This window comes from Jeotgalibacillus sp. R-1-5s-1, from assembly GCF_004405105.1.
GTDB lineage: Bacteria > Bacillota > Bacilli > Bacillales > Jeotgalibacillaceae > Jeotgalibacillus.
On the sequence record NZ_SORW01000023.1, the window covers coordinates 123,975 to 165,499 of the forward strand.

Below are 41,525 nucleotides of genomic sequence, written 5' to 3' on the forward strand. Positions count from 1 at the left end.
TCTCCATAGTTATAAAAGTACAGTTTATTATTATATTTTGAAATAACAGAAGGAGATGTAGTTGAATTAAATAAATGCAAGCGTTCACCTGAATAATTATAAATACTGATCGGAGATTTAATAAAGGCTCCTTTATAGTCTTTTACAACGATATATTCATTGAGGTAATTTACTTCTGAGTTGACGTTTACGTTTATATTTGGAATGTCTGTCTCTTCTAATGTTTGTAATTGAATACGTTTAAGTGAATTTCCGGATCTGTAGTAAAAGTACTGATCATTTGCTTTTACTTCTAATGGTCGACCTCCGTGTATGGATAGATCTTCTTTCAAAAGCTTTTTATTAGTTCCATCAAGATTGAATTGATAGAGAGAGAAAACATAAGATTTCTCTGGGTCAGCCTCTTTTTCAACAGTAAACAAATTATTTTTGTTTACCGCAAAATAATCAATGTGACTAATAATTTTTGCAGGTGAAGGTTCGTTGATTGAATGAATAAACAGATCATATCGTTGTTCAGGTGCTTTATTAAGAGACGCGCTGTAGATAAAGTTTTCATTACGTGAAATATTATTAGGCGTACTGATGTAACCCATGTTCAGAGAAGTATCTAAAATTCTGAAAAGACCACTATCATTATCGAAGATAAACCATTGTTTCTTATATAAGATGCTAAAATTGATCAACATATTTGTTGCATCAATTTCTTCATTTTTATCAAATTCTTTTAATGGTATTTCAGAATTTTCTTCAGTAGGATCTTTAGATTCGGGTGAAGGTTTTGTTATCGGCTCAAGCAGGTGAGGATTATGTACACATAGCGCTGCGGTTAGTTTTGACTTACTTGGTGTTTCATATTTTACTTTCTTATCACGATCAACAAAGAAACCACCGCCAACACTTAACATACCAGGTTTAAAAGCGTAAATTCTATATCCTTCTCCGGCTTTTAGTGTTCTTGAAAATACTTTTTTGTCTCCCTCTAATTTAAACAAAGGAGTATCATTTAGGATTGATAGTCTTCCGATTTGACCACCCTTTAACTCTACTCCATCCCACCATACCTTCTTAACACCTTTATACTTTTCACAAACCTCTGCTCCACTCACCTGTACAGTGAAAAACACTGAAAGTAAAGCTAAAACAAGTATTGACCTAATTAATTTCATGCAATCTACTCCTATCATAAATTTTTCATGTAAAGGGAACTCTTAGGTTGTTATTTTATAATAGTATAAAAGATTTGTTTTGTATACATATTTAGGTATTAAAATGATTCATGGGGACTTATATTCTGAATCATTCGCCAAGCTAATTAATCGCCACAATTTAAAAACCCGGCTCATATATCTGAGCCGGGTTTAACTTGTTGAATTATGACTGTGGGAACTCAAACCTTTGATCCGCTGAATAGAAGCTAACGTCTCTGACTTTCTGATTTTCGTCAAATCCGATTGTAAGCGTCATACCTGAATCGGACACGTATCCAATATATGTATAGATTGGATTCGGCATCGCATATTCGGCAACAGGCTCTCCATAGGCTGCTAAAACTTCTTCTTTCGTATTGCCGAAGCCGATTCCTCTTGCCGTTTTCAGATCTGTTCCAGGATAAAAATTGATATTGAAATAATCGGTATCGACTTGATTACCAAGTATAACTGTTTTGTAAGCATAGTTTTGTTTATCGGGATTCCCACCAACAGCATAATCATCTCCAAGAATAGATAAAGCTTCATCAATTTCCATTTCAGGATGAATTCCCTCAACCGTAAAGTCTTCCAATGTCAAATCGCTACTGTTCTCCTGTGATTCTTTTTCTTCCACTGAAGATTCGGCTATTTCAGAATCTGTACTTTCGCTGTCATCTATATTTTCTGAATCCGTATTTTCCTGATTATCACTTAATTCGACAGAGTCAAACTGATCAGATACCTCAGCATCTACTTCTTCAGTAACCTCGATTTTTTCTGATTTAACTCCTTTTTCTGTAACGGCCTGTTCATTGTCACTGCAAGCAGCTAGTAAAAGTGCCATAGCACCGAATAAGATAAATTGTTTTTTCATGATGATTTCCTCCAAAAGTTGTTTGATTTTTATTACGTTAGAATCGATTCGTTGTAATAGACGTAACATAAATGAAATAGTTACAGCTTAAATAGGATTATTTTCAAAAAGTAGAAAGAAAGGTAAATTTACGTTGTTTAGTTTGAAGCTTTCATCTTTTTAATGGAAACGTCCTGAACCCCATTTAAACACTGGCTATTTGTATTACTTGTTCATTCGAGTTTCCCGATCGTCTTACTTATACTGAGGTCACTCGAGAATACAAGGTGGACGCGCGTCTCCAATCGGAGATCAGGATGACATTTGAAGAGCGGTATGAACAGTTTCAGCCGATGATTTTTCATATGATGAGGAAGCTTAATATTAGACGGGATCGGGATTTATATGAGCAGGAGGGGAGAATTGCGCTTTGGAAAGCGACCCAGCGATACACGCCGGAAAACGGTGAGTTTGCGCCATTTGCCTACCAGCTGATCCGTGGACATATGCTTGATTTGATGCGAAAAGAAAACAAGATCGCTGAACGGGAGACGGTCAAATCTGATGAATACTGGCAGATGAACCTTGAAGCCATTCATGACCGGCTGCTTGAGATTGACATGCTCCTGCCTTACGCTGAGCTGTTGACTGAGCATCAGAAAAAGTGGTTCTGGCATACCTTTATTGATGAGTTGACAGTTACAGAAATAGCGGAGCTTCATCAGGTTAGTATTTCAGCGGTGAAGAAATGGAAGGGAGGGGCGTTGAAAAGGTTGAGAGAATAATTGGAGCTAAGCCGATCATTTTTAAACCATTGTGTCCCGCTCGCAGTCGGGACACAATCAGCCAGTTCAGCTCTGACATGTTATACTAATTGGCAGAAAGTGTACATAGAAAGCAGGGAAGGTCATGCTCGCATTTATCCTGATTGTTTTAATGTGTTTCTTCTATATAATTAACGAATTCGTAACTATTGCTTTCATAGAGAACATCTATCTCATTTTGACAGCAGGTGTCTTTATTTTGATGTGGAGCCGCTTAACCGGTCTCACCAAAATTTTTACCATGATCCTGCTTGTTTCAGGGGTTATTATTCATATGATTACTGGTGTTTTCATCATCGAAGGTCTGACGCAAAATGTTCCGCTACTGGCTCTTTTACTATTAGCGCCACTGTTGTCTGTGCCGCTGCGCCGGGAAGGACTGCTTGAAGGGGCAATTTCGCATCTTGAACAATATAAGGATCATCCAAGATATTTATTTTACGGAATCTCTTCAATGACCGCGGTCGTTTCGCCTGTTCTAAATATGGGTGCGATCCGGATCGTTAATGGATTGATTGCTCATTTAAAGGCTTCGCCCCAGGTATTGTCACGGTCGTATTTTGTCGGCTTGACTCCGGCTATGATCTGGTCGCCATTTCTCGCTCCTGTCGGAATTGTTCTGTTTTATCTTGACCTGCAGTATTTATCATTTATGCCGCTGGCTGTTACTTTTGCATTCCTTCAGCTAGTAGTCGGTCTGCTTGTATTCCGGGCAGAAGGCAAGTTTCAAAAGGATGATTCAATGACGGCATTCAGTCGAAAAGAACGTCTTGATTTAATAAAAATTCTGGTATTCGTTCTGGCGATTGTCGGGATTCTACTGATTTCAGAACAGTTTCTTGATGAATCAATGCTGTTGCTTGTCAGTCTGATCAGTCTGATTGTGCCGGGAATCTGGTTTTTGTTCAGAGCCACGAAGGACATTTTTAAAGAAGAGATGATGACATTTCAAAACCGTCTCCAACATCAGTCGAAAAATGAAATTTGTCTGTTTTTGAGTGCGGGCGTGTTTGGGAACGCGGTGGCTGGAACAGGAGTGAGAACACTTTTGGAAGATGCCATGATTGTAGCATCAGAATTCTCTTTAATTGTACTTTTCTTATTCTTCGTCCTTTGTGTTTCTATCTGTGCATTTTTAGGAATCCATCAGGTCATTACCGTTCCACTGCTCATCACCGCTTTCCTATCAACAGGGTCAGATGTTGATCCGCTACTCTTTGCTTTCATCTGCGTCTTTACCTGGATGGTCGCATCTGCGCTATCGCCATTAAATGCACTGAATATTATCGTCAGTACAAGTGTGGAGCGGAGCGGAATGACGGTAGCCTATAAGTATAATGGTGTTTATTTTTTGGTGATGACCACATTAGCAGGTGTTTACTTGATGGTGATTTCTTTTGGGCTGTAAATCATGTGAAAATTGCTTCTATATTGTCAGATCAACTATTTACTCAACCTATGTTCTGTTACAATATAACTATTGAATTATAAAAAATTTCTATAGTTACATCGTATTAGAAAACAGAATAGGTGGAATATCGTTGGAAACATTACTTAAATACTTTTTTAAGGCAGTCAACTGGTTGCTGACACAATTTTTCGGAGATGCTTATCAGGGAGTCAAAAAACGTTTCGCGAAAAATGTCCAAAGAAAGATAAAAGAGATTTCTAATCAAAATCAACCTGTGATAGATGATCGAGGCACCCTGTTTCTCGGAAAAACTGAGACGAATTTTGTCATTGGCGGTGGTACTGGTCAAGTTGCTTATGAACCAGAATCGGTAAGGACTTTTTATGATGATTCATTTGTTGAATTACCTGATGAATTAAATCAAATAAGAACCAGAATAGAACAAACTGAAATAGCAAAACAAGATGAAGGATTAAAACATTTGTACAATACTCATCAGGTTACATTAGTAAATGCCGTTCATTCAAATGTTGATTTTATAGAAAGAGGATTTCCGATCCTTCACTTTAAAAAATCAGATTATTATTCCTATCAGGCGACTGTGGCAAGTCTTGATCAGCCAATTGCGAGTGACGGAACAACAATTCGTCAAAAGTACATAGATACTATTAAAGATTATCAGGAACCATCTCCGTTTCTTTCTCAAGGTGTGGGTATTGTTCTTACTGTCGTCACATCTGATGAGAAAATAGTAATAAGTCACCGCAAAGATACGGGTATTCGCCCCCATGAAATGGATGTCAGTGTCGTGGAGGCAATTGATCCTGATAAAGACTATACTTATGATCCGAATAATCGTCAAAAGAAATCAATTGATCTTTATAGCGCTGCTAAAAGGGGTTTGTATGAAGAGTTGGGGCTGGATGTTCAAAAAGATGAGATTACTTTACTTGGATATGGACTGGACCTGGAATATTATCAGTGGAATGTAATCGGTACCGCGCATATTAATCTGACCTATGACGAAGTACTAAGACAAAAATCTTCAGGTATACACGGAATGAATGAACTTAAAAAAATTGAAGCCGTTGACCTTGATCCAAAAAAGGTTGCACAACTTTTGAAGAATAACAAGCTTTGGAGTACTGCTCAGGTAGCCCTATACTGGACAACTATTTATAACATGAATGAATATTCACGTAAAAAAGAAATGGATAAAATACTATTAGAAATCATGTAATTCGTCTCGAGTCTGAATGGATTTGATGATAAAAGGCAATGACGCACATCTTGATACAGGCTTTGGTATCCAGCTCATTTATAAAAATGAGCTGTTTTTTTTATTTTTTTAAAAAAACTGTAACTATTACAAATATGTTACGTCTATATTACCGAGACGTCTTAATAGCAATTATTTATATTTAAGTATATTTTTAGAATTTATCATCAGCGTGTAAATCACAGGAGGAATTAATTATTATGAAAAAGTACGGTTTATTTTTAGCAACTGCTCTGCTACTTGCAGCTTGTTCAGAGGAAAGTTCAAATCAGGATCAGAAAAATGTTGTAGAAGCAGCTGGTAAAGAAGAAGTTGCTGAACAATTGAATAATGAGAGTTCTGCAAAAGCAGAACAGGATCAGAAAAATCAAGAACTGTCTAACACAGAACAGGTAAATCATAAATGGTATGAAGAATGGACAGGAGAAGCAGAGGTAGTTTTTGAAGAAACAGTAGACTTTAATCTCGATGGGCAGGATGAGCTCGTGATTGGAACGTCAACTCACTTGATCGTTGGAGCGTTAAATCTTGAATCTAATGAGTGGGAAACGGTTTACTCTGATGATGCACAAGCTGTAGCATTTACCGACATCATGGAAAATGAAACAGTTGGTCAAATGGCGGCAGTTACAACTGTTTCTAATGATGAGCGCGCAGAAGGATCAGATACTTTGAGACTTTTGAGATTTTCTGAACGTGATAATGGATTTGAGGTAATTGAGGCTTTCCGCAGTGAAGCAATTGACCATGCTGGCGGAGTGGAATACAACATCAATGACAATCTTTTATCAATCATTTCTGAGTTTGATCCTGCATTTAATAACGAATATCTGCTTGTAGGGGATGAACTGCAACACAGACACAGAAACATTTCTCTATATTCAGGCGTGCCAGTTACACAGAATGAAAAATTTATGAGTTTGTTCCCGGAATACTTTGAATCCGGTATTTTAAGAGGTGATACGTTAAGTACAGCTATCGAAAAAGCAGGTGAAGGAAAACGTGGATATGTGACAGGAAGTCCGTCTGTTAAATATGATGAATTTACGCTGCTCTTCAGAAATGATAATGAGATCATCGCTAATATCCTGCTTCACAATGACGGGTTGACGATCGAAGATCTTGAAGGAGCGATCAATCAGGACATCACGATTACATCTGTCGAAACTGATATGGTTGGATACATTCATTATGCCAACTTTACTTTTGATGATGTGAAATATTATGTTGAGTTCAAAGACGAAAATGGAGAAGTGAAGTTTCTAAACGTTGGTGTTAATCATGAGATAACAGATTAAAAAGTAAAAGGACCTTTCAAAACGAAAGGTCCTTTATACTTTGATCATTATAAATAATACCCAATCTCATCAATCAGGTTCCCCATCGCGGAATCAGCAAGCAGACCTGTGTAGACAGATGTAATAATCGCGAACAGAACAAGGTAGCTGATATAGCCATAAAATGGATCGATTGATTTTGTTTTTCTCGTAAGCATAGAGCTAACGATATAAACTGGTACGAAAATAATGGCAAAGAGAACAGATAGTACAATGAAAAACACACCATAAGTATAGGCATCCATGATGATAAGAAGCATAGATAGAACAATCAAAATCAGGCTAGGAATCATATGCACACCATAGGCGGCAATGATTTGTTTAAATGAATAATCCGTGCCGAACAGTTTTGTAACCACAAAAAGAGATGCAGCAATTAAAGCAATATAAATGGCTGTATACAAAAATGATTGACTGAAGATCGTGAAAAATGACGGTCCGGCATATTCATTCATAAACAAATCTCCCATGCCACCAAACATCGAACGGGCAATGCTTTGAACGAAGAAATAAATCGTAAATGCAAATAATACAGTAAATAAAATTAACGAAATGAGTCCATTTGTAAATTCGGCTGCACCCGATTTGAAAATAACTGATGGATTTTTAATGAAATTTTTTGTGTAGGCAAAATACCCCTTAGATGTTTTCTTTGCTTTTTCTAGATATTCATTTGGTTGCGCTACACTCGCTGCAGTTGCGGGCTGCTCATAGGTCGCAGCTGTTTCCTTATGAACAGTCGAAGTTGCTTCTGTAGATTGAACCCTCAAATCAGCCCCGCACTTACCGCAAAAATTGCCATTTTCCTGAGTATGTCCACATGTCGAACAAATCATCTTATCTCTCCTTTTTGTGTAAAAAGTCTAGTGTAATATGTACTATTACCTGTTTATACTAGAAATAAATGGTTCAATTGTCAACCTGAAATTTGAGGGGACGGATCGGGCGTTCTTTTCTTTATGCTCTGTCCCTCCTTCTCTCAAAAGGAACGCTCTCTCCGTCCGACTGAAAAAATTCCCTTTAATAACCACTTTAATGATAATATAGATTCATCATTGTTTTTATGAGAAAGGATGTATTTTATGTTTTGTTTGAATTGTGGTGCTTCTTATGAGAAAGGAGAGACGTTCTGCAGAAGTTGTGGCCAGTCGTTTCGGGAGGAATCAGGGGGCAGGAAGGAAAGAAAGGGACTGAATATCGGACTTATTGGACTTATTGCAGGGGTTGTTCTGCTTGTTGGAGGTTACCTTGGTGTCAGCTCTTATTATTCGGCTGAAAATGTAGCGGATCGCTTCTTAACCGGGCTTCACGAAAAGGATTGGGAGTCTGTTCAAAGTAATAGTGTCAGAGAAGATGGCAGTGACATTTCTGAAACAGAGGCCAAAGCCGCTGTTCGATTGATTGAACAGGATGAAGAATTAAGGATGGAATTGAAGAGCAGGCCGGATGAGAGGTATGTATTCAACGATTTGTTTATGCCGGTTAAACATGAACGAAAATTTTTCATCTTTCCGCAATATAAAATCATGGGGAAAAATCAGTTTGTCCAAGTTGTTGATCAGCCAAAGGGTGCTGAAGTCTCAGTTGGAGAAATAAAAGGTGTTTTCCGGGAGCAGGAAGATGCGAGTTTTTCAGTCGGTCCATTGTTTCCTGGTATATATGAAATTACTTCAGCTTATGAAAAAGGAACCGTCAAGCTTTCTGGTACGATTGAGCAAGTTTTGAAAGGTTCGATTCGTGAACCTGTCGTTGTTTCGGTAGATTTAGGTGGAGAATACGCTTCTTTTTCATTAGTTAACAGTTCAGCTGTTAAAGCAGATCTTATTTTCAATGGAGAAAAATATGATATTGACGATTATGGTTATTCAGAAGAAATTGGGCCTTTAACGTTAGATGGAAAATCAGTTGTACAGATTGAATACCTTTATCCTTGGGGAACACAGATGAGTGAAGAGATTAACGTAACTGATACATACATGGAAATTTCACCGCCGGAACCGACTGAGGAACTGAAGAAATCTCTCATCGATCAGACAGCTTTGTATGCAGAAGAGTACCTGAATCACTATGTTTCAGGTGGTGAAACAGCTGTTACAACGGTCACCAATGAGTGGCTGGATGAAATGGATTATTATGCTGATCATGACTTTGAAGGGTCGATCGAATTAAAAGAATTAGGGTTTGATTTCAGTGGTGCACAGCCTATCAAAGAAGGTGATCAGTATGGATACAGTATCCCTTTATTATTTACAATGTCAGCTGAATCGATTGACTTTGAATTCGGTGGAAGTTCGTGTGATTTGCATCTGTTATTTAACGAGGCAGATCAATCCTGGAAAGTAAATGAGTGTTATTTTTATGCAACAGACGCTTACACGTATGAAGATGTTATGAAGCCTGCTGTTACGACTTTTACCTCAACAGGAAGTACGGTTTCATCTGAAGAAGTTACCGGGGCATTAGTGACACAAGAGCAAGTTGCAGGATTTATGGAGAATTACAGCAGAAAATCGGTTGAAGCGATCAATGCAGTTGATTACAGTCTGGTGGCGGGTTTGATTGCAGATGGATCAGAATTGAAAGACATTCAGACAGACTATATAGACTACCTAGACTCGAAAAATATTACGGAAACTTTTAAGGGAGCCGTGGTTGAATCATTTGAACAGAACGGGAATACAATTACAGCCACAACGCTTGAATCATTTATCATCCACCGTGAAGACGGAGATGACGAAATGACCTTCAGAACGGTAACAGAACTAGTACTGGAAAACGGTGAGTTAAAAGCATGGAAATTGATCGAAACGAATGAATTATAGAATGTTTAAAGGAGAATGAATGTATCTATTTATTCTTCTTTTTTTATTGATTGAAAAACATTGACATTTGAATGGAAAAAATATAATCTGTTGGTAGCTAATTAGTACATAAGAATCATTACTTTATTCATAAATAGGAGGGGTAGGATGACTTGTTCATCATGCGGGCATAAAGCAAATCAAGGGGAGAAGTTCTGTCAAAATTGTGGACAGACGCTTAAGGAATTTAAAACTGATACAAAACCGTCACCGCAGTTGAAAACGAAAAAGCCTTTTCGCAACAAGCTGTTGATTTCTGTTGCGGGTATTTTTGTGCTGCTTGCAGCAAGCGGTATAGGGGCGAATTATGTCATCAGTAATCAGATCGACCTGAATAAAAAGTTAAAAGAAATGGACCGTGATTTTCAGAACCGCAATCCCGAAGCTTTTTTAGCTCATTTTGAAACAGAAGGCATCGAACATATGAATGCTGACCATTTTTATAATTACATTAATCAGCAGGACTGGTCCATCATACGTGATCAGCTTTCAAATGAGATAGAATCTCTTGAAACAAACGGCTTTGCTGATCCGCTAACTGACAGTGAAGGCAACAAGATTCTTGCCCTTGTTTCAGGCGAAGGACTATGGGGACTGCCGATCTATGAAGAAGTGAATTTTAAGCTGCATCCGACAGAAGTATTCATTTTGAGTTCGCTCGATGCTCAATTTACTGTAAATGAAATTGACTATTCACTGAAGCAGGATGAGTGGGTATCGGCAGGAACGTATTTGCCTGGCAGCTATTCATGGACATCTGTACTCACAAATGAATTTGGAGATATAACAGGAGATGGTGACCTGTTCGTAAATGGAGACGGTGAAAATCGCTTTGAACTCGAACTTCCTGTTACGGCGGGCATGATTGAACTGACGTCTGATGTAAAAGAGGCAGAGCTTTATATTAATGGTGAAGCCAGTGGTAAAAAGGTGAGTGAATTAGCATCTTTCGGGCCAATTGCTTACGATCAATCCATGGTTTTATCAGCGATGACTAAAAATGACAAAGGTGAATCAGTTGAATCAGAGAAAGTAACGATTGAAAATGATCAACCTGTACATCTTAAGTTTAGTCATATTCAGGACCAGCTTGTAGCAGAAGAAAAAGCCGAACTGGAAGAAGAGGCTGAAAAAAGAAAGCTCGAAGCCATTGCAGCGGTAACAGAAGAACAAAAAACAGAAGTGGCCGGCTTCATCCGTGATTTCCGGGACTCCTATGAATACGCGCTGAACTATGAGGACTATTCATATATTTCTACCTACTTCAAATCAGGCAGCGCAATCGAAGACGAATACCGTGAATACCTTGCAAGCTTTGACGACACCTACTTCCACTTTGACTTCTTAGACCACTCTGTTGAAAAAGTAGAAGCACTTGAAGCGAACAAATTCAAAGTCACCACAAACGAAACATTTGACTTCTATAACCATGTTGATGAAATTTGGCGTTACGATAGAGTCAAAGAATATATCGTAGTAGATAAATATGGAGATTATACGATTGAAGTGATAGATGTCTTGGATGATGAGATTGAGGATGTGACAAACAATTAAGTTCTGACATATTCAAAACAAATCATACTATACTAAGGGGATGCCAAGATGAAACTAAAAAGCGTAGCGTTAGCAACATTTCTACTTACAGGAACTTTAGTCGGAGAAGGTTTATTCAGTGAAAACACCGTTCAAGCTGAACAAGCGGTAACGAAGGAAGTTGTAGATTATCAATTCGTCAAAGGAACATATTATGATGGAATTAATTACTACCCGAACGCTAGAGCAAGCGTGGAATTCAAAACAAAAACAAAAAGTCCCGGAACAATGATTATCGAGTACACTAGGAATCAATTACCATTAGATCAATGGGAAGATACAAGGAGAGCAGAAGTTATTACAATGATGTTATATAAAGAAGGTTTCGGATTTGACGGAAGAGATCAATTCGCTCCACGTTACATGTCTTTCCGAAATGATGGACTTAACAGAGATTCCAAAGAAAATTTCAAAATGAGATTTACGACTTATATTGACGTACCTACATCTAATAATAGCTATTACTTAATGGGTATTAGCGGACATGGTATGGAAAAATATTACAACTATACAGCTACTTTTTACCCTAATCAAAATTTAATGGATATGAACAAAGATGAATTAACAAAATTCTTAGAAACAGGTAAAAGACCTACTGTAGAAGATATTAAGATTCCAAATGTACAATTACCTGCTAATCATGGTCAAGCTGTAGCAGGAATTAATATCCGCCAAACTGTAAACTTACTAAAACTTAATGCAGACGGAAGTTTTACAGTAGAAAAACCGCTTTACAAGGGAACTGTTTATCGAGTATACGGAGTGAAAGGTAACAAATACTCTGTAGGCGGTGGATATTATGTAGAACATCAACAAGGTGTAGCGATTCACGTGGGTCATGCGTTATTAGGTGCGGATAATGTAATGTATGCACCAGACGGTAAAGTCCATAAAACTCTTCCAAAAGGTACTTCGGTGAAGGTTTATTCTTATGATGATACAAAGTATCAAGTAGGTGGCGGTTACTATATCAAAAAATCACCAACAACTAAGTTTGTATTAGGTATTATTCAAATTAAAGCACCTACAACTCTTTATAACTTAGACGGAACCGTAGCAAGAGAACTAAAGTTTGGAGAAGGTTTCCATACCGATAAGTTAGACGAAGATAAAGTTTTCATTAGCGGTCGTTATTACGTAAAACTACAAAAAGGCGTAACAAAGTATATTAAACTCTAAGAAAAACAGAACCGGTTATCCGGTTCTGTTTTTTGCTAGAATCCTTTATATAACATTCAGTATTTCTTATACTGCCTCCTCACCTCATGCAACAACCCTGCCTTCTCCAAATAATGCTCTGGAGCAAGAAAGGTAATCGTAACGACTCCCGGATGACGGCCGATTTCGATGGAGCCGGTGATGGTGGTGCGGTTCATGATTTCAGGGACGGTGACGCCGAAGAGGTCGGCGGCGCGCTGCAGTCCGTTGTCAGTTGCAAGGTTAAGGTTAGAGCCTGTGCCGATAATAGACACTGGCAGTGATTGTTCAAGCTGTTCGATGTTCCATTGAGCTGCCAGTGCTTTTGCGGATGCAAGTTCTTCTTTTGTAAATGGCTTCGCTGTGTATGGCAGATCTTCTTCATTGGGCAAAAGGACCGGACCTGCAAGATTGGCTTTTTTGATGACGTGAACTTGAAGATGAACGATTCCTGCCACGTCAGCTGTATGACCTGCGATTTCTCCGTCACCCTGCATCGCGTGCATATCGCCAAGGTAGACCCCGCCACCAGGCACTTTAACCGGACAGATAATGGTCGCACCAGCTCTGACACGGCTGATATCCATGTGGCCGTCTGTGCGGTGTTCATCAAGCTCGTCCTGCGTGACCACATAATCATGCGGCGCACCAACGAGGAACGATCCAAAGTCTCCGGCATTATGAGAGTCAGGGATCGGTCGGGATGGCGTTGTGCCAAGCTGTCCTAAAAATGGGCGCATTCTTGCCACCACACCAACGAGATCATGAGGAGCAAAGGTAACAATCGGATTCTGGATTGAGTTCTCCGGCGTTTTCATATATGCTTTTCCATCACGTGCAATGGTTTCCGCGGCTTCTTTACTGACCGTTACACCAACATCACCGTGCTCGCTGAAACTGATTGTATAGCCATTCGTAAATACAAAAGGCGTCACGTCAGCATGACAGTTTGCACAGCGGATGGCTTCCTGACCGATTCCTTCGATTATCGTATCAGGATACATCGTGCCGCACTCCGGACATTTCACCGCAACAAAAGGATCACCGAGGAACCGTCCTTCAACCGGAGCATCATTACCGGAAGAAGTCGCAAGTGATGTGACATTAATGGAATGAATCTTAATCACAATCGCATCACCAGGCTCTGCTCCTTCAACAAATACAGGTTTCGTTACTTCGTGACCCCCGCGAATGCAGGGAGTAATCATCGGCCCCCAGCAGCCAGGCGCCGTATTCGCAATAATATGTCCCCCGTCCTTGACCGGTCCAAGCATCTCTTTCGCAGGATCCAGTACCCCATCAATAAAAGAATTCACCAAAAGAGTATCCGTTGCTTTTCTCTGTTCACTCATTTGTCTCTCTCCTTTTCTGAAAATTCATTCTTATTATACAACCAAATACATTAAGATCCTCGTAATTATTCTTAAAGAAAATTATGACAATAGTAAGGGGAGGAATTGTTTAAGTCGAACATTACTGATAAAATTTTAAAAACGGGAAAGGGGATATTGACATGGGGATACTACAGAAGAAAACTTCAGTGGAGCGTATTCTAAGTAAATTGAATGTATTAAAAGCAGCTCAGAAAGAAGGACTTTTGAGCGATTCGTCTTTTTCACAAATTGAGGATAAAGTAAATGAGCTATTTGTTATTTTGTCTTTGGAGGAAAAAGAGGAAGAGTATGATTCATTTGACGAATTTGATGACGATGCTGATGCTGACATTGCTGATTTTCTGATTAATAACGCAAAATAAATGGGGGGGCAGTTAATCTCCCTTTTTTCTTTCCAGATTAAACATTTTATACATTGTATATAAAAAAGAAGCACGGGATCGAATCCGTGCTTCCTGCGATAAGGTATGTCGTTACTATGTAGTCGACACAGTTCTTTATACCACTTTTAAATCGTTTTAAACATTAAATATGCACCATTATTTATGATTCAGTGTAATGACTGATGATTTCACCGGCAAAATTTATAGCATCTTCTTCTGTTCTGTCATCCAGCAAATAATAGGTTACAATGTAGCCCGCATCGTTTACATCAAAATGCATAAATACGGCGTCTGCTTCTTCTGAGTGCATATATTGAACAGGGTGACCTTCGATCTCGATTTCTTCAGCTTCCTGCATGGTACCGGCGCTCTCAGGTGTAATACTCAAAGAAGCAAGTGTCATATCATTGTAAAAATCCCCGTATATGACCTCGCTGTTATTGTCTTTTTCCCACTGATCAACATCAAGATCCTCGATAGGCTCTTCCATTGATTGGTAATATGTAACAATGGCTTGTCGGGGTTCATCCGTTACAACTTCTTCCCCGTCTTCATTTAACTCTGTTTTAGATTCTACCGTTGCAAGTCCTACGGGATATCCTTCGATTTCTGGAATGTAACTGTCTAATTCCAGGCGATCATCAACACTTGAATCGAGATTTTCCAGCGTTACTTCCTCTGAATTATTACCGCCACATCCTGCAATTAAAAGGGCTGTCAGTAAGGCTGTTCCTGTTGCTTTTCTCATTTAATCGCTCCAATCAATCAATTTCTGAATAATGCACGTCATTACTCAAGTAATACCTTACCACATATTCCATATTTTATATAGATAGACGGTTGCAAATAATAGTGAAATAGCTTCCTATCCTGTACGAATCTGGATCGTTTATTACGTAAATAGGTATAAATAAATAGATTTTTGAAATGCTCATTTTTCTTTTTTAACAGGTATTTTACTATTCTATAAAAAGTATTTACCATGTTCTTTAGCAACCGTATAATAACTCCGTTGTTTGATTATATGAGGATGTGTAAAATGTGAAAAAGCCATTACAAATATTTGATATTCATATACTGCGTGCCATCGGATGTATGATGGTTGTCCTCGTTCATGTTTCAGCTGTTTATTTTTATGAACGCGGAGGCTGGGAGGATGTTACGCTGTTTGTGAATCAGATCAGCCGATTTGGAACGCCGCTCTTTGCATTCATCAGCGGATTTCTATTGTTTTTGCAGGTGAAAAATAAAGGGTTTAAATTTAAAAAATTTGCTTCATCACGTTTTAAAAAAATTGTGATCCCATTTGCAGTATGGACCGCTTTTTATTATTTGTATATCTTTGCAGCTGATGGTATATCTCCATTTGAAGATGGAACCACTCAGTTTTTAATCAGCAGTATTTTTGGAGAAAGTTATTACCATTTATATTTCATGTCCATTGTTCTGCAGTTTTATCTGATTTTTCCATTGCTGCAGCTGATTCGTAAAAAGTCCTTTTGGATAGCCGCACTTGTTTTATCAGCTGGTGTTCACGTATATACCCTGCAATATTTTGTACCGGGTCAATTTGAGGGGACCGCAGGTATGATTTTGAGTCAGCGTGCATTTCTGCCGGCATGGCTGTTTTTCTTTATATTTGGTGGATTTCTGGCGTACAATTGGGAACAGGCAAAAGCGTTCGCCATTAAATTCAGAATGCCTTTATTTATAGGTGTATTATTGATTATTTATTTTGCTGCTGTTGAATATGAAGCAGTTGGATCGATACCATCAAATCGAATGACGAATATGATTAACTTACCAATTATTATTCTCTTCATTCTCTCAATTGGTAATGTGATTGGCCGTATTCCATCATTGAATCAATTTTTTTCCAAAATAGGTGCACTTTCAATGGGGATCTACCTGGTACATCCGTTTATCCTGAATGTGATCCAGAGAATTTTGCCGGCAGAAGTGTGGAAACTTTCTTTGTTCCCTGTCTGGTTTGTAATCATTATGGGTTTATCAATTGTAGCGGTCACGTTGATCCAGTACCTTCCGTTTGGAAAATTGATTGTAACCGTACCAAAGCAGTCGAGTACGCCGAGGAAAGATAAAGATATTAATACGCATAGTAAGAGAAGGGCACTTTATGAATAAATATAAAAACTGGACTCAACGCGTTTATTACGTATGAGTCCAGTTTTTTCTTATAATTCGTCTAATCTTCCATAAGTAATGACTTTGTTGTAATGCGGTAAGTCAAAATCAAAATGTAAATAATGAGTCATAGAACTATACATTAATTCATTTTCAGCTGGACCTTTTCTGTTCATGTCACCTCTGTAGCTAAACATTTGTGCAACGGACTCCTTACTGTAGGTTGGATCATTCATCCAGAAAACCTTAATTTGATAAAGGGAATCCTCATCTGCTTTTTGATAATACGTATAAATCGGTGTTTCAACCACTTTAAGGCCGTCCTGTAATTTAATCGGATATCCTGAGTCTTCCGAAATATACTCAATCGAGTCATTGAGAGAATAGGACTCTCCAAACGACTCAGATTTATAGAAATAATTTAAGTCACGGCTCATCACCATTGTTGAGATAATTAGATTTTTAAGCTGACGCTGCTTGTTTAGTGCAGGAGTTTCATATTTAATACCATCTCCGGCTTTAAAGTAGTATCCGCCGCCAACACCGTAATAGTATTGTCCATCAATCAATTTATAGGAATATACTCTGAATAGTGAGTTAGATGGTCTTACAATGTCAGATTTTATGAATGTGGACGATCCTTCAAGCTTATAAAGTGCTAAATCTTTACTTAAAGTGACGCGGCCGATTTGTCCCTCAACGAGAGTAGAATCATTCCATTTAACAGCAAGTCTCTTTTTTTCTGGAACAGGGTTCGGTGTATAGTCTGCATCCTCTGAATCCAAGATGTAATAACCGCCACCCACTGACAGGTAATTATTGAAATCTACATTTGTAATCGAATATACGCGATATGTAGTTCCTGCATCTCTCGCCACATTTGTCACTTCATACCCTAATCCACGAGCCTTTTTGTAAAGCATAACGTCCTCGACTAATTTTACACTTCCAATATGGGTGGAACTGGATGCAGATGCTTCATTTATTGCAAACGGACTACCCAGTATACTTAATGCTAATGCTCCTGTTAATAAAATTTGTTTTTTATTCATAATTGTTCCTCCTAATGATGTTTTTGTCATCTTACAGTAAAGTAGACGTAATGTTTTTGAAATAGTTACACATAAATAATGGTATTTTTAAAATCTTTTTATAAAATATTCGAGACTATATTGTGTTTATTATTTATTTTACATATTATTTAAAAAAATAAAGGATTTTGAAAATTAGTGTCGAAATAAGCTGTGTGAGTTGTGAATGCTCATAAAATAAATGGAATGATGGGAATCATTCAAAAGGAGACAGGTTCATGACATGTAAGGCTTCACCGGATTCATATCGGGTAAGTGAAACAACACTGGCTTTGAGACACGACTTTTCAATTGAGTATGAGACAGTAGCATTTGACAAGAAAGGGATCTTCTATTCCAAGAAAACCCCTAAAGAATTACTGAATGAACGTTGTATCCAATCAGGCGTTCTACTTGAAGGACGTATCGCCTCCGCAAAAGTAAGACTTGGTATTCAGCATAAGGTACCACTGCTTGTTGACCCTACACAGACATCCTAGCCTTCCCTACACACTCTCCAACAAGTTCATGTAACACCTGGCTTTTTCTCGAACATATCCTCTCATTTAAGGACACAGACAACCCAAAACAAATAAAAGTAATCTTTCGCAATTATGAGTCCTTAACCGTTGATTGTTCATATGGAACAATCAAAAAGCAGCTAGAACGTGCTACGAGATTATTTTATCAGGATGTTTATCAGCAACGAAAAAAATAATAAATGCTGAAATCACCCTGATCATACCAAGGGTGATTTCATTTAGTTTGAGTTAAAGTGGATATATTTAATTCTTTTTAAAGCACAAAACGTGCATTATTAAGAAAATAAAAGCAATCCAGAGAAAAGCACCCTAAAATGTTCTTAATTGAGAAAATAACCTGTTTTTTACTCCTTTTCAACTCATTTTCCATCGGGTATAGTGTGGTTGTTGGTTCTTTTTAACGAACGAAAGAGAGCCGAACATACACTTATTTTAGAGGAGGAAGTCAGAATGGGTTTGAAGCAGAAGTTAGGTTTAGGAGTAGCATCAGCGGCAATGGGGTTGGCACTAATTGGTGGAGGTACATACGCGTATTTCAGTGATACTGAAGTATCGAACAATGTATTTGCTGCAGGGTCGCTGGATCTGGCGATGAATCCAACGACGATTGTCAACGTGGACAATTTAAAGCCGGGTGACACGATGCTGAGAGAGTTTGATTTGATGAATAATGGGTCGCTTGATATCGGCACGATTGATCTGAAGACCGGTTATCAGGTTGTGGATCACGGCAATAACAACTCAGACGATTTCGGGAAGCATATTCGCGTTAACTTCCTGTTAAATGCAGATAAACTGGATGTTCCGATTTTCTCCACAACGCTTCATGACCTGCAGAATATGAGTCCTGATGTAATTGAAGGACACGTGTTCACGCCTTGGTTTATCGAAAAGGGCGGGAAGCTGGCTGCCGGAACGTCGGATAAGCTATATGTACAATTTGAATTTGTTGATAACGGACAGGATCAAAACCAATTCCAGAAAGATAAGCTGAAGCTCGAATGGACGTTTGAAGCCATGCAGACTGAAGGAAAAGCCCGTTAATCAAATATTAAAAAGCGAGGGAGCCGGGGATATCAGCCGGTTTCCTCATTCTTTAATATTCTCCACGTTTTATAACCGGATTGATAAGACGTGGAGAATATTAAAATAGTCTATGCAGAAAGGTTGAAGAATATGATGAAGTGGATTGGGAGGATTTTTTCAGCACTTTTTTATACGGGTGTTTTAGTCATGATTGCCGTGATCGTTTTTGCAAAAGCATCGGGTGGTGAGCCGGAATTGTTTGGATATCAGCTGAAGACAGTGTTATCCGGTTCAATGGAGCCGGGGATCCAGACAGGTTCGGTCATTGCTGTTAAAAAAGCAGAGGATCCAATGTCGTTTCAGCCGGGGGATGTTATTACCTATTTAGAAAATGAAAACAGAGTCACGACGCACCGTATTGTAGAGACTGTAAAAAGCGGGCAGCACGTGATGTACATAACGAAGGGTGACAACAATGAAGAAGCGGATTCGCAACCGGTGCTCGCTGAAAATGTGCTGGCTGCATATACAGGTGTGACCGTTCCTTACATTGGATACGGGCTGAATTTTTTACAGACAAATAACGGCGCATTGCTCTTGATCATACCGGGCATTCTGCTTCTGATGTATTCGATTGTGACAGTTTGGAAAGCGATCTCGGGCATTCAGGTCGCTGTTAAAAAAGAAAAAGTATCGTAAGTAAGGTGAGCAGAAAAGAGGACTGATGATGAAAAGTCGTTCTGAGAGAATCCAACGGGAGCGTTCACTGCAAAACCAGCGAACGTTAAATAAAATAAAACTGGCATCGGTGGCACCGGCCTTGCTGATTTTAGGAATGGGGCAGATCACGGGTGATACATACGGTGCCTTTTCAGATAGTGAAGCGGCACAAACGGGAATCAATGCGTGTGAGGTGTTTCCTGACAGGATTGAACAGGTGATGGATGAGCTGATGATCAGAATGAATACGCTTGAATCAGACCGGGGACATATGATGGCCAATGGACCGGCTGCCGTTTCCCCGTTTTCATTTTCTATGCCGTCAGGTGCAGACAGCGCATCGCTTAAAAGTATGGCGGCTCAACTCAGTCAGACTATTAACAATTTAATAGAAGAAAGTCGCCTAACCACGGGCAGACGTCAAAGCGTTCAGCAGCACTGGGAATCGATTCAGCGGGAACATCAAAAGGTGATGGAACTGCTTGAGTATTTGCAGATGAATAAATTTTATCATCCCGGCTGTCTCGTGATTGAAGACAAACAGAAGATACATGAACTGATCCGGATTTTCAAGGAGCAGAAGCTGTTAAATGAAGACGGGAAGCTTGATGCGGAGAGATTATTGCTTGACTACCTGCATTTTGAGAATGGGGAAAATGAAAATGCTCCGTTATCTGCGACAGTAGCCTTTTCGCAAATGAATACATTAAATGACCAGGATTATTTGGATTTAATGAGGGCTCTGGATGAAACGCTGACACAGCTTCAGATCAAACAAAATGATATTACTGAAGCACAGTCACAGATTCTATTGCTTGCTGAGCAAAAAGCGATAGAGGAAGCTGCTCAGATCGAAAAAGAACGTTTGGAAAAGAAAGCGCTGGAAAAAGAGAGCGCACAGGTAGAAGAGCCGCTTGGAGAAAGTGATGTTCCGGACGAATCCGTTGAGGACGAAGCAGAGGTTGTTCCTGAAGTAACGCCTGAGGAAAACGTGGAACCGCTTCAGGCAGAAAAGGAAATGACGGAAATTGAGGAAGGCGAGTCAGCTCCCTGATGAAGGTCATATTGCAGGTTTTCAAAGTTGGATTTGTCATTCTTTTAATCACAATGATGCTGATTGTCGTCATTTCTAGGATCACCGGAAATGAGCCGTCATTTCTCGGTTATCAGATGAAAAACGTCTTATCTGGATCCATGGAGCCTGTCTTTATGACGGGCTCAGTGATTCAAATCAAAAAAACGGAGCACGAGGGAACCGAATATGATATAGATGACATCATCACCTTTCAAAAAGAAAACAAGCTGATCACACACCGAGTTGTCGGCAAAGTCATCAATGACAGAGAAGTCCTCTACACCACACAAGGAGACAACAACGACGGCATCGACAGTACACCAGTCTCAGCCAGCCAAATCATCGGCCACTACACAGGACTCACCATTCCCTACATCGGCTACCTGCTGAAAATCACCGATACGCGGTTGGGGTCTATGCTGCTGTTGGTTGTGCCTGGGGTGATGTTGGTCGGTTTTGCTGTTCAGTTGTTTATAAAACAAAGAAGGTTATATGAAAGACAAAAAACATGAAAAGCAGAAGGCGTTTGCCTTCTGCTTTTTTAAAGGTTTACTTCTTCACAATATCCATTCTCTGAAGCTTCTTTCCTTCAGCATCCTTAAATTCAAAACGTAATTCATAATCCCCCATTTTGTATACCATTAAGTATCCACCTGTGTATTCACTGAATCCGTCACTCAGCAGACCAGTGCTTCCAAGTCGCTTTTTAATCTCTGATGGTGAGATTGTATAATCTGAATGGAACGTATATCCGATTCCTAAAAGATCTTCACCTGGCGCATTATTGAGGTATGTTGCGAAAAACGAGAATTTCTCGTAAGAAAATACATATGCTCCTCGGGAAGTTGATTCATATTTTGGTGTACCGTATTGAGCCTTCATGTCACTTACCGTTGATTTCCATACAGTAATTGGTGTACGTGGCAGTGTACCATCTTCTACTTGTGAACGTAGTGCTGATGAGATCATTGAATCATCAACAAGTAAAGCAAGCTGTCTGAATTTAGAAGCTGACGGCGTTTCGTATACCGTAGCAGTTGTGTTATGTAGATAGTAGCCACCACCTACCGCCAAATACTGATAATTGCCAGACCCTTTAAATCCATAAACACGATACTTATTGCCAGCCGTTCTGAGAAGGTTTGTTTTCTTCAGGCTGCCGTTTTCCATTTTAAACAGTACTGCATTCTTAACAAGTGCGACTCTCCCAATCTGCCCTTCAACTAATGTGGAATCATCCCATTTTACAAAAAGTCGTGAATCACCTGATGCTTCCGTAGTACTTGAGATGGATAAAAATAGTAAAACTGCTGTTACGATACTGATCAATTTCTTCATGCTTAATTCCTCCTAATGATGTGTCTTACAATTAATCAGACGTAACAAAAATGGAAAGGTTTCAAAAAAATTACGTTTTTATTACAAAAATATTTTTATTTGAAATTTTTGATCCATAAAAAAGAAAAAGAAGCGATTTAACAGCTTCTTAGTAGATTGGTGCGTTTGATAAATATTGTACAGATACTTTCAAGTTTCCATTGACCGTCCTCAAATCATCGATCAGGGCCTTGTCAGTCGTATTTTTTTTCATAGTAATTACATAATTAAGCTGAATCATGGTTCCAAGACTGACCGTTTCAACAGATTGGAGCTGAAAATACGTCAGATGTCTGGATAAAAGCAGATCAAACGTTTTTTCATCGTGAAGGTTTTCTGGAACAGTAATGGTAAGTCGTTTGCTATTCGTTTTTTGTTTGCCAAAATTTATTGAATGAAAAAATAAGATAATCACTGTAAGTGAAAAGGTAAATAGTACAGCCAAAATATAAAATCCAAGTCCACAAGCAATACCTGCGGCCATTCCGAAGAAAATAAAGGCAATATCTTTCGGATCGCTCATGGCGCTCCTAAAACGAATAATAGAAAAAGCCCCCACCAGACCAAAAGCAACTGCGACATTATTTCCGATTACGATCATTACGATAGAAACGGTTACCCCCATAATAACGATTGTCTGCACAAATGATTGTGAATATCTGGGACCATTGTGAGTGAAACGATAAATTAAAGCAACGATTGTGGTTAAAACAAAACTCAGAAAAATGGCTGCAAAGGCCTCCAATATCGTAATTCTACCTGTCATATCAGCAAGCTGCTGGATCTCGCTTAAAAATGTACTCATGGCTTCACCTAATCTCAACTGTATTTTTTTCGTTTAAGAGCTAATTCTTCAGCAAGTTCCACGCTTGTACAAAACTTTGAAACACTTTTTCTGGAAAGATTCATTTCGCTTACAATGTTGGATAGCCAAAGAGGAACTGAATTAGATACTTTTATCTCTAGTACGACAAGATCCGGGTGTATAAAGTGATGTCCATACGGTCCATTCTCAAGACGCAGATCATAGTCTCTTGTCATCAGATTGTAATCAAATGTTACCCGGAGGTCAGGCTCATTAACACCAACAAATGCCTGTCTGTCATAACTTACAATAATGTCAGGCTCAAGTTCATATTGATTCCTGAAATGTATAACCTCTTTTAAAATCTGTGTGTTTGAAGCGGGTGGAAGCTCTTTACTGAAAATATTCGGCTTATTTTTGATTAATTTATAGGCATCATTAAGAGATAATACTGTTCTGCGTTTATTTACAACGTTTTTAAACTTTTGTTTTATTTCAAAAAAGGCCTGATCTTCAATACTCGTACGATCATAAACTCTCAATCGAAGTTTTTGTCTGAACGATAGTTTATTTTTTGTTTCGTAATAAATGCCCCGTTCTGCTGAATCAAAATAAAGGCTGATGATGTTATATTTCCCATCATTGTTACCGTAAGAGTCAAAAGTCATCCGCTCAAGTAGTTTTGATCTCATCTCATAGTATTCGTCTATTGAAATTAAATATTTTAACTCAAACCGATTAAAGATTTCTATAGCCATCCACATCACCCTGTGTCAATTATTTATATTTTGTAAAAATAGATTAAGCTTTTAGTAAATTCGTTTATACTAATTATAGATTCTTTTTACAGAACATAAAACATTTTTCTCAAGTGAGGGATTACTTTGAAGAAATTATTTGTATTTTTATTATTTTTACTATCCAGTACGGGATTATGGTTTTTCTTTTATATAACTGGACAGGACGAATTAGAGATAAACCCTCATTTTGAAAGAGCAGTCATGCAATCAATGGGGTATACTTCAGGAGCCTTCAGGCCTGAACTCACACATGGCGTGCGTGAGCTTGACCTCAAAGATTTACAACTCGAATCAATTGAAGGGATTCAATACTTTAAAGATCTTGAAGTATTGGATTTGAAAGATAATCTAATAACAGATGCTGCACTTTTAGGGGAATTGCCAAAGCTTCGATGGCTGGATCTGAGCGGAAACAATATTGAAAAAGTCTCTCTAAATACTGAAAGACTTACCTATTTCAATGCTGAAGGAAATAACTTAACGCATATTGAATTTCTTGAGGGAATTCCAAGAGTAAATGAAATCGATATTAGTGATAATGAAATTTCGGATTTACAGTCTATTAGAAATATGGACTACCTGACTGCTTTAGATGCCAGTAGAAATCACATTAAAAACCTAGAGCCTCTATCAAATTTGAAAAACCTCATTCGACTGGATTTAAGAGAGAATCAGATTACCGATCTTTCTCCACTGGCTGGAAGTGTTCCTTTATCGGATCAATTACTTCTGGATGGCAATCAGATTGTAAACTTCTCAGGTTTAAGTGAAAAGCTGTCCGTTATTGTTGAAAAAGATGTTGTCGTTAAACCTTCCATCCACTTTTCAAATGAAAGCGGTTTTATTGATGAAGGGGAAGCTGTAACGATTACCTCTAGTGATCCGGAGCTTAAAATTTATTACACGCTTGATGGTTCAAAACCTACACCTCAGTCATTGGCATACAATGAACCTATTATTATGAGCAGACAGCTCGACGAAGGTGCACAAGTTCTGGCAAATATAAAAACGTCCCCTTTAAGGGATCCGTTCGACTTTCGTAAAGATGAAGTAAAAGTTGCACATGTTATAAGAGCTGCGGCGTATAGAAACGGACAGTTGGAAATTGAGGATACGAGCACCTATTTTTTATCTAATGAAATATTCACCCGCTCTAAATTGCCTGTTATTTCGATAGTGGCATCTAATAGAGATTTATTCAGTGACGATTATGGCATATACGTCCCTGGAACAATGCATGACCCTGAAAACCCCGGTACTGGGAATTATGAAATCAGAGGTTCGGATGGGGATAGAAAAGCAGTCATGACTTATTTTGACGGCTACGGACAGGAAATGTTTACGGAAACCGTTAATATGAGAATTCACGGCGGATATACGAGGCAATTACCTCAAAAAAGCATACGGTTATACGCTGATGGCGGAGAAGGCAATACGCGGTTTTATTATCCTTTTTTTGGAGACGAAGGCTCAGGATCCTATGACCGTCTGCTATTGAGAAACGGTGGGAATGACTGGAGATCAACGCTGTTGCGGGATGCAATGATGCACCGGCTGGTAGAGGATCGCGGAATAGCCAATCAGCTTGATCAGCCCGCAATCGTTATCGTGAATGGAGAGTACTGGGGAATACATCAAATCAGGGAAACGTTTTCCGCGGATTACATTGAGCAATATTATAATGTGAAAGCTTCAGAGGTTGCTTTACTTGAAGCCAATCCAGATACTGAAACGGGATTTACAGTTGAAGAAGGTGATATTTCAGCTCTAAATGAATACCTGAAATTTGTTTATGCAGTGACTCAGAGAAATATACAAGCGCCAAGTACGGTTGACTTTGTTGAAGAACATATAGATCTCGATCAATTTCTAGAATACGCTGCCTACCAGATTTATTTCGCTAATCAGGATTCATTTATGAATAATACAGCTATATGGAAAAAGAATGAGTATTATTCCAGAGAGTCAGATAGTCATCATGATGGAAGATGGCGCTGGATGCTATTCGATACTGACCGTGGGTTCGGTCTGGTTGAAAGAGAGGAAGGCGTCAATCAGAATACGATCCAATGGCTGCTAAGAGATCATCGTTCAACAACCTTATTCAGAACACTGATTCAAAATGAAGAAATAAAAGAACGATTCGTTGTTATCTTATCCGACCTGTTAAATCAAAATTTTGAAAGTGAGAATGTCATTGAGGTCATAACTGAAATGGAAAATGAGATAAAGGGAGAAGTGCCGGCAAGTATATATCGATGGAAAAATATCGGTAGTGTTGCTTTATGGGAACAAAATGTTGAGGAGTTAAATGTCTTTGCACGTGAAAGACCGGGAATTGTCAGGGATCAAGTAAATGAAATACTTGGGTTGGAGGGTTATGAAGATATTACGGTAGATCTGTCTGATCCTGAACTTTCTTTAATTAAGATTAACTCTCTCCTTATCAGTCCTAATGAAAAGAGCTGGAGTGGCGTCTACTACAAAGGATCGACTTTAACTATTCAAAAACAATTTAAAGATGGAGAGACAATAACTGAACAGATTATTGTAGGAGAGTAAAGCAAGGGGCCCCCCCTTGCTTTTTATTTTCTGAACAGTTTTAACAAAAGGGAATTTTTTTTCACCTTTTCTGGATAGTCTGGACAAATCGGATCACCTGTCAAAACTTTTCGCGCATTATCAAGAAAATAGCTGCTGTTTCCAAATTTATCTTCAATTAGAGTAAGAGCGGGAAGATTATAAAAGCCCCTGCTTGTTGTGTTATGGGCATCTGAGGCTACAAAGTGAACAAGGCTTGCTTCAATTAATTGAAAAGAAATACGTTGAACTTTTTTGGATAAAACACCAGCAACACTGGCTGCTGTGACCTGAGAAAGGCACCCTTGAGAAACCAGTTTATATAGCTTTTCAGGATCTTCAACGATCGAACTGTTTCTTTCAGGATGAGCAATGACAGGTATATAACCGTTATTCAGCAGGTCGTACGTAACTTTTTCTGCATACATAGGAATCTGATCTGCAGGAAATTCAATTAATACGTAAGGATGTTCAGATGAAGCCAGGGGCAGGCTGGACCCTTGATTCAAATCCGTTACAAGATCTGGATATAAACGTATTTCCTGACCGGGATAAATAGTTAGGTGTTTACCATTCTCAGATAAAAGCCGATTGACTTCTGCTACTTTTTTTAAAACGATCTTTGCGTCATTTTGAAATCTTGCAGTTTGATGATGCGGGGTAGCGATAATTGATGTGATGCCATTTTCGATGGCCTGATCAGCCATCAGGAGGGTGTCTTCCATACTTTGAGAGCCGTCATCGAGCAGAGGGATAATGTGGCAATGTATATCGATCATTTTTAACCACCTCTTTTAATACATTGTACCGATTAATATAAAGACAAACAATTATTTTCAATTATTAACCTTATATAGGGTGGAAAAGGTACAATAAAGAAAAATAATAGTAATAAAGTTGTTTTCGAGGAGGAGAAATAGTGAAAAAAGTACTTATCTCATTTGTTTTACTGATTATATTGACAGCAGGTCATGACGTTTCTGCAAATAATGACTGTACCTCTTACCGTGGAACTTCTAAAATATGGTGGGATGGAGCAGAGTTGACAAAGGGGCAAATCGGGAAATTGTCTATCCAAAAAGATACATCATTGTTTAAATTAGAAGGTGAAAAAAAGGTTCATTCCCGAACACTAAAAGCGGGCGAACAATACAGAATTTACTCTTTTAAGCCTGGGCTTTTAAGTGTCGGAGGCGGCTATTTTGTTGCTCGTGATGCCAAGGTGACATATCAGACACCGAGTAAAGCGAAACTGGCAGGTGCTGACTGTGTTCATAACCGCTTTGAAAACCATGGACCACAAATACATAATACGATTGCTATGACAGGAGCGACTGGTTACGCGCCTGATGGTACACCATTAATGTATGTGCTTTTACAGGGAGAACCTGCAAAACTTGTTGTCATGAATCTCAAAACGAATGCTGTCTGGGATGAGCATTTTCTGACTGCTGATACAAGTGCATGGGGATTAACAGTTGATCAGGATCAGAAGGCATGGATAGGTGGAACTCCCTCAGGTAATCTATATCAATATAACCCCGCTCAAAAAAGTCTGAAGAAAATTGGCAAAGCAAATCCAGGAGGTACATCTATACACGATTTGGAGATCGCTGATGGTGTTGTTTATGGTAGTACATCTCCTGATGGAAGTTTATTTAAATATACTGCTGCAGACGGTTTTAAACACCTGGGACAGGTGCAGACAGGAAAATCACTGGCCCGAAGTCTGGCATGGAATGAAGCTGCGGATACGTTATTTACAGGAGTAGGTGCCAAGGCAGACTTAATTGCCTGGAACATGAAAACAGGTAAGAGAACATCCATTCTTCCTGAAAAATATAAGACTGAAACCTCTGTTTATGATCTGGATGAAGAGGAAGGATATCTTTTTGCAAGAATGGAAACAAGTAAGAAAATACTTGTTTTTGACAGTGAGTCATATCAATTTATTAAGGAGCTGCCTGCAGGTTCAAGGGGGGTATCTCCGTCTGGCGATAAAAAAGCACTTTATTATACACACAACTATAAACTGCAAAAATATGATCTCTCCTCCGGTAAAACAACTGCTATTTCCGGAACATTAAAAGGCACCGAAGCGGTATCTCTTGATCTTGTGAATTTTTCGACTGATGGAAAAGATCAGCGTGTAGTAGGACTTCTTGGTAATTCAGGGACATTTTTTACTTATCATCCAAACTGGACCTCACCGAAAGTGGAGAAACTTAATCTTCCGATGCAGCCAATTCCTATATACAATATTGGATCAGGAATTGACGGTAAAATTCTAAGTAATGGATTTGTTTCTGGAAAAACGACTGAATACAATCCTCAGGAAAATGTAACCGAAGAAAAAATAAAAATCGGACAGGCTGAATCAATGGCAGTTTTAAAGGGAACGCTTTATATGGGAATTTATCCAGGTGCATTACTGTATAAGTATAATGGTGAAAACGCAGATCATTATGTAAAACCTACCCCTCTATCAAGTATAGGAAATGGACAGGACAGAATTGTTGCCATGACTGCAATATCATCTCTGGACACCATTCTGATGGGGACAAGTCCAAAGAACGGCGAGATAGGAGGAAGTATTTCTTCCTATCATATACCCTCAAACAAGCTTTCAGTCAGAAGAAATGTAATTCCAGGTCATAGTGTGGTTTCCATCACTTCACATGGAAATTATGCGTACGCCGGTACATCTATATTTAGTAACAATACTTCTCAATCATCTGTAAGTGCTCAATTTTTCAGGTTTCCAGTTTCAAATGTACAAGGGCAAATTGAGAAGATTTCACTTCCACTGGTTAACCCCAGAATGATTCATTCTTTAACAACTGCATCAAATGGAGTGATCTGGGGTCTTTCAGATGGCAATCTGTTTTCATATAATCCGCAAAATAAACAAACGAAGACCTTGAACATTGTTTCGGCGACAAGTGGCCGTTTTAAAAATGGGAATGTAGTAGTCGGAAGTGACGGAATGATATATGGTAATGTAGAAAAAGTGATATTCAGGGTAAATCCATCAACCATGGAGAAAACAATCTATAAGGGACCGCCGGCTAGTAATTTAATCGTTGCCCCTGATGGAAAAATGTACTTCAGCTCAGGCGCTGAGCTTTGGTCTATAAGATAGTCTCAATGAAAAGAAAATACTTAAGTAATTGAGATGCTTAACACAGGACGTAAAAAAATGCCTAGTTAAGTTTAATAAAAATAATATCTTTTTAAATCACTCTGCTTAATGGTGGAGTGATTTTCTTTTAAAGTAGTGACTATTTTACTAATAAAATGGGTATAGATTAAATGAATTATAAAAAATATACAATCATGTCAGTTTCGTATTGATTTAAAGGAAAATATATACTAATATTATATGTGACTATTTAACTAGAAGTGGCGGGCATAATGGAGGCGATTTTGTGGATAATAAAAATTGGGAAGTTTCAATCAGTTATCTGGACTTTAAATACACAGTAAAGGGAAATTATAAAACGATTAATCAGCACTTATCGTTAGCAGTAAATCATTTGAAAAACCAAACACCGATTTCTGATGAACCATACAGAATGTCGGTTGATGTCCATGGGGATGCTCCGCCAAATATCAGAAAGATTGTGCCGGACTCGAAAACCCATGAGGTAAAGGAACAGATAGAGGAAGATGGCAGGCTGGTCACCTTTATTAAAGAATTGGGGACAAGAATTGAGTGGGTTTACGCTCTTGGAATGGCGTACTATATGTCAGAGCAATTAGATCAGAAACTGATCTCAGCAAGACAATTGAATGATTTGTACGATCAGGCCGGAATCATCAGGCCGAAAAACATTCATTTATGTATCAATCAATGTGTCAGAAAGCAATACCTTGAAGATCTGGGTAAAGCTGAAAAACAAAAAACTTATTTTATTACGAATAAAGGTATTGAATTTATTGAAAAACAAATTCAAAAGGAGCGATCGGAAGAAAGCGAGAAGTTTTATGAATCTGAAACACAGAGAAGAGAGGCAACGAATTTTCTATCTTCATTAAATGAACATGAACAGCTCCAGTTAAAATCTTCTGGGGAAATGAGTGAACGGATTTTAATTATTATGTATTTTTTGAGGAAAAAAGGCATTGCCACTCATGTTCGCCCAAATTTGATCTATGTTTTGATGGTTGAAATATATGGTTATGAAGGATTAAAAAGATCTGTTCATCTTGGATTGAGCAGAACAAGGCCACTAACAAAGAAGCTTAAGCAATATAATAAAGTTCATTATAAGTTGACAGATGAAGGAATCTATCAGGTCGAACAGTTGAGAGCATGATCTGATGATGCATAATATTTGTTAAAGCAAAAAAGCTTCAACGTAATTTTACGTTGAAGCTTTTTATAAGGAGTATTTGAGAGTGCATTACTTGATTCGAAATTCTGAGACCAATTCACTGAGTTCTTCAGCCATTTTAGATAAAGCTGCTGAACTTGCTGCAACTTCTTCCATTGATGCACTTTGTTCCTCTGAGGCAGCAGCAATCGATTGACTTTCAGCAGATGAATGCTCCACGATTTCTGCAGTAGACGCTACTGATTGAACCATCAATTCCGTGTTATAATCCAGTTCCTTGATGGCTTCCAGCACGCTTCCGGAAGCCGTAACAATAGCAGTAGTGGACTGTTCAATATCATTGAAACCATCATCAGTTTTCAACATAGCAATCATTCCTTCTGTAACAGAGCTTTCTCCTTCAGTCATAAAGGAAACAGACTGTTCAATTCCCTGGCGGATATCAGTTATCAGGTCGTGTATTTGTAAAGCAGATTTACTTGATTGCTCAGCGAGTTTTCTGATTTCATCAGCTACTACTGCAAATCCTTTACCATGCTCACCTGCTCTTGCAGCTTCGATTGCTGCATTTAACGAGAGAAGGTTTGTTTGTTCGGCTACTGCTGTAATTAAATCAAGTATATTTCCAATTTCCTGAGATTTATTACCCAACTGATTGACAGCTATCGCTGCATTTCTTGTTTTGTCTTGAATGATGGACATCTTTTCAGATGTTTCTTTGACGTGATTCTTTCCTTCTGTCACTTTTTGAGCTGAGAGAGATGCAGCACGTTCAACCGCTTCTGTATAGTCGTGGATTTCATTAATTTTACCCGAAATACTCTTCACAAGATCTTTCGAAGATCCGGCCTGTTCGGACTGTTCATTAGCGTTTTCTGAAATCGTTTGAATAGAAGCAGCAATTTGCTCTGTTGCACGATTCGTTTCATCAGCACTTGCTGATAATTCTTCAGAAGAAGCGGCGAGAGTATGTGAAACGGAAGAAATTCTACTGATCATTTCTGAAAGATTATTTTTCATTTTGTTCAGACTGCCAGCTAACTGGCCAATTTCATCTCTATTGCCAATATGAATGTCTTCAAATGATAAGTTATTGTTGCTGATTTCCTGCAGCTGACCCTGGACCTGTAGAATAGGACGGGATAAATTTTTTGATAGAAAATAAACGAGAATGGCACCGGCAAATAATGAAACAAAAGTGGTTACGGCAATAACCGTTAGAATTTCATTTGCTCCTTTATTAAAATCAAGGTAATAAGAACCGGTAGATATAATCCATCCCCAGTTCGGATCAAATGCACTGTACATAATTTTGTCTTCGACTTTTTCCGGATCCGTAGGAAGAGGCCATGCATATTCAGTAAAACCGCCACCATTGTAAGCCTTTTCAAAAACATCTTTAACAAATGCAAATCCATTAACATCTGTTACATCCATGATGTTCTCACCTTCGATTGTAGGATGAGCGATTAGTGTTCCGGTTTCATCATACACTGCAAAATACCCGTTATCCCCCAAATCCACTGGTGAATCGATGGGTCTGCTACCATCACTTTGCAACTCCCCTATGAGTTGTGATTTCACCTGTTCCTGAGCTTCTTCTAATGATAGATCGCCTGCTTCAACCTGAGCGTTAACTGTTTCGATCATTTGTAGTGCAAGTTGAACAGAATTTTGAATCATCACTTCTCCGCTTTCAGTCAAATGATTTTTTGCTGAAAAATAACTGACACTTCCCATCGTCAAGACGGGTAATAGTAACAGTACTGAACAAACAGATAACAACTTCCCCCGAACACTTCTCATTCTAAACTCCCCTTTTTATGTATACTTCTCCCTTTTATGTTAGTATCGGAAAAGAACAGGAGTTATTAAGTATAACGAAGTAATTAATTTTCGAAGTAGGATGGAAAGAATATAAGTGGATTTTTTTGCATAAAAAAAGTATAATAAAGTCAAAGATGAAAATGGGGTGTGAACACACCCCATCTCCGCAGCAGCGTGCATTTGCATGGCTGACTCGGTTACTTAATGAGGAAATAACCGTAATCCTGCCAGGGGGGACGGTTATTTCTTTTTTTGGCTGATTACCAGAGATAAAACGAGAGTTAAAATACTGATCACAATAATACTCGCCTGTCCCGCAAGACTGAGTGCTTCAAATACGGTCATCGCATCACCTCCCCTCGCCCGGGAAGCTGCAAATGCCTGCTGTATAGTCAGTATATCATAAAAGGAACGTATGTTCTATTTTAATATTGAAAAAAGTACCATTTTGTATCTAATGCATTAGTGATGATTTATAAATGAGTATATTTACCCTTAAAACATGTTATGCAATACACACTTTATTGCGACCGGATTTTTTTGCGTTATATAGCGCTTGATCTGCTCGATCAAACAGATCGTGATCAATTCTTTCTAAAGTTTGCAAATGGGCAGCTCCAATCGAAACTGTTAAACTCATTTTTTTATTATCTTTAATCGTAAATAAGTGTTCTTCAATATTTTGTCTTATTGTTTCCGCGATTTCAATTGTTTCCTGTATTTTGTATTCAGGAAGTAAAACTGTAAACTCTTCACCGCCGTTTCTTGCGACGTATCCCCGATCGCCAGTCAATACTTTAATCAACCTTGCCGTTTCTATTAAAATCTGATCCCCGGCTATATGACCATATGTGTCATTAATTTTTTTGAAATGATCAATATCAATGATGATCAGAGAAATAGATCGGGTATCATTTGCCAGTGCCACGAAATAGTTATAATAATGATCAAATGATCGAACATTTAACAAACCGGTAAGTGGATCTTTTCTGGCGTTTTCCTGAATTTCATAGAAAGAGTCTGTTGCTTTTCTCATATAGCGTGCAAAATATATGACAACATATCCACCGATGAAGGAGAAGATCATGTGAAGGAATGCAGGGTAGGCGATTGAAAATGACAGGTCTGAAACGATGAAAATGGATGACGTAAAAAGTACCTGTGCATAAATAAGCATCACTGTCCATTTCTTCCATATTGAAAGGGAAGAATACTGACCTATCATGCCGGTACCAGTACCAATAAGTAAAATCATAATCAATGCTACATTTGAGGGGAAATCCATATCTAAGAAGTAATGTCCGGTAATAACAACAATTGATGATACCATGGCTGTTAAAAAACCTCCATATAAAGCCACCATTGCAATCGGTACGTGTCGCATATCTAAAATGGTCGTATCATTTAAAGATAAGCTGTAATGCATTAAAACAATGCCAAAGAAGCCTGCGATGACGCCGTCGACCAATTTTAACTTCAAATCTGATTCTGTTGTCAGCTTACTTTTTTTAAATAAATGATGCCATAAAAACGTGAAAGAAATTAAAATAGATATGTTCACGATAAAATCACTTATCATTTATTTTCCGCCTTTTTGAGAATTTTTAGTTAATAATAGTATATCATGGATGTTAGTCGTTTCCTTTTAATTAATTCTTAATACCTAATTTATTAACAGCCAGGTCTCTCTGACTGAATAAAAGCAATATTTCTTTACAATTCTCCAGATACTAAGCAGAATGAAAGAGTTAATTTGAATAGGGAGACGAAGATATGAATATTACGGTTGCTGGAACAGGATATGTAGGTTTGTCATTAGCTATACTGCTTTCAAAAAATCATCATGTAGTTGCTTACGATATTAATCAGGAAAAAGTAGATCAATTAAATAAGGATGTACTTCCAATCCATGATTCTTATGCTGAAGATGACATCAAGAAGAATGGTTTACTATTTGTTGCAACTACCGATATGAATGAGGCTTTCACGAAAGCAGATTATATCATTATTGCAACTCCTACGGACTATAATGATAAAGCAAATGCTTTTGATACGAAGTCTGTAGATCAGGTTATTGCAGATGCGCTAAAAATAAACAAAACAGCATCCATTGTTATCAAATCTACCGTGCCAGTTGGTTATACAAAAAAAATGAACAGTCAATTTAAGACAGATCGCATTTTATTTTCTCCGGAATTTTTAAGAGAAGGAAGAGCACTGGAGGATAATCTCCATCCTTCCCGTATTATTGTTGGGGGGGAGAAATCCAGAGCTGAGGCTTTTGGAGAATTATTGAAGCTGAATGCTGTAAAAAAAGAGGTTCCTTTAATTGTCTCAGATTCTTCTGAAGCAGAAGCCGTGAAGCTTTTTTCTAATACGTATCTGGCAATGAGAATTGCTTTTTTTAATGAACTTGATTCATATGCTGAGAGGTACGATTTAAATGCTGCCCAAATTATAGAAGGTATAGGGTATGATGAAAGAATAGGGAATTATTATAATAATCCTTCTTTTGGTTATGGAGGATATTGTCTGCCAAAAGACACAAAACAACTACTATCGGACTTTAAAGAAATTCCAAATCAAATGATAGGGGCGGTTGTAGCGTCAAATGATATTCGCAAACACCATGTTGTGAACCAGATCATAGCCAGAAAACCAAAATCCGTTGGTATTTACAGGTTAACGATGAAAACTGGTTCAGATAACTTCAGGCAATCTGCTATTTTAGACGTCATCAGATTGCTAAAGGAAACGGATATTGAGTTAACGATTTATGAACCATTAATCAGTTCTTCAGACTTTGAAGGAATCAGGGTATATCATGAGCTTGATGAATTTAAGAGCAGGGCTGATCTTATCGTGACCAATCGTTGGGATGAGCAACTGCTTGATGTTAAAGAAAAAGTTTATACAAGAGATATTTATCACATCGATTAATTTGGAGGATCTAAAATGGCAAATCCACTAGTCAGTATTGTAATACCCACTTATAATCGGAAATCTGAACTGTCAGAGCTTTTAGCTTCATTGGTTGCACAGTCATTCAGAGATTTTGAAGTCATAGTGGTTAATGATGCAGGTGAAGGCATAGAAGAAATTATTTCATTATATCCCGACTTGATTTGCCAGATTATCAATCATGAAACTAATCAGCTTCACGTTCATGCCAGAAATAATGGAGTAAAGGCTGCAAAAGGTGAGTATATTATGCTGATTGACGATGATGACTGGATTGTTTCAACACATGTTGAAACCATGCTGAAAGAGATTAAACAGGCCGATCTTGTATACTCAGATGCAGAGATTGTTCAATATGATAAATTAAACGGGCGTAGGATACCTGTAAGCAGAGAGCTTTTTGCTTTTAATAGTTCTGTAGAAGATATGAAAAGCAATTCGACTTTTATTCCGTCAGGATGCCTTTATAAAAAAAGTATTCATGACCGTATCGGTTACTTTGATCCTGAAGTTAAAAACTACTGGGATTGGGATTTCTTTCTACGGACATCAGCAGAATTTCAAGTAAAAAGAGTAAAGTGTGCAGGAGTCATTTACGATTTTTCTCAAAACAACAACAATCAGTCTAAAAACCTGGACAGTATGGTTTTTTTCCTTTCAAGGCTTTCGGAAAAGCATGACTTGAAAAATGTTAAACCCAAAAACTTCCAAATTGTTCTGGAAGAATTGGCTTTGTCTGGTTTGAAAGATCTTTCATATTTAGTTTGGGATGGTAAAATGCCGAACACACGATATAATCCGTAATCATTATTTTTAAAACCGGAAAGTTTTCATGACTTTTCGGTTTTAATTTTTTGAAATTCCATAATGTAGTAAATGAATACATGTCGCTGATTATTATATAAATATTTACAGAGAAGAAAAATTCGTCTATAATGTTCTTTATAAAGAACGAAAAGTAGGTGGCATAATGAAGGTGAAGAAGAGAAAAAAGTTCATGAAAATTGTACTGCTGCTCGCTCTTGTTATTGTCATGATTACTTCTATATCGGCTTTTTTTGCCTACAACAAAATTCAGTCTATCGCTACTGATATTCATCAGCCCATTGAAAGGGAATATTCTGTTAAACGAACAAAAAAGGTGGAACTTGAAGAAAAAGATCCAATTTCAATTCTTCTGATGGGCGTTGACGAAAGACCCGAAGAAGGAGATAAGGGAAGAGCTGATACGCTCATTGTTGTGACAGTCAATCCTGTTTCAAATGATGTGAAAATGATGAGCATTCCAAGAGACACATATGTGAATATCCCAGGATATGGTCTGGATAAAATTAACCATTCTTATGCATTCGGAGATGTTGAATTAGCGATTCAGACAGTGGAAGGATTTCTGGACATCCCTATTGACTATTTTTTAAAAGTGAATATGGAGAGTTTTATTCAGTTAATTGATGAGACGGGAGGAATTACAGTACAAAATGGCACTTCATTTACTTCTAACGGTATTTTTTTCGGTCAGGGTGAAATAACGTTGAGAAATGGAAATGAAGCCTTAAGCTATATTCAAATGCGTTATGAAGATCCAAGAGGAGACTTTGGAAGACAGGAACGACAAAGAATAGTTGTGGCAGCAGCTGTAAGGAAGGTTGCAGAAACAAGAAATCCCGGGGAGTTGCTTAACATTGTCAGTGTTTTGAGTGATTCGGTCAAAACGAATTTAAGTATTGAAGAAGTGACTGAGTTATACAACTATTATAGAAAATCGGCCAATCAGATTGAAATGTCATCTCTAGACGGGGGACAGGGTCAATATATTAATGAGATTTACTATTATGTTGTACCAGAAAATTCTATAAATGAGAAAAGTGACATATTAAGAAGTCATCTCAATACTGAGTAATCATGACATATAAAAGCCCTTCCCATACTGATTATGAGAAGGGCTTCTTATAATGCTCTTTATCAAAATTTAAAAATTCTGTTCCCACGACCTCAGGTAAATATAAGAATCAATCGGGTAACCGTTCTGCGTCATAATATTAAAATGGAAATGAGGTTTAGAAATAGAAGTGGTAGGTATTTTCATATCTCCAGTACTACCTGTATATCCAATCAGATCTCCTTGGGTCACAATGCTACCAACTTCAAACGTACCTGCAAAGCGGCCAAGATGACCGTATCTGAAAACAAATTCACCAGTATCAATATCGTAGTACCAGCCCTGGATATCATCCCATCCTTTCGTGCGGACAATACCATCTGCTGCTGCAAAAACTTTTGTATTTTCAGGAACCGGGATTTCGATACCTGCATGATTTTTAAAGAATTTAAACTCTTTATCTTCTTCCGGGAACGTGTTGTAATATGTTGGAATCATTTTTTCATAAGTACCTTGTGGCAATGGGAAGGTAGAATCCTTGTAGGAAACAATGGTTGCAAGTGTTTCAAGTTTATTTTTTGCCGGTGTTACATAGCTGACTTTTGCATCTTTGAGAAAATAATAGCCTCCACCTACACCCAGATAAAGATCTTCTTCCAAATAAGTAAAGTTATAAACACGGAAAGATTGATCTTTTTTCCTGATAATATCTGAAGATGTCATTTTACCATCCTGAAGCTTTAAGAGAGGTAAATCCTGCTGAAGTGTAACTCTTCCAATTTGACCTTCTACCAGAGTCGCTTCACCCCATGGAACAAAAATCCTGAATTCACTGGCCTCTGCCTCCATCCCCCAGGCGAAAGAAAGACCTGAAAGAAATAAAATAGTGATTAGAAACTTTTTCATAAGTGCCTCCTGTAAATATGTATTTGTATTACAATTATATTACCGTTGTTACTTAAATATTACAATATAATTATATAAATTTTTTTATATATTGTTAATATAACCATTTATACAATTTTTAAACAAAAAAGGATTACTCTTTTTAATGAGTAACCCTTGAACATTTATTCTAATGTAATTGATTCACTTACCGGTTCACCTATAACTTCCAAGCTGGCATTATAAGGTTCAGAAATTCTAATCTCAAAGGATTCAATCTGATCAACTGTTGAGTTATTCAAAACGTATGCATTCGTACCTTCATGACGAACATTACCGAAATATTCTCCGTCTATATAGTCCCCAAGGAAAAAGTTAGGCTCTAACTGCTCTTTAGTATTTGTGATAACGGTAGCCTGATCCAGATAGAAAGACACATCTTCGTTAAGAGAGTTTTCTCCGGCCATTCCAATTACTAAAGTATGTATCTCTTCATTAACTTCTACTCCAAGTATATCTGCTAAGTCGACATTTTTTGGCTCATAGATGACCAGTGCAACTTTAGAGATTTCATAAGAAACGGGTCCGGTTGTTCCGCTAATGGATATTTCTTCATCTAAATATGTTGTAGTTACTTTTATATCCTGATCTTCTTCAATGATTGGTAATTCCTGTTCAGCCGTTTCTTCTGAGTTTTCTGCCTCAGCAATTTCAATATTTTCTTCTTCAGTTGAAAGGTCCTCGTTTATAACTGATGGTTCTGTAGCCGTTTCTTCTTTCGAATCATTCAATTGTTCATCAGTCACTGGTTTATCATCTGAACATGCTGTTGTAATTAGAAGTGAAGTAATTAAAATGGGATATAGATGTCTTTTCATGTTGGGTTCTCCTCACATTTGTACTAGACTTGTAACATTGTAACATTTTATTCTCATATGAAAAACAAGCTTAAACAATAAAATCATGACAAAAACTATCAAGATGCTGGTACATTTACTATTTTAACGGAAAGTAATTAATTATTTACGATCTTGTAAAACTTTTGTAAAGATAGTATAGTAATAACCGGAAAAATGTAACGGGAAAGGTGATTTTTATTTTGAGGAAGAGATTAAACATGATTTACATTGGATTCATATTTCTTTTGATTTTCGCAGGGTGGTCAATTAAAACCAATCATTTTGTAAATGCAATGAACCTTGATTTTTATTTAATTGCAAACCTTCTTGGGGCGGCTGCATTTGGACTGATCCTTATCAGTATTATAATCAGAAAAATAACTGTTTTTAGACTTCTTATTGTTTTATTCATATACTCAGCTTTTTCATTTCTGATGATTTCAGACGTTTTATACGAACGATATTATAAAGCGATTTTATCTTTCGATATGATTGGTCAGGCAGATCAGCTTGAAGAGGTTGATGACTCGGTCTACAGCCTGATCACAAAGTCAGATTTAATTTATGTTTCGGACGTTGTGATCCTTCTTGTTATGATTGTTGCAGGAATGTTCTTAACTGGTAAGTTTCAATCATCAAAGCTTCGTAAAAGAGATGCAGCTCTTTTATCTGTCGGTGGATTACTGATCTTTGCTTTTCTGACAATGACGCAGTTAAAAGAACCCTTCAGTGATCAATATAAGGTAGCAAGAGCAGGAATTATACCAGCGCATTTATTTATTACAGGTAACTCGGTATATGAAACTTTAAATAAACCGGACTTCACTTCGGGTGAGGGTAAAACAGAACTCGAAGAAATGAATCAATACTTTCGTGAAAATCAAGAGCAACAAAGACAGTCACCTTATTTTGGGCAATACAAAGGAAAAAACGTGATTCTATTCCAAGCAGAATCATTAAATGATTTTGTTGTCAATAAAGTGGTGGAAGACCAGGAAATTACACCGCATCTAAACGCTCTGATTAAAGAAAGTGACTATTATCCAAGTATTTACAATCAGATTGGGAGAGGGAACACATCTGATGCCGAATTTGTTGCTAATAACTCTCTTTATCCGAGCGAGAGAGATGGCGCTTATAGAACATATGAGGGTGGAGTTTTTCAATCACTTGGGGTTTTATTAAGTAATGAAAACTATCACACAAGTGCCACACACGGCAATACAGCAAGTTTTTGGAATCGTGAAGCAGCTTACCCGAATCAGGGATTTCAGGAATATTATCATATTGATCACCCTGCAATCGATTCGACTGAACGGATCGGGCTCGGAGTTACAGACGACAGTATGCTCCAGCAAATGACAGACATTTATTCAGACTATGATCAGCCGTTTTACAACTTTTTTATCTCGCTTTCTAATCATCGGCCTTTTGAACTGCCAGAAGAAATGAAATATCTCGAATTGTCTGATGAAATTAATAACACTCCTGTTGGTGATTATCTTCAAAACGTAAGATATGCTGATGAAGCATTGGGTAACTTTATCTCATCTTTAAAAGAAAAAGGAATTTGGGAAGATACGATCTTTGTTTATTACGGAGATCATTATGGATTGCTTCAGGATAGCAGGACACAATTGAAAAACCTCATTGATGTGAACTTTAATCAAAGAGAAGCATTTAATGTGCCACTCGTTATTCATAGACCTGGCCAAACAGAAGGAAGGGTGGATAATATCATAGGCGGACAGATGGATATTGCGCCTACGATTACTTCTCTATTAGGAATCGAACAGCCTGTATATCATGTTGGACGGGATTTAAATTCAAAAGAAGAAGGGTTTATAGGGTTCAGACATGAAACTACAAAGTATAGTTATTTCGGAGAAGAATATGTTCTTCAAATGTCTCATGTAGGGGATTTTGATCTCGGAAGCTGTGTGCAGGTAGGAACAAATGAAATCATGGAGCCGGAATCATGTAAGGATGGGTTTGACAGAGTGAAGTTTGAAATCGAACTGTCTGACCGCGTGCTTCAAAATGATGCAATAAAATATTTAAATGAACTTAATGAAAATTAATTAAATTAAAAAGCCAAACGCTTTCAGTGAACTGCACCCTGTCAAGTAGACAGTAAAAAAGAAAAATGCTTAGATCTACGCCACAACCTGGTACCGATACTCTATCGGTGCCAGGTTGTTTAATTTCTCTTGATAACGTTCCTCGTTGTAAAATCGCATATATTGATCGATGTCGTTGACTAATTCTTCAT

36 protein-coding genes and 1 pseudogene (1 of these 37 only partly in view) are annotated in these 41,525 nt (G+C 37.9%); 21 read left to right on the plus strand and 16 right to left on the minus strand.

All coding sequences use genetic code 11. The annotated features are described in order from the left end of the window. Positions 1-1,169 carry the 5' portion of a hypothetical protein gene (locus E2491_RS17645; RefSeq protein WP_244093933.1) on the minus strand. Its footprint begins 151 nt before the window's first position, so 1,169 of the gene's 1,320 nt are visible here — the first part of the coding sequence; the start codon lies at positions 1,167-1,169; its stop codon lies off the left edge, out of view. 205 nt (positions 1,170-1,374) lie between these two features. Beyond that, positions 1,375-2,067: a hypothetical protein gene (locus E2491_RS10300; protein WP_134375557.1), complete on the minus strand. Its 693-nt coding sequence runs from the start codon at positions 2,065-2,067 to the stop codon at positions 1,375-1,377. 296 nt (positions 2,068-2,363) lie between these two features. Between E2491_RS10300 and E2491_RS10305 the strand changes: the two genes are divergently transcribed. From E2491_RS10305 to E2491_RS10320, 4 genes are all read left to right on the plus strand, one after another. Continuing rightward, complete coding sequence (locus E2491_RS10305) at positions 2,364-2,831, plus strand: sigma-70 family RNA polymerase sigma factor (protein WP_134375558.1); 468 nt, start codon at positions 2,364-2,366, stop codon at positions 2,829-2,831. Between the two features lie 124 nt (positions 2,832-2,955). After that, the gene (locus tag E2491_RS10310; protein ID WP_134375559.1) at positions 2,956-4,278 is read left to right on the plus strand and encodes a hypothetical protein; all 1,323 of its coding nucleotides are present in this window, start codon (positions 2,956-2,958) and stop codon (positions 4,276-4,278) included. A 133-nt stretch (positions 4,279-4,411) separates the two neighbouring features. Continuing rightward, the gene (locus tag E2491_RS10315) at positions 4,412-5,521 is read left to right on the plus strand and encodes a hypothetical protein (RefSeq protein ID WP_134375560.1); all 1,110 of its coding nucleotides are present in this window, start codon (positions 4,412-4,414) and stop codon (positions 5,519-5,521) included. A 239-nt stretch (positions 5,522-5,760) separates the two neighbouring features. Then, positions 5,761-6,858, plus strand: coding sequence for a hypothetical protein (locus E2491_RS10320; protein ID WP_134375561.1), 1,098 nt, complete (start codon positions 5,761-5,763; stop codon positions 6,856-6,858). Positions 6,859-6,905: 47 nt separating this feature from the next. Here the strand turns inward: E2491_RS10320 and E2491_RS10325 are convergent, their stop codons facing one another. Continuing rightward, positions 6,906-7,733, minus strand: a complete 828-nt coding sequence (locus tag E2491_RS10325) for a Yip1 family protein (RefSeq protein ID WP_134375562.1) — start codon at positions 7,731-7,733, stop codon at positions 6,906-6,908. Between the two features lie 246 nt (positions 7,734-7,979). On the opposite strand from E2491_RS10325, the gene E2491_RS10330 reads away from it, so the two are divergent. The 3 genes from E2491_RS10330 (at position 7,980) to E2491_RS10340 (ending at position 12,530) form a co-directional block, all read left to right on the plus strand. Further along, positions 7,980-9,719, plus strand: a complete 1,740-nt coding sequence (locus E2491_RS10330) for a TcaA NTF2-like domain-containing protein (RefSeq protein WP_134375563.1) — start codon at positions 7,980-7,982, stop codon at positions 9,717-9,719. Positions 9,720-9,866: 147 nt separating this feature from the next. After that, entirely contained in the window at positions 9,867-11,312 is a 1,446-nt protein-coding gene (locus tag E2491_RS10335; protein ID WP_134375564.1) for a TcaA NTF2-like domain-containing protein, read from the plus strand. Between the two features lie 48 nt (positions 11,313-11,360). Next, positions 11,361-12,530 (plus strand): hypothetical protein, encoded by a 1,170-nt coding sequence (locus E2491_RS10340; protein WP_134375565.1) that lies wholly within the window; start codon positions 11,361-11,363, stop codon positions 12,528-12,530. Positions 12,531-12,586: 56 nt separating this feature from the next. Here the strand turns inward: E2491_RS10340 and E2491_RS10345 are convergent, their stop codons facing one another. Then, a complete protein-coding gene (locus tag E2491_RS10345; RefSeq protein ID WP_134375566.1) occupies positions 12,587-13,900 on the minus strand; it encodes an acetamidase/formamidase family protein in 1,314 nt (437 codons plus the stop codon). A gap of 161 nt (positions 13,901-14,061) precedes the next feature. Between E2491_RS10345 and E2491_RS10350 the strand changes: the two genes are divergently transcribed. Next, positions 14,062-14,304 carry a hypothetical protein gene (locus E2491_RS10350; RefSeq protein WP_134375567.1) on the plus strand — a complete coding sequence of 81 codons (243 nt, stop codon included), beginning with the start codon at positions 14,062-14,064 and terminating at the stop codon, positions 14,302-14,304. A gap of 181 nt (positions 14,305-14,485) precedes the next feature. Here the strand turns inward: E2491_RS10350 and E2491_RS10355 are convergent, their stop codons facing one another. Next, entirely contained in the window at positions 14,486-15,073 is a 588-nt protein-coding gene (locus E2491_RS10355) for a hypothetical protein (RefSeq protein ID WP_134375568.1), read from the minus strand. 293 nt (positions 15,074-15,366) lie between these two features. On the opposite strand from E2491_RS10355, the gene E2491_RS10360 reads away from it, so the two are divergent. Beyond that, positions 15,367-16,470 (plus strand): acyltransferase, encoded by a 1,104-nt coding sequence (locus tag E2491_RS10360; RefSeq protein ID WP_244093934.1) that lies wholly within the window; start codon positions 15,367-15,369, stop codon positions 16,468-16,470. 50 nt (positions 16,471-16,520) lie between these two features. On the opposite strand, the gene E2491_RS10365 is transcribed toward E2491_RS10360, so the two are convergent. Next, positions 16,521-17,522, minus strand: a complete 1,002-nt coding sequence (locus E2491_RS10365) for a hypothetical protein (RefSeq protein WP_134375569.1) — start codon at positions 17,520-17,522, stop codon at positions 16,521-16,523. 257 nt (positions 17,523-17,779) lie between these two features. Here E2491_RS10365 and E2491_RS17830 point away from each other — a divergent pair. From E2491_RS17830 to sipW (E2491_RS10395), 5 genes and pseudogenes are all read left to right on the plus strand, one after another. Next, positions 17,780-18,258: pseudogene (locus tag E2491_RS17830) on the plus strand (competence protein ComK). Between the two features lie 274 nt (positions 18,259-18,532). Beyond that, positions 18,533-19,126: a CalY family protein gene (locus E2491_RS10380; RefSeq protein ID WP_134375571.1), complete on the plus strand. Its 594-nt coding sequence runs from the start codon at positions 18,533-18,535 to the stop codon at positions 19,124-19,126. A gap of 132 nt (positions 19,127-19,258) precedes the next feature. Next, on the plus strand, positions 19,259-19,807 hold the full coding sequence (sipW, locus tag E2491_RS10385) for a signal peptidase I SipW (protein WP_134375572.1): 549 nt from the start codon (positions 19,259-19,261) through the stop codon (positions 19,805-19,807). Positions 19,808-19,832: 25 nt separating this feature from the next. Then, on the plus strand, positions 19,833-20,882 hold the full coding sequence (locus E2491_RS10390; RefSeq protein WP_134375573.1) for a SipW-dependent-type signal peptide-containing protein: 1,050 nt from the start codon (positions 19,833-19,835) through the stop codon (positions 20,880-20,882). After that, positions 20,882-21,415 carry a signal peptidase I SipW gene (gene sipW, locus E2491_RS10395; RefSeq protein WP_134375574.1) on the plus strand — a complete coding sequence of 178 codons (534 nt, stop codon included), beginning with the start codon at positions 20,882-20,884 and terminating at the stop codon, positions 21,413-21,415. Before E2491_RS10390 ends, sipW (E2491_RS10395) begins: the two co-directional genes overlap by 1 nt. Before the next feature lie 37 nt (positions 21,416-21,452). On the opposite strand, the gene E2491_RS10400 is transcribed toward sipW (E2491_RS10395), so the two are convergent. From E2491_RS10400 to E2491_RS10410, 3 genes are all read right to left on the minus strand, one after another. Next, positions 21,453-22,241 (minus strand): DUF4309 domain-containing protein, encoded by a 789-nt coding sequence (locus E2491_RS10400; RefSeq protein ID WP_134375575.1) that lies wholly within the window; start codon positions 22,239-22,241, stop codon positions 21,453-21,455. Positions 22,242-22,389: 148 nt separating this feature from the next. After that, positions 22,390-23,085 (minus strand): DUF4956 domain-containing protein, encoded by a 696-nt coding sequence (locus E2491_RS10405; protein ID WP_134375576.1) that lies wholly within the window; start codon positions 23,083-23,085, stop codon positions 22,390-22,392. Positions 23,086-23,099: 14 nt separating this feature from the next. Continuing rightward, the gene (locus E2491_RS10410; RefSeq protein WP_134375577.1) at positions 23,100-23,843 is read right to left on the minus strand and encodes a polyphosphate polymerase domain-containing protein; all 744 of its coding nucleotides are present in this window, start codon (positions 23,841-23,843) and stop codon (positions 23,100-23,102) included. 126 nt (positions 23,844-23,969) lie between these two features. Here E2491_RS10410 and E2491_RS10415 point away from each other — a divergent pair, with 126 nt between their 5' ends. Further along, positions 23,970-26,447 carry a CotH kinase family protein gene (locus E2491_RS10415; protein WP_134375578.1) on the plus strand — a complete coding sequence of 826 codons (2,478 nt, stop codon included), beginning with the start codon at positions 23,970-23,972 and terminating at the stop codon, positions 26,445-26,447. A 23-nt stretch (positions 26,448-26,470) separates the two neighbouring features. On the opposite strand, the gene E2491_RS10420 is transcribed toward E2491_RS10415, so the two are convergent. Continuing rightward, a complete protein-coding gene (locus tag E2491_RS10420) occupies positions 26,471-27,244 on the minus strand; it encodes a tyrosine-protein phosphatase (RefSeq protein ID WP_134375579.1) in 774 nt (257 codons plus the stop codon). Between the two features lie 140 nt (positions 27,245-27,384). Between E2491_RS10420 and E2491_RS10425 the strand changes: the two genes are divergently transcribed. Then, a complete protein-coding gene (locus E2491_RS10425; protein ID WP_134375580.1) occupies positions 27,385-29,607 on the plus strand; it encodes a hypothetical protein in 2,223 nt (740 codons plus the stop codon). Positions 29,608-29,893: 286 nt separating this feature from the next. Beyond that, positions 29,894-30,784: a hypothetical protein gene (locus E2491_RS10430; RefSeq protein WP_134375581.1), complete on the plus strand. Its 891-nt coding sequence runs from the start codon at positions 29,894-29,896 to the stop codon at positions 30,782-30,784. Positions 30,785-30,871: 87 nt separating this feature from the next. Here the strand turns inward: E2491_RS10430 and E2491_RS10435 are convergent, their stop codons facing one another. From E2491_RS10435 to E2491_RS10440, 3 genes are all read right to left on the minus strand, one after another. Next, complete coding sequence (locus E2491_RS10435; protein WP_134375582.1) at positions 30,872-32,608, minus strand: methyl-accepting chemotaxis protein; 1,737 nt, start codon at positions 32,606-32,608, stop codon at positions 30,872-30,874. Positions 32,609-32,869: 261 nt separating this feature from the next. Then, positions 32,870-32,974 carry a putative holin-like toxin gene (locus tag E2491_RS17650; protein ID WP_244093935.1) on the minus strand — a complete coding sequence of 35 codons (105 nt, stop codon included), beginning with the start codon at positions 32,972-32,974 and terminating at the stop codon, positions 32,870-32,872. Between the two features lie 160 nt (positions 32,975-33,134). Beyond that, on the minus strand, positions 33,135-34,208 hold the full coding sequence (locus E2491_RS10440) for a GGDEF domain-containing protein (protein WP_134375583.1): 1,074 nt from the start codon (positions 34,206-34,208) through the stop codon (positions 33,135-33,137). Between the two features lie 194 nt (positions 34,209-34,402). Here E2491_RS10440 and E2491_RS10445 point away from each other — a divergent pair, with 194 nt between their 5' ends. From E2491_RS10445 to E2491_RS10455, 3 genes are all read left to right on the plus strand, one after another. After that, on the plus strand, positions 34,403-35,569 hold the full coding sequence (locus tag E2491_RS10445; RefSeq protein ID WP_134375584.1) for a nucleotide sugar dehydrogenase: 1,167 nt from the start codon (positions 34,403-34,405) through the stop codon (positions 35,567-35,569). Positions 35,570-35,584: 15 nt separating this feature from the next. Beyond that, entirely contained in the window at positions 35,585-36,394 is an 810-nt protein-coding gene (locus E2491_RS10450; RefSeq protein WP_134375585.1) for a glycosyltransferase family 2 protein, read from the plus strand. Between the two features lie 193 nt (positions 36,395-36,587). Continuing rightward, positions 36,588-37,490, plus strand: coding sequence for an LCP family glycopolymer transferase (locus E2491_RS10455; protein ID WP_166805848.1), 903 nt, complete (start codon positions 36,588-36,590; stop codon positions 37,488-37,490). Positions 37,491-37,559: 69 nt separating this feature from the next. Here E2491_RS10455 and E2491_RS10460 read toward each other — a convergent pair whose 3' ends face one another. Further along, complete coding sequence (locus tag E2491_RS10460; protein ID WP_134375587.1) at positions 37,560-38,375, minus strand: M23 family metallopeptidase; 816 nt, start codon at positions 38,373-38,375, stop codon at positions 37,560-37,562. Between the two features lie 164 nt (positions 38,376-38,539). Beyond that, positions 38,540-39,232, minus strand: coding sequence for a hypothetical protein (locus tag E2491_RS10465; protein ID WP_134375588.1), 693 nt, complete (start codon positions 39,230-39,232; stop codon positions 38,540-38,542). A 239-nt stretch (positions 39,233-39,471) separates the two neighbouring features. Between E2491_RS10465 and E2491_RS10470 the strand changes: the two genes are divergently transcribed. Continuing rightward, the gene (locus tag E2491_RS10470) at positions 39,472-41,334 is read left to right on the plus strand and encodes an LTA synthase family protein (RefSeq protein WP_134375589.1); all 1,863 of its coding nucleotides are present in this window, start codon (positions 39,472-39,474) and stop codon (positions 41,332-41,334) included. 75 nt (positions 41,335-41,409) lie between these two features. On the opposite strand, the gene E2491_RS10475 is transcribed toward E2491_RS10470, so the two are convergent. Then, a partial coding sequence (locus tag E2491_RS10475) for an IS3 family transposase (protein WP_166805849.1) occupies positions 41,410-41,525 on the minus strand: 116 nt, incomplete at its 5' end.

Bases quoted from the DNA above. Each gene is read 5' to 3' on its own strand.
- E2491_RS10405 (WP_134375576.1), bottom strand. From the start codon at position 23,085: ATGAGTACATTTTTAAGCGAGATCCAGCAGCTTGCTGATATGACAGGT.
- E2491_RS10325 (WP_134375562.1), bottom strand. From the start codon at position 7,733: ATGATTTGTTCGACATGTGGACATACTCAGGAAAATGGCAATTTTTGC.
- E2491_RS10440 (WP_134375583.1), bottom strand. From the start codon at position 34,208: ATGATAAGTGATTTTATCGTGAACATATCTATTTTAATTTCTTTCACG.
- E2491_RS10330 (WP_134375563.1), top strand. From the start codon at position 7,980: ATGTTTTGTTTGAATTGTGGTGCTTCTTATGAGAAAGGAGAGACGTTC.
- E2491_RS10335 (WP_134375564.1), top strand. From the start codon at position 9,867: ATGACTTGTTCATCATGCGGGCATAAAGCAAATCAAGGGGAGAAGTTC.
- E2491_RS10470 (WP_134375589.1), top strand. From the start codon at position 39,472: ATGATTTACATTGGATTCATATTTCTTTTGATTTTCGCAGGGTGGTCA.
- E2491_RS10455 (WP_166805848.1), top strand. From the start codon at position 36,588: ATGAAAATTGTACTGCTGCTCGCTCTTGTTATTGTCATGATTACTTCT.
- E2491_RS17650 (WP_244093935.1), bottom strand. From the start codon at position 32,974: ATGACCGTATTTGAAGCACTCAGTCTTGCGGGACAGGCGAGTATTATT.
- E2491_RS10355 (WP_134375568.1), bottom strand. From the start codon at position 15,073: ATGAGAAAAGCAACAGGAACAGCCTTACTGACAGCCCTTTTAATTGCA.
- E2491_RS10300 (WP_134375557.1), bottom strand. From the start codon at position 2,067: ATGAAAAAACAATTTATCTTATTCGGTGCTATGGCACTTTTACTAGCT.
- E2491_RS10400 (WP_134375575.1), bottom strand. From the start codon at position 22,241: ATGAAGAAATTGATCAGTATCGTAACAGCAGTTTTACTATTTTTATCC.
- E2491_RS10435 (WP_134375582.1), bottom strand. From the start codon at position 32,608: ATGAGAAGTGTTCGGGGGAAGTTGTTATCTGTTTGTTCAGTACTGTTA.
- E2491_RS10340 (WP_134375565.1), top strand. From the start codon at position 11,361: ATGAAACTAAAAAGCGTAGCGTTAGCAACATTTCTACTTACAGGAACT.
- E2491_RS10450 (WP_134375585.1), top strand. From the start codon at position 35,585: ATGGCAAATCCACTAGTCAGTATTGTAATACCCACTTATAATCGGAAA.
- E2491_RS10410 (WP_134375577.1), bottom strand. From the start codon at position 23,843: ATGGCTATAGAAATCTTTAATCGGTTTGAGTTAAAATATTTAATTTCA.
- E2491_RS10305 (WP_134375558.1), top strand. From the start codon at position 2,364: ATGACATTTGAAGAGCGGTATGAACAGTTTCAGCCGATGATTTTTCAT.
- E2491_RS10420 (WP_134375579.1), bottom strand. From the start codon at position 27,244: ATGATCGATATACATTGCCACATTATCCCTCTGCTCGATGACGGCTCT.
- E2491_RS10460 (WP_134375587.1), bottom strand. From the start codon at position 38,375: ATGAAAAAGTTTCTAATCACTATTTTATTTCTTTCAGGTCTTTCTTTC.
- E2491_RS10390 (WP_134375573.1), top strand. From the start codon at position 19,833: ATGATGAAAAGTCGTTCTGAGAGAATCCAACGGGAGCGTTCACTGCAA.
- sipW (WP_134375574.1), top strand. From the start codon at position 20,882: ATGAAGGTCATATTGCAGGTTTTCAAAGTTGGATTTGTCATTCTTTTA.
- E2491_RS10350 (WP_134375567.1), top strand. From the start codon at position 14,062: ATGGGGATACTACAGAAGAAAACTTCAGTGGAGCGTATTCTAAGTAAA.
- E2491_RS10445 (WP_134375584.1), top strand. From the start codon at position 34,403: ATGAATATTACGGTTGCTGGAACAGGATATGTAGGTTTGTCATTAGCT.
- E2491_RS10380 (WP_134375571.1), top strand. From the start codon at position 18,533: ATGGGTTTGAAGCAGAAGTTAGGTTTAGGAGTAGCATCAGCGGCAATG.
- E2491_RS10365 (WP_134375569.1), bottom strand. From the start codon at position 17,522: ATGAATAAAAAACAAATTTTATTAACAGGAGCATTAGCATTAAGTATA.
- E2491_RS10310 (WP_134375559.1), top strand. From the start codon at position 2,956: ATGCTCGCATTTATCCTGATTGTTTTAATGTGTTTCTTCTATATAATT.
- E2491_RS10465 (WP_134375588.1), bottom strand. From the start codon at position 39,232: ATGAAAAGACATCTATATCCCATTTTAATTACTTCACTTCTAATTACA.
- sipW (WP_134375572.1), top strand. From the start codon at position 19,259: ATGATGAAGTGGATTGGGAGGATTTTTTCAGCACTTTTTTATACGGGT.
- E2491_RS10345 (WP_134375566.1), bottom strand. From the start codon at position 13,900: ATGAGTGAACAGAGAAAAGCAACGGATACTCTTTTGGTGAATTCTTTT.
- E2491_RS10320 (WP_134375561.1), top strand. From the start codon at position 5,761: ATGAAAAAGTACGGTTTATTTTTAGCAACTGCTCTGCTACTTGCAGCT.